This window comes from Streptomyces kryoterrae, assembly GCF_054072135.1.
The window spans coordinates 9,020,260-9,076,770 of record NZ_CM133358.1 but is presented as its reverse complement, the minus strand read 5'-3'; the positions used below and the strand labels follow the sequence as shown (position 1 = coordinate 9,076,770).

General features: G+C 70.6%; 50 protein-coding genes, 1 tRNA gene and 1 pseudogene (2 of these 52 cut by a window edge). 33 read left to right on the top strand and 19 right to left on the bottom strand.

Features of this window, described 5'->3' with window-relative positions:
* Together ACW4TU_RS40395 and ACW4TU_RS40390 are read right to left on the bottom strand one after the other, a co-directional pair.
* Positions 1 to 4,177: the 5' portion of a type I polyketide synthase gene (locus tag ACW4TU_RS40395; protein WP_457421715.1), read on the bottom strand. It extends 1,538 nt beyond the left edge of the window; only the first 4,177 of its 5,715 coding nucleotides appear in the window; the start codon lies at positions 4,175 to 4,177; its stop codon lies beyond the left edge, outside the window.
* A 39-nt stretch (positions 4,178 to 4,216) separates the two neighbouring features.
* Positions 4,217 to 4,525, bottom strand: coding sequence for an acyl carrier protein (locus tag ACW4TU_RS40390; protein ID WP_457421713.1), 309 nt, complete (start codon positions 4,523 to 4,525; stop codon positions 4,217 to 4,219).
* A 184-nt stretch (positions 4,526 to 4,709) separates the two neighbouring features.
* Between ACW4TU_RS40390 and ACW4TU_RS40385 the strand changes: the two genes are divergently transcribed.
* From ACW4TU_RS40385 to serS, 12 genes are all read left to right on the top strand, one after another.
* On the top strand, positions 4,710 to 6,341 hold the full coding sequence (locus tag ACW4TU_RS40385; RefSeq protein WP_457430561.1) for an aldehyde dehydrogenase family protein: 1,632 nt from the start codon (positions 4,710 to 4,712) through the stop codon (positions 6,339 to 6,341).
* Positions 6,342 to 6,375: 34 nt separating this feature from the next.
* Positions 6,376 to 7,512: an acyl-CoA dehydrogenase family protein gene (locus tag ACW4TU_RS40380; protein ID WP_457421711.1), complete on the top strand. Its 1,137-nt coding sequence runs from the start codon at positions 6,376 to 6,378 to the stop codon at positions 7,510 to 7,512.
* Between the two features lie 87 nt (positions 7,513 to 7,599).
* Complete coding sequence (locus ACW4TU_RS40375; protein ID WP_457421709.1) at positions 7,600 to 8,883, top strand: aspartate aminotransferase family protein; 1,284 nt, start codon at positions 7,600 to 7,602, stop codon at positions 8,881 to 8,883.
* A 2-nt stretch (positions 8,884 to 8,885) separates the two neighbouring features.
* Entirely contained in the window at positions 8,886 to 9,368 is a 483-nt protein-coding gene (locus tag ACW4TU_RS40370; RefSeq protein ID WP_457421707.1) for a type II toxin-antitoxin system RatA family toxin, read from the top strand.
* A gap of 6 nt (positions 9,369 to 9,374) precedes the next feature.
* Positions 9,375 to 9,929, top strand: coding sequence for a hypothetical protein (locus ACW4TU_RS40365; protein ID WP_457421706.1), 555 nt, complete (start codon positions 9,375 to 9,377; stop codon positions 9,927 to 9,929).
* Entirely contained in the window at positions 9,926 to 10,480 is a 555-nt protein-coding gene (locus ACW4TU_RS40360; protein WP_457421704.1) for a flavin reductase family protein, read from the top strand. The genes ACW4TU_RS40365 and ACW4TU_RS40360 overlap by 4 nt, the downstream gene beginning before the upstream one ends.
* Positions 10,477 to 11,460 (top strand): ferritin family protein, encoded by a 984-nt coding sequence (locus ACW4TU_RS40355; protein ID WP_457421702.1) that lies wholly within the window; start codon positions 10,477 to 10,479, stop codon positions 11,458 to 11,460. Before ACW4TU_RS40360 ends, ACW4TU_RS40355 begins: the two co-directional genes overlap by 4 nt.
* Positions 11,457 to 12,479 carry a beta-ketoacyl-ACP synthase III gene (locus tag ACW4TU_RS40350; protein WP_457421700.1) on the top strand — a complete coding sequence of 341 codons (1,023 nt, stop codon included), beginning with the start codon at positions 11,457 to 11,459 and terminating at the stop codon, positions 12,477 to 12,479. Before ACW4TU_RS40355 ends, ACW4TU_RS40350 begins: the two co-directional genes overlap by 4 nt.
* Before the next feature lie 85 nt (positions 12,480 to 12,564).
* Complete coding sequence (locus ACW4TU_RS40345; protein WP_189148614.1) at positions 12,565 to 12,795, top strand: phosphopantetheine-binding protein; 231 nt, start codon at positions 12,565 to 12,567, stop codon at positions 12,793 to 12,795.
* A complete protein-coding gene (locus ACW4TU_RS40340) occupies positions 12,795 to 14,015 on the top strand; it encodes a beta-ketoacyl-[acyl-carrier-protein] synthase family protein (RefSeq protein WP_457421698.1) in 1,221 nt (406 codons plus the stop codon). The genes ACW4TU_RS40345 and ACW4TU_RS40340 overlap by 1 nt, the downstream gene beginning before the upstream one ends.
* Positions 14,016 to 14,219: 204 nt before the next feature.
* Positions 14,220 to 15,773, top strand: coding sequence for an APC family permease (locus tag ACW4TU_RS40335; protein ID WP_457421696.1), 1,554 nt, complete (start codon positions 14,220 to 14,222; stop codon positions 15,771 to 15,773).
* Positions 15,766 to 17,052, top strand: coding sequence for a serine--tRNA ligase (gene serS / locus ACW4TU_RS40330; RefSeq protein WP_457421694.1), 1,287 nt, complete (start codon positions 15,766 to 15,768; stop codon positions 17,050 to 17,052). The genes ACW4TU_RS40335 and serS overlap by 8 nt, the downstream gene beginning before the upstream one ends.
* Positions 17,053 to 17,159: 107 nt before the next feature.
* Here serS and fabI read toward each other — a convergent pair whose 3' ends face one another.
* The 6 genes from fabI to ACW4TU_RS40300 all read right to left on the bottom strand — a co-directional run bounded on the left by fabI (position 17,160) and on the right by ACW4TU_RS40300 (position 22,381).
* A complete protein-coding gene (gene fabI / locus ACW4TU_RS40325) occupies positions 17,160 to 17,924 on the bottom strand; it encodes an enoyl-ACP reductase FabI (RefSeq protein ID WP_457421692.1) in 765 nt (254 codons plus the stop codon).
* Positions 17,921 to 18,247 carry a ferredoxin gene (fdxA, locus tag ACW4TU_RS40320; protein ID WP_189148620.1) on the bottom strand — a complete coding sequence of 109 codons (327 nt, stop codon included), beginning with the start codon at positions 18,245 to 18,247 and terminating at the stop codon, positions 17,921 to 17,923. The genes fabI and fdxA overlap by 4 nt, the downstream gene beginning before the upstream one ends.
* A gap of 49 nt (positions 18,248 to 18,296) precedes the next feature.
* Positions 18,297 to 19,688 (bottom strand): MFS transporter, encoded by a 1,392-nt coding sequence (locus ACW4TU_RS40315; protein WP_457421689.1) that lies wholly within the window; start codon positions 19,686 to 19,688, stop codon positions 18,297 to 18,299.
* 107 nt (positions 19,689 to 19,795) lie between these two features.
* Positions 19,796 to 20,893, bottom strand: a complete 1,098-nt coding sequence (locus ACW4TU_RS40310; RefSeq protein WP_457421687.1) for a fatty acid desaturase family protein — start codon at positions 20,891 to 20,893, stop codon at positions 19,796 to 19,798.
* Between the two features lie 292 nt (positions 20,894 to 21,185).
* Positions 21,186 to 21,344 carry a hypothetical protein gene (locus tag ACW4TU_RS40305; protein WP_457421685.1) on the bottom strand — a complete coding sequence of 53 codons (159 nt, stop codon included), beginning with the start codon at positions 21,342 to 21,344 and terminating at the stop codon, positions 21,186 to 21,188.
* A 41-nt stretch (positions 21,345 to 21,385) separates the two neighbouring features.
* Positions 21,386 to 22,381 carry a DUF2156 domain-containing protein gene (locus ACW4TU_RS40300; protein WP_457421683.1) on the bottom strand — a complete coding sequence of 332 codons (996 nt, stop codon included), beginning with the start codon at positions 22,379 to 22,381 and terminating at the stop codon, positions 21,386 to 21,388.
* 176 nt (positions 22,382 to 22,557) lie between these two features.
* On the opposite strand from ACW4TU_RS40300, the gene ACW4TU_RS40295 reads away from it, so the two are divergent.
* The 6 genes and pseudogenes from ACW4TU_RS40295 to ACW4TU_RS40270 all read left to right on the top strand — a co-directional run bounded on the left by ACW4TU_RS40295 (position 22,558) and on the right by ACW4TU_RS40270 (position 26,365).
* Positions 22,558 to 22,652 (top strand) — tRNA-OTHER (locus ACW4TU_RS40295).
* A 31-nt stretch (positions 22,653 to 22,683) separates the two neighbouring features.
* A pseudogene (locus ACW4TU_RS40290) lies at positions 22,684 to 22,775 on the top strand.
* A gap of 359 nt (positions 22,776 to 23,134) precedes the next feature.
* A complete protein-coding gene (locus ACW4TU_RS40285; protein ID WP_457421681.1) occupies positions 23,135 to 23,932 on the top strand; it encodes an AfsR/SARP family transcriptional regulator in 798 nt (265 codons plus the stop codon).
* Between the two features lie 191 nt (positions 23,933 to 24,123).
* Complete coding sequence (locus tag ACW4TU_RS40280) at positions 24,124 to 24,555, top strand: hypothetical protein (RefSeq protein WP_457421679.1); 432 nt, start codon at positions 24,124 to 24,126, stop codon at positions 24,553 to 24,555.
* Positions 24,556 to 24,623: 68 nt separating this feature from the next.
* Complete coding sequence (locus ACW4TU_RS40275) at positions 24,624 to 26,168, top strand: acyl-CoA carboxylase subunit beta (protein ID WP_457421677.1); 1,545 nt, start codon at positions 24,624 to 24,626, stop codon at positions 26,166 to 26,168.
* A gap of 11 nt (positions 26,169 to 26,179) precedes the next feature.
* Complete coding sequence (locus ACW4TU_RS40270; RefSeq protein WP_457421675.1) at positions 26,180 to 26,365, top strand: acyl-CoA carboxylase epsilon subunit; 186 nt, start codon at positions 26,180 to 26,182, stop codon at positions 26,363 to 26,365.
* Between the two features lie 357 nt (positions 26,366 to 26,722).
* Here ACW4TU_RS40270 and ACW4TU_RS40265 read toward each other — a convergent pair whose 3' ends face one another.
* The 7 genes from ACW4TU_RS40265 to ACW4TU_RS40235 form a co-directional block, all read right to left on the bottom strand.
* Positions 26,723 to 30,598, bottom strand: a complete 3,876-nt coding sequence (locus ACW4TU_RS40265; RefSeq protein ID WP_457430559.1) for a glycoside hydrolase family 2 TIM barrel-domain containing protein — start codon at positions 30,596 to 30,598, stop codon at positions 26,723 to 26,725.
* A gap of 307 nt (positions 30,599 to 30,905) precedes the next feature.
* Positions 30,906 to 32,087 carry a cytochrome P450 gene (locus ACW4TU_RS40260; protein ID WP_457421673.1) on the bottom strand — a complete coding sequence of 394 codons (1,182 nt, stop codon included), beginning with the start codon at positions 32,085 to 32,087 and terminating at the stop codon, positions 30,906 to 30,908.
* Positions 32,088 to 32,136: 49 nt separating this feature from the next.
* Positions 32,137 to 33,003 (bottom strand): MurR/RpiR family transcriptional regulator, encoded by an 867-nt coding sequence (locus ACW4TU_RS40255; protein ID WP_457421671.1) that lies wholly within the window; start codon positions 33,001 to 33,003, stop codon positions 32,137 to 32,139.
* A gap of 91 nt (positions 33,004 to 33,094) precedes the next feature.
* Complete coding sequence (locus ACW4TU_RS40250; protein WP_457421669.1) at positions 33,095 to 34,039, bottom strand: ABC transporter substrate-binding protein; 945 nt, start codon at positions 34,037 to 34,039, stop codon at positions 33,095 to 33,097.
* A 90-nt stretch (positions 34,040 to 34,129) separates the two neighbouring features.
* Positions 34,130 to 34,819 carry an ABC transporter permease gene (locus tag ACW4TU_RS40245; protein WP_457421667.1) on the bottom strand — a complete coding sequence of 230 codons (690 nt, stop codon included), beginning with the start codon at positions 34,817 to 34,819 and terminating at the stop codon, positions 34,130 to 34,132.
* Entirely contained in the window at positions 34,816 to 35,481 is a 666-nt protein-coding gene (locus ACW4TU_RS40240; RefSeq protein WP_457421665.1) for an ABC transporter permease, read from the bottom strand. Before ACW4TU_RS40240 ends, ACW4TU_RS40245 begins: the two co-directional genes overlap by 4 nt.
* A complete protein-coding gene (locus tag ACW4TU_RS40235) occupies positions 35,478 to 36,590 on the bottom strand; it encodes an ABC transporter ATP-binding protein (protein ID WP_457421663.1) in 1,113 nt (370 codons plus the stop codon). Before ACW4TU_RS40235 ends, ACW4TU_RS40240 begins: the two co-directional genes overlap by 4 nt.
* 137 nt (positions 36,591 to 36,727) lie before the next feature.
* On the opposite strand from ACW4TU_RS40235, the gene ACW4TU_RS40230 reads away from it, so the two are divergent.
* From ACW4TU_RS40230 to ACW4TU_RS40210, 5 genes are all read left to right on the top strand, one after another.
* Positions 36,728 to 37,126 carry a hypothetical protein gene (locus ACW4TU_RS40230; RefSeq protein WP_457421661.1) on the top strand — a complete coding sequence of 133 codons (399 nt, stop codon included), beginning with the start codon at positions 36,728 to 36,730 and terminating at the stop codon, positions 37,124 to 37,126.
* Complete coding sequence (locus ACW4TU_RS40225) at positions 37,123 to 38,697, top strand: HAL/PAL/TAL family ammonia-lyase (protein WP_457421659.1); 1,575 nt, start codon at positions 37,123 to 37,125, stop codon at positions 38,695 to 38,697. Before ACW4TU_RS40230 ends, ACW4TU_RS40225 begins: the two co-directional genes overlap by 4 nt.
* Positions 38,694 to 39,614 (top strand): amidohydrolase family protein, encoded by a 921-nt coding sequence (locus ACW4TU_RS40220; RefSeq protein ID WP_457421657.1) that lies wholly within the window; start codon positions 38,694 to 38,696, stop codon positions 39,612 to 39,614. Before ACW4TU_RS40225 ends, ACW4TU_RS40220 begins: the two co-directional genes overlap by 4 nt.
* 164 nt (positions 39,615 to 39,778) lie before the next feature.
* Positions 39,779 to 41,398 carry a glycoside hydrolase family 43 protein gene (locus tag ACW4TU_RS40215; RefSeq protein ID WP_457421655.1) on the top strand — a complete coding sequence of 540 codons (1,620 nt, stop codon included), beginning with the start codon at positions 39,779 to 39,781 and terminating at the stop codon, positions 41,396 to 41,398.
* An 82-nt stretch (positions 41,399 to 41,480) separates the two neighbouring features.
* Positions 41,481 to 43,526, top strand: coding sequence for a glycoside hydrolase (locus tag ACW4TU_RS40210; RefSeq protein ID WP_457421653.1), 2,046 nt, complete (start codon positions 41,481 to 41,483; stop codon positions 43,524 to 43,526).
* 39 nt (positions 43,527 to 43,565) lie between these two features.
* Here the strand turns inward: ACW4TU_RS40210 and ACW4TU_RS40205 are convergent, their stop codons facing one another.
* Both ACW4TU_RS40205 and ACW4TU_RS40200 read right to left on the bottom strand, forming a co-directional pair.
* A complete protein-coding gene (locus ACW4TU_RS40205) occupies positions 43,566 to 44,330 on the bottom strand; it encodes a CoA-transferase subunit beta (RefSeq protein WP_457421651.1) in 765 nt (254 codons plus the stop codon).
* Positions 44,327 to 45,205 carry a CoA transferase subunit A gene (locus ACW4TU_RS40200; protein WP_457421649.1) on the bottom strand — a complete coding sequence of 293 codons (879 nt, stop codon included), beginning with the start codon at positions 45,203 to 45,205 and terminating at the stop codon, positions 44,327 to 44,329. Before ACW4TU_RS40200 ends, ACW4TU_RS40205 begins: the two co-directional genes overlap by 4 nt.
* Before the next feature lie 139 nt (positions 45,206 to 45,344).
* Here ACW4TU_RS40200 and ACW4TU_RS40195 point away from each other — a divergent pair, with 139 nt between their 5' ends.
* The 6 genes from ACW4TU_RS40195 to ACW4TU_RS40170 are packed head-to-tail and all read left to right on the top strand — an operon-like array spanning position 45,345 to position 50,525.
* Entirely contained in the window at positions 45,345 to 46,436 is a 1,092-nt protein-coding gene (locus ACW4TU_RS40195; RefSeq protein WP_457421647.1) for an NAD(P)H-dependent flavin oxidoreductase, read from the top strand.
* Positions 46,437 to 46,492: 56 nt separating this feature from the next.
* The gene (locus tag ACW4TU_RS40190) at positions 46,493 to 47,257 is read left to right on the top strand and encodes an enoyl-CoA hydratase family protein (RefSeq protein WP_457421645.1); all 765 of its coding nucleotides are present in this window, start codon (positions 46,493 to 46,495) and stop codon (positions 47,255 to 47,257) included.
* Positions 47,258 to 47,260: 3 nt separating this feature from the next.
* On the top strand, positions 47,261 to 48,391 hold the full coding sequence (locus ACW4TU_RS40185) for an acyl-CoA dehydrogenase family protein (protein WP_457421643.1): 1,131 nt from the start codon (positions 47,261 to 47,263) through the stop codon (positions 48,389 to 48,391).
* 9 nt (positions 48,392 to 48,400) lie between these two features.
* Entirely contained in the window at positions 48,401 to 49,441 is a 1,041-nt protein-coding gene (locus ACW4TU_RS40180; protein WP_457421641.1) for an acyl-CoA dehydrogenase family protein, read from the top strand.
* Complete coding sequence (locus ACW4TU_RS40175; protein ID WP_457421639.1) at positions 49,438 to 49,647, top strand: hypothetical protein; 210 nt, start codon at positions 49,438 to 49,440, stop codon at positions 49,645 to 49,647. Before ACW4TU_RS40180 ends, ACW4TU_RS40175 begins: the two co-directional genes overlap by 4 nt.
* The gene (locus ACW4TU_RS40170; protein ID WP_457421637.1) at positions 49,644 to 50,525 is read left to right on the top strand and encodes an SDR family oxidoreductase; all 882 of its coding nucleotides are present in this window, start codon (positions 49,644 to 49,646) and stop codon (positions 50,523 to 50,525) included. Before ACW4TU_RS40175 ends, ACW4TU_RS40170 begins: the two co-directional genes overlap by 4 nt.
* 165 nt (positions 50,526 to 50,690) lie before the next feature.
* Here the strand turns inward: ACW4TU_RS40170 and ACW4TU_RS40165 are convergent, their stop codons facing one another.
* Together ACW4TU_RS40165 and ACW4TU_RS40160 are read right to left on the bottom strand one after the other, a co-directional pair.
* A complete protein-coding gene (locus ACW4TU_RS40165) occupies positions 50,691 to 52,091 on the bottom strand; it encodes a cytochrome P450 (protein WP_457421635.1) in 1,401 nt (466 codons plus the stop codon).
* A 187-nt stretch (positions 52,092 to 52,278) separates the two neighbouring features.
* Positions 52,279 to 53,388, bottom strand: a complete 1,110-nt coding sequence (locus ACW4TU_RS40160) for an NAD(P)/FAD-dependent oxidoreductase (protein WP_457421633.1) — start codon at positions 53,386 to 53,388, stop codon at positions 52,279 to 52,281.
* Between the two features lie 412 nt (positions 53,389 to 53,800).
* Between ACW4TU_RS40160 and ACW4TU_RS40155 the strand changes: the two genes are divergently transcribed.
* The 4 genes from ACW4TU_RS40155 to ACW4TU_RS40140 form a co-directional block, all read left to right on the top strand.
* On the top strand, positions 53,801 to 54,172 hold the full coding sequence (locus tag ACW4TU_RS40155; RefSeq protein WP_457421631.1) for a hypothetical protein: 372 nt from the start codon (positions 53,801 to 53,803) through the stop codon (positions 54,170 to 54,172).
* A gap of 67 nt (positions 54,173 to 54,239) precedes the next feature.
* Complete coding sequence (locus ACW4TU_RS40150; protein WP_457421629.1) at positions 54,240 to 54,839, top strand: acyltransferase; 600 nt, start codon at positions 54,240 to 54,242, stop codon at positions 54,837 to 54,839.
* Between the two features lie 311 nt (positions 54,840 to 55,150).
* Positions 55,151 to 56,311, top strand: coding sequence for a hypothetical protein (locus ACW4TU_RS40145; RefSeq protein ID WP_457421627.1), 1,161 nt, complete (start codon positions 55,151 to 55,153; stop codon positions 56,309 to 56,311).
* On the top strand, positions 56,308 to 56,511 hold the beginning of the coding sequence (locus ACW4TU_RS40140) for a WecB/TagA/CpsF family glycosyltransferase (protein WP_457421625.1). Its footprint extends 567 nt past the window's final position; only the first 204 of its 771 coding nucleotides appear in the window; its start codon is at positions 56,308 to 56,310; the stop codon falls past the right edge of the window. Before ACW4TU_RS40145 ends, ACW4TU_RS40140 begins: the two co-directional genes overlap by 4 nt.

Here is a 56,511-nt window from a genome sequence, read left to right as displayed (position 1 = left end):
AGTCGGGGGCCCGCAGCTCGAAGCCGCCGGGCCAGGTGAGCGTGGCGTCGCCGGCCAGCAGCCTGCGTACATGGCGTCCGTCCGGCCGGAAGGCGACCTGGTACTCACCGGGGACCTCGGCGTGCCACTCGTCGGGCAGGGCCGCGAGGCCGGTGCCCGGGGCAACGTCCACGAGCGTCGCCCGGTACTGGGGGTACTCGGTGAGCAGGACCCGCCCGAAGCCCCACAGGGTGGCGGCGGCGAGGTGTGCCCCGTCGCCGGGCGGGTCGCCCGGCAGCCACTGGGCACCCTCCGTGACCAGCCACAGCCGGGGTGGCCGGGAGGGATCGGCGGCGTCCAGCGCGGCCACCAGGGCGAGCAGTTCACGGTAGTTGTCCTCGCACTCGGCGCGCAGCCGGGCCACGGACGCCGGGCCGTCGTGCCGGTGCCAGACACGGCAGATGTCGGTGACCGTCGGGTCGTCCAGGGCGGCCTTCAGATCGGCGGCCTCCGCGATCCGGGTCACCTTGACACCGTGCGAGGGGCCGAGCGTGTCGGTGCCGACGTGGTCCGGGGCGAGCAGGAGGACGTGCCGGGATCCGGCGTCCGGCGCCGTGTCGGCGGGGGCCGGCAGGGCTCGGCGTACCCAGCCCGGGCGGTGCAGGAACTGGCGCCGGCCCAGGCGGCCTTCGGGACGGGCGAGTTCGACGCCGAGGAGTTCGGTGACGGGGCTGCCGTCCTCCAGGAGGAGCAGGTCGGCGACGCGGCGGTCCTGGTCGCTGTGGACGCGGGCGAGGACCCGAAGGCGCTCACCGCGCGGCTTCCTGAAGTGCCGTACGGAGGCGATCGACCTGACCTCGAACACCGGGCCCTCGGGGTCGAGCACGATGGCGGCCTGTACGGCGGCCTCCAGGAGCTCCGGCGGCACATGCTCGACCGAGGTGGCGTCGCGGCCGGTCAGCTCGCCGGTGACCAGGCCGCCCTCATGGCGGGCGGCACGCTGCAGCAGCCGCATGCGCGGCCCGTGCGGGCGGCCGACCGAGGCCAGGTCGGTGTAGATGTCCTCGTCGTCGATCTCCTGCCCCGCGGGCGCCAGAGCGGCGTCCAGTTCCGCCAGCTCGGAGACGGGCACGACCGGTTCGCGTTCGGCGGCGAACCGGGCGGTGGCATGGGTGTCCTCCTCACCGCCGACCAGGGTGAAGACCTCCACGTCGGCTCCACCCCCGGCGCGGGGCCGCAACCGGGTGGTCAGGACCACGGCCGGCTCGGCGGGCACCCGCAGCGGCGACGGCAGGCGTACGTCGTGGATCGCGGACCGGGTGTGTCCCCAGGCCGCGTCCTGGAGAGCGAGCAGCAGGTCGACGTACGCGCCGGCGGGCAGTGTCGTCGTGCCTTCGTCGTCTCCGAGGTCGACGAGCGCCCCCAGGTCCTCGGCGGTGAACTCGGCGGTGAACTCCCGTACCCCGCTGGCGAACCGTTCCTCGGTACCCAGCAGCAGATGGCGGGCGGTGCCGCCCGTCGAGCCGGTCCGCCGGGGACTGACGGAGGGCAGCCAGTACCGCTTGCGCTGGAAGGCGTAGGTGGGCACAACCGTGGTGGCCGGGGTGATCCGGCCCTCGTGGTAGGCCGTCCAGGACACCGGCAGTCCGGCGGCGTAGTACGCGGCGAGCGCGGACAGCGTGGTGTCACCGGCACGGTCGCGACGGCGCAGACTCGCCAGCCACAGGTGGTCCTCGGTGTTCAGGCACCGCTGGGCGAGCGCTGTCAGCGCGGTGGAGGGGCCGATCTCGATCAGGGCGTGCCGGCCGCGCCGGGCCACCGCCCGGATGCCGGCCAGGAACTGCACGGGCTCGCCGATGTGGCGTACCCAGTAGTCGGGGTTGCCGATCTCCGCGAACCGGGCGAGCCTTCCGGTGACGTTGGAGATCAGGCTGATGGCCGGCTCGGTGAAGGTGATGCCGTCGAGGGCGGCGCGGAAGTCGTCGTACACCTCGGCCATGAGCGGGGAGTGGAAGGCGTGCGAGACGGCCAGCCGGTCGACCCTGACACCCCGCTCGCGGAGCTCGGCGGTGACCTGGTCCAGGGCGGCCGTGGCACCCGAGATCACCACCTGGTCGGGGGCGTTGATCCCCGCCAGGGTGAGGTCGGGGTGGTCGGCCAGCAGTGGTTCGACCTCCTCGGCGGGGGCGGCGACGGCGGCCATCCCGCCCTCCGCCCGGACCGCCTGCATCAGCCGGGCGCGGGCCGCGACCAGAGTCACGGCGTCCGAGAGGCCGAACAGACCGGCCACGGCGGCGGCCACGACCTCGCCGATGCTGTGCCCGATGAGCACGTTCGGGCGGATTCCCCAGGACATCCACAGCCGGGCGAGCGCGTACTCCAGGGTGAACAGGGCGGGCTGGGTGTACTCGGTGCGGTGGATGGCGTCCGGGTCGGCGGCGGTGCCGAGCACCAGGTCGCGGACCGAGCGGCCGAGATGGGGGGCGAACAACCGGTCGCACTCGTCGACCTGGTCCCTGAAGAGGGGGAACGCCTCGTAGAGCGCGGCGCCCATGCCGGCGTACTGGGAGCCCTGGCCGCTGAACATGAACGCGGTCTTGCGGATGCCGGAGGGGCCCTCGTGGCCGCCCTCCTCCGCCTGTGCCAGGAGCCGCTCCAGGGCGGCACGGTCGGGCACCGGTCCGGCGATCCGGTACGAGTGGTGGGCGCGGGCGACGTTGCCGGTGTAGGCGAGCCGGTCCACCGCCGCGTCGGGCCGCTCGGCCAGGAACTCCCGGTAGTGCTTGGCCTGTTCACTCAGCGCGGCGGCGCTCTTCGCGGAGAGCGTGAGCATCGGGACGGCTGGCGCCTCGTCGGTGGCGGGTGGTTCGGGGAGGTCCCGCACCGGGGCCTGCTCCAGGACGACCGCGCCGATGGTGCCCGCGAAGCCGAAGCTGTTGACCACCGCGCGCCTGGTACCGGCCGGCCACGGCTCGCAGGCGGTGGGCACGCGGACCGGATACAGGTCCCAGGGGATGCGCCCCGAGGGCGTGTTGAGGTTGAGGTGCGGGTAGACGGTCGCGGACCTGAGCTGAAGCACCGTCTTGATGACTCCGACGATGCCGGACGCCGGCTCCATGTGGCCCAGATTGGTCTTCACCGAGCCGACGAGCAGCGGGGCGTCCTTGGTGTGGGAGGTGGCGAAGGCGTCACCGATGGCGCCGAACTCGATGGGGTCACCGAGCGGGGTGCCGGTTCCGTGCGCCTCCACGTACTGGATGTCCTCGGGCGCGAGGCGGGCCACGGCGAGCGCGCTGCGGATCACCTTCTCCTGGGCCGGTCCGTTGGGCACGGTCAGGCCCGCGCTGTCGCCGTCCTGACCGACGGCGGTGCCCCGGACGAGCGCGAGGACGGTGTCGCCGTCCCGGTCGGCGTCGCTCAGCCGCTTGAGTACGAGGACTCCGCAGCCCTCGGCGCGCGCGTAGCCGTCGGCGGACTCGTCGAAGGTCTTGCACTGTCCGTCGGGGGCCAGCATCTGCGCGTTGGAGAACATGACGGGGATGCGGGGATGGTGCAGGGCGTTGACGCCGCCGCACAGGGCGATGTCGCTCTCGCCGGCGCGCAGTCCCTGTACGGCGAGGTGCAGGGCGACCAGCGAGGACGAGCACGCTGTGTCGACACTCATGCTGGGACCGCGCCAGCCCAGGAAGTAGGAGAGCCGGCCCGACAGCGGGAACATGGTGATGCCGGAGGCGAGATGGCCGTCGAGTTCCTCGTACGGCAGTGAGTCCAGTTCCAGCGCGTAGTCGATGGAACTGGCCCCGACGTACACACCGCCGTTGCCGCGGCGCAGCGGGGTCGGGTCGATGTTCGCGTGTTCCAGCGCCTGCCACGCGGTCTCCAGCAGCATCCGCTGCTGGGGGTCCATGTACTGGGCCTCTTTCGGGGAGATGTTGAAGAAAGAGGCGTCGAACAGGTCTATTCGGTCGAGGAATCCGCCGCCCGACGCGTGGATCTTCCCTTTGTCGTCGGGGCTCTGTGGGGTGAATGCGGCGACATCCCACCGGTCTTCGGGTATCGGGCCGATTCCGCTGCGTCCGTCGCGCAGGAATGCGTCGAACTCGTCGGCCGAGTCGCTGCCGCCCGGGAATCGCAGACCGATTCCGACGATCGCGATCGGCTCGGGGGCCGGGTCCGTCCCGGATTCCGTACGCGGCATGGAGCAACTCCTTCTGTCCTGGGCCTGGTTGATCGGTGTTCAGCGGGAGGAGGGGGTGGCCAGGGCGTCGGCCAGGTGGTCCACGAGGTGCGCGATCGTCGGCTGGTTGAAGAGCACGTTCGCGTTGATGGACAGATCGAGGAGCTGCTCCAGGCTCTGCCTTATCTCGGTCAGCCGCAGTGAGGTGAGGCCGAGATCGAAATAGCTGATGTCGAGGGGGAGGTCCTCCGACTCGTCGATGAGGAGAACGGTCTTGAACCTCCTCAGGACGAGTGTCTCGATTTCCTCGGCGAGTTCGGCCCGCGGCAGCTCGCGCAGCCGGTGCGGCGTCGTGTCGGTGGATGACATGGCTGCCATGCAAACAGCAACGGCTGACGCTCCGCTGACGGCCGGCGGCCGGAGTGCGGCCCTCCTCTGGATCAGTCCGGCGTCAGCCGCGAGTCAGATTTGAGTCAGATTCAGCTGCCACGATCGGATTGCTTCGAAAAGCAGTTGACCGAAAATTCCCCACGGAAGCTCGGAAGGGCTGATGATGCTTCACGGAGCTGGGCAGGAAGAAAGTGTTCCGGCACATTCCGGATTCAGGAGTTACGACCTCTACATCGCGGGCAAGGATGTCGCCGGGGACGGTTGGGTCTACACCGTCAGCGGACGATCCCTGCTGGAAGACGTGTTCACCAGTGTCAGCCTCAAGCGGCAGCTGGAGCAGGACCCCGAGTCCGACGCCGCCCAGCACCCCTATGTCGTGGGCCGCTGTGCGATAGCCGACGACAACTCCATCGACCTGGCCACGCAGGCGGCCGCGGCGGCCGCCTCGGACTGGGCGGCCGTGCCGCTCGAGCGGCGGATGCGGCTGGGTACGCGGTTCAGGGAGGAACTCCTCAAGCACCAGGACGAGTTCCTCGACATGCTGGTCGCCGAGTCGCACCCGGTGAAGCTGGCCCGCTGGGAACTCAGCTGTCTGCTGCAGATCTACGCGCCGGGCAGTCTGCGCTGGTACACGAAGCAGATGCGGGTCGAGAAGGAGTACGCGGGCCGCAAGCTGATCCTGCACCGCCAGCCCGACGGGGTGGTGGCGTTCAACCCGCCGCAGAACGCCCCGCTGCCCAGCGCCGCGCTCGCCGTCCTGGCGCTGATGGCCGGCAACGCCGTCATCGTCAGAGCGCCGCGCAGTATCGCGCTGAGCACCATGTGGCTGCTGCGTGACATCGTGGCTCCGCTGCTGGAGGAGCTGGACGCGCCGCCCGGTGTGCTCAACGCGGTGTGCAGCAATCCGAAGCAGACCATGGACCGCTGGATCGCGGACCCGCTGATCGACGACATCTTCTACATCGGCGGCAGCCAGGAGGGCCTGCGCTTCGAGCAGCAGTGCGTCGCGCACGGCAAGAAGCCCATCCTGGAACTGGCCGGCAACGACGGCATCGTGGTGTGGAAGGACGCCGACATCACCTGGGCCGCCGAGGCCGTCACCGAGTCGTTCTTCGGCTCCGGCCAGATCTGCATGGTGCCCAACTACGTGCTGGTCCACCCCGAGATCGCCGACGCCCTCATCGCCGAGGTGAGGGAGCAGGTCAAGGCGATCCGGCCCGGGCTGCCCGAGGAGGAGGACGTCCTGCTGTCGCCGGTGCGGCGCAGTGAGCGGTTCTTCCGGCTGCTGCGCCAGGCCCTCGACAACGGCGCGACGCTCGTCACCGGCGGGAACCGCACCGAGGTCGACGGTACGCCCTCGGAAACCGGTGTCTTCCTCCAGCCCACCGTTCTCCGGGTGGACGGCCTGGACCGGGCCCGCACCTATGACGTCGTGCGCGAGGAGACCTTCTTCCCGCTCATCCCCGTCATCGTGCCGGAGGCGGACAACGACGACGCGCTGCTGGAGGCGTTCCTCCGGTTCGTCAACTCCAACGAGTACGGGCTGCGCAACTCCCTCTGGTCGCGCTCCGACCACGTCATCGAGACCTTCGTGCGACGGGTCGTCAACGGCGGTCTGCTGAAGGTCAACGACTCGCACATCGGCTTCCTGCCGTATCTGCCCAGCCACGGCGGCACCGGCCGCACCGGCGGCGCCTTCGGCGAGGCCAACTACCCGATGCTCAAGACCTCGCACGTGCAGGGAGTCAGCATCGCCCGCGACATCAGTCCCTACGACGCGGTCTTCGGCGTCTGAACGCCCACCGCTCTGTCCCCACCGGAGGTTTCCCGTGCGTTCCCTCGATGCTGCTCGGGCTGTCTGCGAGCGCTTCCATCCCGGTCTGATCAAGGAACTGAAGGAGATCCCGTACGCCGAGCGGGAGCGGTCGGGCAGCCCGGTGATCGACCTGTTCCGCATCCACGGCGGCGTCGGTCTGCTCATTCCCGCGGAGTACGGCGGCCACGGCGCCACCCCGCTCGAAGCACTGCGGGTACAGCTGGCGCTGGGGGCCGAGTCCCCGTCGCTGGTGGCGGCCGTCTCCATGCACCACTTCACCGCCGCGATGCTCTACTCCCTCGCCGGCAACGCCGGACGGCTCACCGGCGCCCAGACCGATCTGCTGCACCGGATCGTCCCCGAGCAGCAGGTGATGGCCTCCGGCTGGGCCGAAGGCCGTACCGCGCAGAACATCCTCACTCCCGGGGTGACGGCCCGTCCCGTTCAGGGCGGTTACCTGCTGTCCGGCGCGAAGAAGCCGTGCAGTCTGTCGCACTCGATGAGCCTGCTCACGGCGAGCATCGCCATCCACGACGGGGATGCCCCCGAGCTGGCACTCGCCCTGGTCCCGGCCGGCGCGCCCGGGCTGTCGGTCCACCCGTTCTGGGGCAACGACCTGCTGGCGGGCGCGGAGAGCGACGAAGTGCGCCTCGACAACGTCTTCGTACCGACGGACATGGTCGTCAGGGCCGGGGCGGACGACCCGCAGCGCCTGGACGACCTGCAGACGGCCGGGTTCGTCTGGTTCGAGATGCTCATCGCGGCCGGCTACGCGGGCGGTGCCGCGGCACTGGTCGAGCAGGTGCTGGACCGCGAGCGCGGGGGCGTCCGGGAACGGGCCTCGCTCGCCGTCGACCTGGAGGCCGCGCTGGCACTCCTGGAGGGTGTCGCGCGGGCGGTCGGGGCCGAGCCGGGTGACGAGGAGTCGGTGGCGCGTGTCCTGGTCGCGCGCTACGCCGTGCAGAACGCGCTGCCGTCCATCGCCGCCCGGGCGCTGGAGCTGCTCGGCGGACTGGACTTCATCCGCGACTCCGCGCACGCCCAGGCGGCGGCCGCCGTGCGCGCGCTCGCCTTCCATCCGCCGGCCCAGGGTGCCGCCGCCGAGCCGCTGCTGCACTACTTCGGCGGCGGCCCCCTGGTCCTGGCCTGAACACCCGCCCGCCGCCCCGCCGCCCTGCCCCGGGAGACCGCTGTGCCGCCCGGCGGCACCAGAACCGTCCATTGGAGTGAGAGATCCATGACCGTGATCCAGGAGGCCGCCTCGGACACCGAGGCACGGATCCTCGGCCTGTACCGGGCCCATCTGAGCAAGGGCCGGGCCACCCTCGCCGAACTCTTCGGCAGCCACATGGAGGTGGCGTCCGAAGGCGCCTGGCTCACCGCGAGCGACGGTGAGCGCTTCCTCAACGCGGGCGGCTACGGCGTGTTCATCATGGGCGCCCGCCATCCCATCGTGATGGAGGAGGTGGAGCGCCAGCTGCGTACCCACCCCACCGCCACCCGCATCCTGCTCGAACCCACCGTGGCCCTCGCCGCCGAGGCCCTCGTCTCCGTGCTGCCCGAGGGCCTGGACCGCGTGCACTTCGCGCTGAGCGGGGCGGAGGCGGTCGAGACCGGCCTCAAGCTGGCCCGCGCGGGCGGTTACAAGCGGACCGTCTCGATGAACGGCGGCTACCACGGCAAGACGCTGGGCGCGTTGTCCGCCACCGCGAAGGAGGTCTACCAGCGGCCGTTCCGGCCCCTGATACCCGACTTCCTGCACCTGCCGTTCGGCGACGCGGACGCACTGGAGGCGGAGCTCTCCGCCCACCCCGGCGAGGTCTGCGTCATCCTCGAACCCGTCCAGGGCGAGGGCGGCGTCATCATTCCGCCCAAGGGCTACCTCAAGCGCGTCGAGGAACTGGTCCGCGCCCACGACGGGTTCCTGATCCTCGACGAGGTCCAGTCCGGTTTCGGCCGGCTCGGTGAGTGGTGGGGTGCGGACATCGAGGGTGTGGTGCCCGACGTGCTGCTCGCGGGCAAGGCACTCGGCGGCGGTGTGCTGCCGGTCTCCGCGGCCGTGGCGACCCGCAAGGCCTTCCGCCCCTTCGACAAGGACCCGTACGTCCACACGGCGACCTTCTCCGGCCAGCCGGTGCTGATGGCCGCGGTGCGCGGCGCGATCCGGGCGGTCAAGGAGGAACGGCTGATCACCCGGGCCGCCGACCTGGGGGCGGCGCTGCTGCCCCGGATCTCGGAGATCGCGTACCGCAACATCCCCGAACTGGTGGTGGAGGTGCGCGGCCAGGGCCTGCTCATCGGGATCGAGCTGGTCGAGGCCGGTCTCGCCGGCGAGCTGCTGATCGAGCTCTTCAACCACGGAGTGGTCGCCAACCACTCCATGAACGGCAGCTCGGTGGTGCGGTTCACGCCGCCCGCCGTGCTGAGCGACACCGATGTGGAGTTCCTCCTCAACTCCTTCGACCTGGCCACCCGCGATCTGGTGCGGGGCGCGGCCACCATGCCGGAAGGCGGTAACTGATCGTGCGGCACGTCGAACTGGATGCACTGATACCCGCGGAGCAGGCCGAAGCGGTCTACGACTCCGTACGGCGCTGGGAGCGGTACCCGGACCTGGCGCCCCATGTGAACGCGACCACCGTGCACGCCACCTACCCCGACGAGAACGCCAGTTCCAGCTGGGAACTGCACTTCCGCAGCGGTCTGCTCCGCTGGACCGAGTCCGACGTCTTCGTGCCGGAGCGGGGTGAGATCCGCTTCGAGCAGACCGACGGCGACTTCGACTCCTTCACCGGCACCTGGACCCTGGTCCAGCAGGGCGCCGATGTCTCCGTGCGGTTCGCGGCCGACTTCGACTTCGGTATCCCGAGCCTGGAGGGAATCCTCGACCCGATCGCCGAGCGGGTCATCAAGGAGACCGTCGCCTGGGCGCTGGCCGGGCTGTTCCCCGCCGTACGGCTGTCGGGCGGCGTGGAGCTCATCACGCCCGCCGCCGTGGGGAGCTGACCGGCCATGGACCAGGCGAACCCCTTCGAGACACCACGGACGTACTCGCTGCACCGGGCCGAGTACCTGGTGGGCCTCGCCGTCACCACGGGGCTGATCATCGCCCACTTCGGGGAGATCCGCTGGCTGCCGGCCATCGCGCTCTTCCTCTACATCGACCTCATCGGCTACATCCCGGGCGCCATCGCCTTCAAGCGGGCCGGCGGCCGGCCGATCCACAAGGCGTACTACGTCCTCTACAACACGATGCACAGTCTCATCACGCAGGGCGCGGTGGCCGCGCTGTGGTGCTGGCTGGTCAAGCCCGAGTGGGCGCTGCTGGTGCTGCCCTTCCATCTCTTCGGTGACCGCGGGCTGTTCGGCAACTTCATGAAATCGTTCGCGCTGCCCTTCGAGCCGGTGCGCCAGCCCGGCTACCTGCGGCTCCTCGACGACCTGGGGATCGCCCACCCCAAGCCGGCCGGGCACGTCGTGGACCCGGTTCCGGTCGGTCACGTTCCCGGGCCCCGGGTCCGTCAGGAGCGCCAGGAGCGCCAGGAGCGCCAGGAGGCCGTGCGATGAGCACCGTCACCCAGGTGCGGAGCGCACGCCGTCCGGTGCGGCAGGACCCGGCGGAGCGACGCCGGGCGCTGTACCACCTGGCGTCACCCGTCTCCGTGCTGACCGTGGGCCACGAGGGCACCGCGCACGGCACGACGGCGAGCACGGTCACCCTGGTGTCCCGGGAGCCCCTGCTGGTCGGGGTGGTCCTCGGGGCCGACTCGTCCTTCGCCCGGCTCGCGGCGGCCGAGGGCCGGTTCGCGATCAACGTACTCGGCGGTGAACAGGCCGATGTGGCAAGGCACTTCGCGAACCGAGCGCGCCTCGCGGGTGACGGGCAGTTCGCGGGACTCGCGTGGACGGCCGACTCGTACGCCCACGCTCCGCTGATCGCCGGCGCGCTCGCGCACTACACCTGCCGGTTCCACTCCACGCACTCGACGGGTGACAGCGAGCTGCTGCTCGGTTACGTCGTCCGCGCGACCGCCGGTGACGGGCCGCCCCTGCTCAGCCATGCCGGCGGTCTGTTCACCGGTTCCCTGCACCCCGCGAAGGAGACATCGGCGTCATGACCGGTTCTGTGGCCCCCGAGGCCGACTGGGACAAGGCTCCCGGCCTGCTCGACGGCGCGAAGGAGCTCACGCTCGGCCCCGAGGAGTGCAACCTCGCCTACTGGTTCACCTCGGTGGCGCAGGGCACGCTGCGCGACCGGGGCGAGACAGGTCACCACGTGGACGCCACCGTGCCCGAGTTCCTGCGGGAGCCCGGTCCGCTGCGCGACGCGCTGGTCCTGGAGTTCGGTTTCCGCGGCCTGTCCGAGGAGATCGCGACCCGGCTGCTCGGTCACTACGTGGCCATTGCGCCAGGTGTACCCGAACTGGAGTTCTATGCAACGCAGTTGATCGACGAGGCACGGCACGCCCGCGTCTTCCGCAACCATCTGGTCGAGCTGGGCATCCCCGCGGACACCCTGCTCGCGGACATCGACGAGATGGCCCGGGACTACCGCAAGCGGGTCCTGGACCCGGTGGTCGACTTCACCCTCGACATCGTCCGTGACCAGGCCGACTTCCCGGGCGGGGTCGCCGTGTTCGCCATCGTCATCGAGGGCGTGCTCGCCCCGGCCGCCGAACTGAGCGAGCGCAAGTGGACTCCCCTCTCCCCCGCCACCGGTGAGATCTCCCGCGGCACCGCCATCGACGAGATCCGCCACCTCACCGTGGCCAGCACGATCCTGCGCGACCACGTGGCCCGTTTCCCCGAGTACCGCCCGCGCCTCCTGGAGATCCTGCGGGCCGGGGTGCGGCTCTGGGACGAGATCCCCGACCGCGAGTTCGTCATCCACCGTGAGGAACTCTTCCAGCAGGGCATGGCCCAGCACGCCGAGCGCATCGGCGACTACGAGATCTGGCCCGGCGTACGGATGCTCGACACCACCCCGGAGCAGCGCTACGACATGGCCGAGCAGTGGACCGACGAGATGGCCGAGTCCCGTATGGCGTACATGGGCCTGCCCCTGGGGGTCCTGAGCAGTCCCGGGGCCGACAGGTGAGCGGTGGCGCGGCGGTGCTCGGGCGGGCGGCCGTGGTCGACGGGATCGGGGGGTACGTGCCCCCCGATCTGGTGACCAACGACGATCTGGCACAGCGTCTGGACACCTCCGACGCCTGGATCCGGTCGCGCACCGGCATCGCCGAGCGGTACATGGTGTCGCCCGGCACCGCCACCTCGGACCTGGCCGTGGAGGCCGGCCTGCGCGCGCTGAAGTCGGCGGGCGACGGCCGGGTGGACGCGGTCGTCCTGGCCACCACCACACCCGACCAGCCCTGTCCCGGAACCGCCCCGCAGGTGGCGGCCCGGCTCGGCCTCGGTCAGGTCGCCGCGTTCGACGTGGCCGCTGTCTGCTCCGGCTTCCTGTACGGCCTGGCCGCCGCTTCCGGGCTGATCGCCGCCAACATCGCCGACCGTGTCCTGCTCATCGCGGCCGACGCGTTCACCACGATCGTCAACCCGGCCGACCGCACCACCGCGGTGATCTTCGCGGACGGGGCGGGCGCGGTGGTCCTGCGGGCCGGCGCGGCGTCCGAGCCGGGTGCGCTCGGACCACTGGTCCTCGGCAGCGACGGCGAGCTGAGCCATCTCATCGAGGTGCCGGCCGGCGGTTCGCGGCAGCGCTCGGCCGGTCCCCCGGCCGATCCGGACGACCAGTACTTCCGGATGCTGGGCCGCGACACCTACCGGCACGCCGTGGAACGGATGACCAGCGCGTCGACGCAGGCGGCGGAGCTGGCCGGCTGGCGCCTCGACGACGTCGACCGGTTCGCGGCACACCAGGCGAACGCCCGCATCCTCACCTCGGTCGCGGAGCGTCTCGCCATCCCGGCCGAGCGGCAGCTCAGCAACATCGAGCAGGTCGGCAACACCGGCGCCGCCTCGATCCCGCTGCTGCTGGCGCAGGCGGCCTCCGACGGCAGGCTGAGCGCGGGACACCGGGTGCTGCTCACCGCGTTCGGCGGCGGGCTGTCATGGGGTGCGACCACCCTGGTCTGGCCCGAGGTGCACTCGGTCTGACCTCCCGTCACCGCCCGCCGCACCCCCGCCGGTCCACCTTCCCGACCCTCTCGTCACCCGCATCACCCAACCGAAAGGAACCGTCATGCTGGAGCAGCTCAAGGACATCCTGTCCAACAAGCTCAAGGTGTCGCCGGAGTCCATCACCCCGGAGGCCACCCGCGAGGACATCGAGCTGGATTCGCTGGCCGTGGTGGAACTCTCGTTGCTGCTCAAGTCCGAACTGGACCTGGACATCAGCGACGACGACCTCCTGGAGGCCGAGACCGTGGCCGACATGGTCCGGCTCATGGAGGAGCGGAGCGCGAAGGTCTGATGGCCGGCATCGACATCGCCGTCACCGGACTCGGTCTGGTCACGCCGGGCGGCGTCGGGGTCGAGGCGAGCTGGGCGGCGGTCTGTGACGGCAGGCCCGCCGCCCGGCTCGATCCCACGCTGGCGGACAACCCGGTACGCATCTCCTGTCGGGTACCGGGTTTCGACCCGGAACGCCTGCTGAGCGCCCGCCGGGCCCACCGCCTGGACCGGTTCGTACAGTTCGCGCTGGTCGCCGCGCACGAGGCGGTGGCCGACGCGGGCCTCGATCCGCAGACCTGGGACGGGGCACGCGTCGGAGTGGTCCTCGGCTGCGCCGACGGAGGTCCCGGCACGGTCGAGGAACAGCACCATGTGCTGCGGGAGCAGGGCGCCCACCGGGTGTCCCCGCTGCTGCTGCCCATGCAGCTGCCGAACATGCTGGCCGGTCAGACGGCCATCGAGTTCGGGGCCACCGGGCCCAACCTGGTGGTGGCCACGGCCTGCGCGTCGGGCGCCACCGCGATCGGAACGGCCCGGGACCTGCTCGCCCTGGGGCGCTGCGACATCGTCCTGGCGGGCGGCAGCGAGGCCATGATCACTCCCCTGGTCATGGCGGGCTTCGCCCAGATGGGCGCGCTGTCCCGCAGGGAGGACGACCCGGCCACCGCGTCGCGGCCGTTCGACATCGACCGGGACGGGTTCGTCGCCGGGGAGGGCGCCGGGATCCTCGTCATGGAACGCGTCGAGGACGCCCGGGCCCGGGGTGCGCACATCCACGGCCGGATCGTCGGTTACGGAGCCACCGCGGACGCCCACCACATGACGTCGCCGCATCCGGACGGCGCCGGTGTCGAGGCGGCGGTCCGCGCGGCCCTCGCCGACGCCGGCGCCGACCCGGACGACGTCCAGCACGTGAACGCCCACGGCACCTCGACTCCGCTGAACGATCTCGCCGAGGGCCGCATGATCCGCCGCACCCTCCAGGGAGACCCCCTGGTCACCTCCACGAAGGGAGTCACCGGCCATCTGCTGGGCGCGGCGGGCGCGGTGGAGGCGGCGTTCACGCTGCTGAGCATCGAGCGCGAAATGGTGCCGCCGGTCGCCAACCTGTCCATCCCCGACCCCCGGATCGAAGTGAAACTGGCCCTCAACGCGACCTCCATGCCCATCGACCTGGCCCTCAGCAACTCGTGCGGCTTCGGTGGCCAGAACACCGTCCTGGCCGTCGCCCCCGCCTGACATCCCGCGTACGGCGCACAGCACCTGACCGGCCACCGGGAGGCGGCCGGTCCGCACGGACGGGGCGAACGGGCCCGTCCGGCGGGCCGGCCGGACCGGCCGGGCGTGTCCTGACCGCACCCGCTTCCTCCTGTTCTCCGCGCGCTCCGTTCTCGCGCGCGCTTTCCGCTTCCCCCGTCCGTCCTGTCCCCACCTGGAGTCACCATGCCCGAGAGCAGTTCTCCTCCGACGGAAGACCGGCCGGGGCAGCTCGGCACCCGTCACATCCTCTTCCTGATCGTCGCGGCGGCCGCTCCGCTGTCCGCGATGGTCGGCACGGTGCCGCTCGCCTTCGCGTTCGGCAACGGCGCGGGCGTCCCGGCCGCCTTCGTCCTCGCCGGGGTCATCCTGTTCTGCTTCTCCGTCGGGTTCGCCGTCAGCGCCCGCCGCACCGGCGGCTCCGGCGGCTTCTACGCCTCGACGGCGGACGGACTGGGCCGCCCGCCCGCCGTCGCCGCGGGCTACCTCGCCCTGCTCGCCTACAACTGCGCCACCATCGGCCTCGCCGGAGCGCTGGGCTACTTCACCCAACTGGTGCTGGCGGCTCACGACATCACCGTGTCCTGGCAGTGGTGCGCAGCCGTGGGTCTGGCCGGGGTCGCCGTGCTCGGCTACCGGGAGATCGCGATCAGTGTCCGGGTGCTGGCCCTCCTGATGGCGGGCGAGATCGGCGTGCTCCTCGCCCTGGACGTGGCGATCCTCGCCCGGCACGGTCTGTCGGCGCTGCCCACGGCCTCGTTCGCGCCGCACGTGTTCACCGGTCCCGGGCTGGGCGTGGCACTGATGTTCGCGTTCGTCTCCTACATCGGCTTCGAGTCGGCCGCCCTGTACGGCAAGGAGGCACGGGATCCGGCGCGCAGTGTCCCCCGGGCCACCTGGGCCGCCGTCGTACTGATCACCGTGTTCTACGCGCTCACCAGTTGGCTCACGGTCGGTGCGCTCGGTGCCGGCAAGGTGCGTGAGGTGGCGAGCGCGCAGATGGGCGACCTGTTCTTCGTGCTCGGCGACGACCTCCTCGGCACCGCGGGGAGCACCGGCCTCCAGATCCTGCTCTGCACCAGCCTGTTCGCCGCGACCCTCGCCCTGCACGGCGCCGCCAACCGGTACGCCCAGGTGCTCGCCGAGGACGGGCTGCTGCCCTCGGCCCTGGGCGCCGTGCACCCCCGGCACCGCTCCCCGCACCGGGCGAGCCTGGCCCAGAGCGCGCTGACGGCCCTGGTGGTCGGGGGCTTCGCGGTCGCCGGCCTGGACCCGTACGCGGATCTCACCACCAGCATGCTGGGCCTCGGCACGCTGGGCATCGTCGTCCTCCAGGCGCTGGCCGCGGCGGCCGTCCTCGGGCTGCGGCTGCGGCACCGGCACCAACTGCCGAAGGCGCACCTGTGGCGGGAGATCGTCGCACCGGTGCTCGGCCTCGCCGGCCTCGTGGCCTCCGTGTGGCTGGTGACCGGCAATTTCGCCATGCTCACCGGTTCGCCCGATCCCCTGATCGCCAAGCTGCCGTGGCTGCTGGTGGCGACGGCGGTATGCGGTCTGGCGTACGCGGCCCGGCTGCGCCGGACCCACCCCGACCGCTACCAACGGCTCGGCACCCGTCACCTCACCACCACCGGCCCCGTCGCCCCGACCGTTGCCACGGTCGGACCCGACACGGCGGCCGGCACACCGGTATCCGCCGTCCGCCTCCTCGAACCCTCCCCGGGAGACCGCCATGCATGATCCACGTGAGCTGCTCGACGACGGGCCGGCCGCCGTGCGGCGGCTGGCCCGTCGTCGCCACGTCCTCGATCTGGACGCCCTGTCCGAGGCCCTGAGCCGCCGGACCGGGGCCCAGGCCGAGGTGACCCGGCTGCGGACCGAGCTGAACCGGGCCTCGCGCGGTGGCGCCCGGTCCGGTCCGCCCTCCGAGGAGGCCAAGGAGCGGGCGCGCACGCTGCGCGCCGAGGTCCAGCGGGCCGAGGCGACGGCCAGAACCACGAGCCAGGACCTCACCGACCTGCTGCTCACCGTGCCCAACATCCCTCTGGACACGGTCCCGGACGGCGACTCCGAGAAGGAGGCGGTGGAGATACGCCGGGGCGGCCCGCCCCCGCGCGACTCCGCCGGCGCCCGCCACCACTCCGACCTCGGCGAGTCGCTCGCCGTCCTGGACTCCCCGGCCGCGGCCCGGCTCTCCGGTGCCCGCTTCAGCGTCGCCCGGGGTGCCGGGGCCCGTCTGGAGCGTGCCCTGGCCGACTTCTTCCTCGATCTGCACACGCGGGAGCACGGCTACACGGAGCACTCCGTGCCGTTCCTCGTCAGCCGGGACACCATGACGGGAACCGGCCAACTGCCCAAATTCGAGGAGGACCTGTTCCGCACCCAGGTCGGCGATCGTGAACTGTTCCTGATCCCCACCGCCGAGGTCCCGCTCACCAACCTGCTCGCGGGACAGCTTGTCGACGCCCGAGAACTGCCTTACGCCTTCACCGCCCGCACGCCCTGTTTCCGCGCGGAGGCCGGGGCGTACGGCCGGGACACCCGGGGCATTCTGCGCCTGCACCAGTTCGAGAAGGTGGAGCTGGTGCGCGTGTGCGCCCCCGAGGACGCCCAGGCCGAGCTCGAACTGATGGTGGAGCACGCCGAGACGTGTCTGCGGCTCCTGGAACTCTCGTACCGTGTCGTCCTGTTGCCGGCCGGCGATCTGGGTTTCTCGGCACGGATGACGTACGACATCGAGGTGTGGCTGCCGGGCATCGACGCCTACCGCGAGATCTCCTCGGTGTCCGACTGCGGCACCTTCCAGGCGCGTCGGGCCGACATCCGGCACCGCACGCCGGACGGGCGCAAGCGCCCGGTGGCCACCCTCAACGGCTCGGCGCTGCCCGTCGGGCGCACCGTCGCGGCGCTCCTGGAACAGGGCCAGCAGCCGGACGGTTCGGTCCTGCTCCCCCGCGCCCTCACGCCGTACACCGGCTTCCGCCGCATTCTGCCGGGCGGGAGGACCAGCCCCGACTAGGACGACAGGGTCGACGCCCAGGGGCACAGACAGCGACATGTGACAGGGGCGGGAGCCGGGGTCCACACCCCGGCTCCCGCCCCTGTCACATGTCTCGTGGACCGGGCTCACGCGCCGGTCATGTGCACCCCTCCGTCCACATGGACGATCTCCCCGGTGGTGCGCGGGAAGAAGTCCGACAGGAGTGCGGCCACACCGCGCGCCGCGGGCTCCGGGTCCGTGAGGTCCCAGCCGATGGGGGCCCGGTCGGGCCAGAGGTCCGCGAGCTCCGAGAAGCCCGGGATGGACTTGGCCGCCATGGAGCGCAGCGGCCCGGCGGCGACGAGGTTGCAGCGGATGCCGGACGGCCCCAGGTCGCGGGCGAGGTAGCGGCTGGTCGACTCCAGGGCGGCCTTGGCCACGCCCATCCAGTCGTAGTGCGGCCAGGCGACCTTCGCGTCGAAGGTGAGCCCGACCACCGAGCCACCGCGCCGCTCCATGAGCGGAAGGCAGGCGGTGGTGAGCGACTTGAGGGAGTACGCGGACACGTGTACGGCGGTCGAGACGTCCGCCCAGTCACCGTCGAGGAAGCTGAAGGCGCCCCGCGGCCCGTACGCGATGGAGTGCACGATCCCGTCGAGGCCGTCGACATGGTCGCGCACCTGGTCGGCCAGCCGGTCCAGGTGCTCCTGGTCGGTGACGTCCAGCTCGATCACCGGGGCCGGCTTGGGCAGCCGGGCGGCGACGCGTTCGATGAGGGAGAGCCTGCCGAAACCGGTCAGCACGATCTCGGCGCCCTCCTCCTGCGCGATCCGCGCGACGTGGAAGGCGATGGACGACTCCGTGACCACGCCGGTCACCAGAACACGCTTGCCCGCGAGCAGTCCGCTCATGACCGGGTCACCGCCTGCGGCAGCGCACGGACCAGCGGTGAGTCGTGGTCGAGGGCGCCGAGTGCGGTGGCGCCGCCCGGCGAACCGAGCTCGGCGAAGAAGTCGGCGTTGGACGCACGGTGGTCACCCCACTCCGCGGGGATGTCGTCCTCGAAGCAGATGGCCTCGACGGGACACACGGGTTCACAGGCTCCGCAGTCCACGCATTCGTCGGGCTGGATGTAGAGGGCGCGCCGGCCCTCGTAGATGCAGTCCACGGGGCATTCGTCGATGCAGGACCTGTCCTGCACATCGACACACGGCAGGGCTATGACATAGGTCATCCGAAACTCCTTGGTCCTGTCGGGGGTTCAGGAATCCGTTCGTGGCTCTTCACCGCGACCGCGCACCGTCGACCGAGGTGCCGGTGGTGCGGTCCCCCAGTGCGAGGACCGTGACGGTGAGTACGGCCATCGCGGCGGCGATGACGGCGAACAGGGCGCCGGGACCGTACGCCTGCAGGACGGGCAGCAGCACGAACGGCAGTGCGGCGGCACTGAGTTTGGAGAGCGAGTACGCGGCACCCGACGCGGTGGCGCGGATGGCGGTCGGGTACTGCTCGGAGAGGTAGACGTGCGACACGCTGGAGAAGATGTTGCTGCACAGGGTGTAGACGCAGCCGAACACCACGACGAGGGCGGCGGAGCCGGCGTGGGCGAAGCCCAGGCCGGCCCCCGCCATCGCGGCGGCCGAGACCGCGACCAGCGTCTTGCGTTCGACCCGGTCGATCACGGGGATCGACAGCGCCGAGCCGATGGGGTAACCGAGAAACGACAGGGCGGTGTAGCCCAGGCCCGCGACGATGCCGTACCCCTTGGCGGCGAGGATCTGCGGCGCGAGTGCGCCGAAGCCGTAGTAGCCGACGACGGAGAGCGCACAGAAGATCCACAGCATCAGCGTCCGGCGCCGCAGCCCGGGTTTCAGCACATCGCGCAACCGGGCTCGGGAGGCGTCCCCGGCTTCTCCGGGTGCGTAGCCGCCCGCCAGGGCCGCCGGTGTGCCGGCCGGCACCTCGGCCTCCATCCGGGACACCAGCAGCTCGGCCTCCGCCCCGCGGCCGGCCGACGCCAGCCAGCGCGGCGACTCGATCAGCCGCCGACGCAGAATCCACACCACCGCGGACCCCAGCGAGCCGGCGACGAAGAGCCACCGCCAGCCGTCCACGCCCAGCGGTGACAACGGTACGAGCCACAGGGCCGCGAAGCCCACGGCGGGCACCCCGCAGAAGGCGAGGGTGTAGGCCCAGGCGATGAACCGGCCTCGCCTGGCGGCGGGCAGCACGTCGGCCAGATAGGTGTCGGAGAGGGTCTGTTCGGCGCCGATACCGACGCCGGCCAGGAAGCGGGTCGCGATCAGCCAGGCCGCGTTGGGCGAGAAGGCGCCGAGCAGCGAGAAGGCCGAGTAGATCGCCAGGTTGACCAGGAAGGCCCGGCGGCGACCGTACCGGTCGGCGATCCTGCCGAGCAGCAGCGACCCGAAGAACTGGCCGATGAACGCGGAGGCCAGCACCAGTTTGAGCTCGCTGGTGCCGAAGCCGAAGTCGCTCTGCAGCACCTTGGCGATGGTGCCCGACAGGTTGTTCTCGAAGGTGTCGAAGAGCAGACCGACCCCGACGACCAGGGTGAGTCTGCGATGGGTCGGGGTGATCGGCATACGGTCGAGGCGGGCCCCGATCGAGGCGGGAGCGGAGACTCCTCCGCTCACCGCCTTGGCGGTCTCCAACATGGGCGAGCTCCTAGGAAGGGGAACCGCCCGGGGCACCGGTGGACCCGGGCGTGCGGCCCGGGGGCCGGGGCTGTCGTACGGGAAGGGGATTACGGGTCGGTGCGGGGTCAGGCCGCGCTGCCGGACTCCTGCCGGATGCGTTCGTCCACGTCACCACGCCGTGCGGGCGCGCTGACCTCGTGCAGGAACGAGGCGACCTCTCGGTACGAGGCCCAGAAGCCGACCTCGTGGTAGGGCACCCCGCGCTCGGCGCAGTAGTCGCGGGTGAGTTCGCGGGCCCGGGGCAGGTTCTTCTGCGGCATGGCCGGGAAGAGATGGTGCTCGACCTGGTAGTTGAGACCGCCGTAGAGGAAGTCGATGAGCAGGGACGGGCGGATGTTGCGGGAGGTGAGGACCTGTCGCTCCAGCCAGTCGAGGGTCTCCTCCTCGCCGTCGCGGACCTCCATGCCCTTGTGGTTCGGTGCGAAGATCATCCCGAAGTAGACGCCCAGGGTGGCCTGTTGGACCAGGACGAAGGCGATCGCGAGCGCCGGGGACAGCACGGTGAACACAAGGGTCAGATAGATCGCGGCGCGCAGCACGAGCAGGAACGACTCCAGCACGGGCCGCTTGGTCTCGCCCCGGGCGATCGACTGGACCGCCTGCTTGTGCATCTTGTAGGACTCCAGGACCAGCAGCACGAAGAACAGCACGCTCTGGTGACGCACCACGAACTTCTGTACGGCGGTGCGGCTGGGGTACTGCCTGATGGCGAAGATCGCGGTGCGCCGGCCGATGTCCGGGTCCATGTCCAGGTGGTTGGGGTTGCTGTGGTGCCGGTTGTGGTGGTTGACCCACCAGCCGAAGCTGACCCCGTTGACGAAATCGGCGTGGAAGTAGCCGACGGCCGAGGCGGCCTTCTTGTTGCGGAACATGGCCTTGTGCCCGGCGTCGTGCCACATGAAGGCGGACTGCCCCCCGCACAGGCCCATCCACAGGGCCGTCAGGAGCTGCCACCACGAGTCGCCCAGGGCGAAGAACGCGGCGAATCCGATCAGCAGCAGCGTGGTGTTGAGTACCAGCCGGCCTGTGTAGTAGCGGGGGTCGAGATCGAGGAGGCCCTCCGCCTTGACTCGTTTGAGCAGCTCGGAGAAGGTCGCCGAGGCGCCGGTGCGCCGCTGGTCGGCGACGGTGGCTTCGGCTTCTTGGACGTGCGGACGCTGCATACGTTGCTCTCCTTGGGAGAAGTGCCCGGAGCGGGCGGCGTCGCTGCCCGGCAGACATGCGGGCACCACGGGTCGACGGGTGCTCCCGCGGGCGGTCCCGGCGCGGGGTGGTGTCCGCCCGGCGGGCCCGGACCACTGGAGCACCGTGCGGTACCTCACCGCCCGGGGCCCTGGGCGAACATGTGTCCAGAGTTCCGTGCCACGCTGATGTGGCACTGATACTGGGCTGATCGGTCACCTGGCCGATCGGTCCCGCTCCGTGGCGGACCGATCGGTCGGGCCGGCCGGCCGGTCAGGCCGGGGCCGGTGCTTCCCGCAGACGGACGTCCAGCGCCCGGACCACGTCGTCGGCGGCCCGGGCGACATCCTCGTCGTCGGGGGCGCCGATGACGGCCATGAGCTGCTCGACCATCGCGTGCTGGAGGGTGGCGGTCTCTTCGCTGTCACTCACTGCTCTCAACTCCCTTTCAGGAACGATGTGTTGACGGCTCGTCAGAAGGCGTTGCAGGCACGGAAGATGTGCGCGAAGCCGGGCAGCGAGGCCTGTGGGCCGTCGAAGGCGACGTATTCCGGGATCGTCTCGTCGGGGGCCCACTTCTGCTTGTACGAGAGCTGGGTCTGCGCCGGGTAGAGCGCCGCGCCCTCGGCCCACAGGGCGTGCATCAGCCACTGGAACGCCGGGCTGTGGCCTTCGAGTTCGTGCCCCCCGTCCAGCCCCGTGAAGGGGGTGAATCCGAAGTGCAGCCACTCGACGCCCTCGGCCCGGAACACCTCGATGGCGTGCGCGTTGATGGCCTCCATCAGCCCCGGCGAGCCGTCCGGTATCCGCCGGCTCAGGTCGTGCATCCAGCCGGCCCGGCCGCCGTAGACGGGCGAGTACGAGATGTACGCGACCGGCGCTCCCTCGATGGTCCCGGCGAACAGCCGGCGCTCGGACTGCACCTGCCCGCCGATCTGCCCCACCAGGAACTCCAGGGCCTGCGCACCTCCCTTGGCGCCGAGCCAGGCCTCGTCGATCGCCGCGATCGCGTCCTGCCAGTCCTCGGCCGCCACCTCCTGGATCCGCAGGCCGTTGCGGTGCGCCCGCGAGATCTTGTTGCGCAGCTGCATGAAGCGGCTGCCGCGCAGCGAGAAGTCGGGCAGCCGGACGGCCCACGAGGCGCCGATCTGGTTGACGGTGAACCCGCGCCGCGCGTACCGCTCGGCGTCGGCGCGCTGAAGTTGCACGCCGACGAGGTTCAGCCCCTCGTCCCGCACGTACCGGCGGAAGCCGTCGAGGAGCCCGTCGTAGTCCTCCTCGGCGGCGAAGGGGCCGCCGAGCTGGACGGCGTACCGGCCGGTACGGCGGTAGACGACGACACCGTCCCGGCCGGGCAGGGTGAAAGCGCTGTTTCCGCTGTTGAGCGCCAGAAACGCACTGGGATTCTCGCTCTGTGTGTGACTTCGGACCGCCCTGAGAATCGGGTTGTCCGTAACGGTCGCGGGCATGCCCGTACCCCTTTCGGAAGCTGTTTCGGTCGTTGCGAGTACAGCACCCACGTACCGTCAAGGGGAAGAGCAGAAGTGAATTCCTCTCCACCGTCAGAGACATGTCAGCGCTTTATCAGCGCCCCCTGGCAATGTTGTTCTCGTGAACGGCACGGGAAACCGGAAGCCGGGAACATGGAGAGGTGCCCGGAGTGGTTGATCGGGGATCGTAGAGCTTGTCTCGAGGTCGGGTCTTCATTGGCCCACGCAGGTTCGAATCCTGCCCTCTCCGCGTCGATGGCCGGTTGGTGCGGCCGTTGTCTGGAGAGGTGCCCGGAGTGGTTGATCGGGGACCGAGAGAAGTGTTCGAGGTCGAGTCGGAAGGCTCACGCAGGTTCGAATCCTGCCCTCTCCGCGAAAGTCATTCCGATGACAGCTGTTCATCGGATCCGCCGGGCAGCCCCCCTCCCCGGCGGAGCGAGCACCCCGGCGGCCGCCAAGGGACGTGGCCCGCCGGGGTGCGACGTGTGCCCACCCCAGGTCACGGCACCTCCCGCTTGCACCACGCGCCACTTCGAGAAAAAATACCTTCTCAAACGAATTATTTTGTGAGAGGATCCAGCACGGGAGGAAGCTCCGAGACCGCGCCGCACGACGCGCCCCGGAGATCGCCAACTGCCGCCCCCGCCCACGGCACCCCGCGGGGCGACGGCCCGACGACCCCCCGCTGCGATCCGCCGTTCACACCGCACCGGCCACCAAGGGGGAAACGGCATGTTGAGCTTCTCTATTCTCGGCGCACTGCAGATCCGTACCGTGTCGGGCCCTGCGGAGATCTCCGGCGATCTCCAAAGAACACTGGTCCAGACCCTGCTGGTCAACGAGGGGCAGTCCATCTCCGGCGAGAGTCTCGTCGAGGAGATGTGGGGCGACTCCGCACCCGACAACCAGGCCAACGCGTTACAGGCCCACATCAGCCGGCTTCGCCGCAAACTGAAGAACCTGGAACCCGACCGGACCGTGCCCCGGGTGACCATTCACCCCTCCGGCTACCGGCTCACCCTCCACGAGGGCGAACTCGACGGCGCCGAGTTCATCAAGGCGGTCCGCCAGGCCGAGGTCACTTCCGAGACGGATCCGGCGGCCACCGCGAAGCTCCTCGGCACCGCCCTGGCCATGTGGCGCGGCCCGGTGTTCGGCGACTTCACCGGCGGCACGCTCTGCCAGCTGGCCTGCGCCCGCTACGAGGAGTACCGCATGCGCGCCATGGAGCTTCGCTTCGACGCCGAGCTGCGCCTGGGCCACCACTCCGCCATCCTCGCCGAACTCCACGAGGCGCACGGCAACCACCCTCTCCGGGAACGCTTCTGCGAACAGCTGATGATCGCCCTCTACCGTTCCGGCCGCCAGGCGGACGCCCTGCATGTCTATCGCCTCATGTGGCAGCACCTCGCGGACGAACTCGGAATCGAGCCGTCGCCCGCGCTGCGCCGAGTGGAACACGCGATCCTTTCCCACGACCCGTTACTGGGGTCCGGAGAAACATCTTCGTTCGCTCTCCAAATGGCCTGAGCGTTCCACCTTCCGCTCCATAATGCGGCCCGTGACACACAAACCCGTTCACAGGCCTTTACGAGCTTTTGCGACCCCTCTTGTTCTCCGGCCTTCATCCGTATAAGCCCGCCGTCAGTGTCAGGTCAGCCCGGATTGCGACGATGGCAAGGGAAGCAGTCAATGACTTCCCACATCCACCGGGAGATTCCATGACCACGAGCCAGACCTCGGCACCCTCCACTGTCGCGGCCGGCCGCACGGCCGCGGCCCGCCCCCTGCGTGTCTTCCTCGCGCTCGACGCCGCCGTCACCGCCGTGAACGGCCTGATCTACCTGGTCGCCGCCGGCCCGGTCGGCGATCTGCTCGACCTCTCCCCCGGCCTCCTGCGCGGCATCGGCGTGTTCCTCACCGTGTACGGCGGTCTCGTAGCCCTCCTCGCGTCCCGCCCGGTCCCGTCGGCCACCGCCACCAAGGTGGTCATCGAGGCCAACCTGCTGTGGGCGGTCGCGAGCGTCGTCACCGTCCTGTTCGGCTGGTTCGACCCGAACACGGTCGGCACGGTGTGGATCCCCCTCCAGGCGGCCGTCGTCGCCGGGTTCGCGTTCCTGCAGATCAACAGCTTGCGCGCACTCGGCCGCTGACACCGCATCGTATGAGCCGGTCAGCCCCTCCTACGGCGGACCGGTGACGCCAACCGTCAGGGAGAGAGATGAAGTCCCAAGTCGCGGAGCTGGCCGGGTTACGGCAGCGGGTCCTCGCCGGCCCCAGTGAGAAGGCCACCGCCGCACAGAAGGCCAAGGGCAAGCTGACCGCCCGGGAGCGCGTCGGCCTGCTCCTCGACGAGGGCTCGTTCAACGAGGTCGAGCAGTTGCGCCGGCATCGGGCGACCGGGTTCGGTCTGGAGGCCAAGCGGCCGTTCACCGACGGTGTGATCACCGGCTGGGGCACGGTGGAGGGCCGTACGGTCTTCGTGTACGCCCATGACTTCCGTATCTTCGGCGGCGCGCTGGGCGAGGCCCACGCCACGAAGATCCACAAGATCATGGACATGGCCATCGCGGCCGGGGCCCCGCTGGTGTCGCTCAACGACGGCGCCGGCGCCCGTATCCAGGAGGGCGTCAGCGCCCTGGCCGGATACGGCGGCATCTTCCAGCGCAACACCAGGGCCTCCGGCGTCATCCCGCAGATCAGCGTGATGCTCGGCCCGTGCGCCGGCGGCGCGGCCTACAGCCCCGCCCTCACCGACTTCGTCTTCATGGTCCGCGAGACCTCACAGATGTTCATCACCGGCCCCGACGTCGTCAAGGCGGTCACCGGCGAGGAGATCACCCAGAACGGCCTCGGCGGCGCCGACGTCCACGCCGAGACCAGCGGCGTCGCCCACTTCGCCTACGACGACGAGGAGACCTGCATCGCCGAGGTCCGCTACCTCCTCGCGATGCTCCCCCAGAACAACCGCGAGAACCCCCCGCGCGTCGACTCCGAGGACCCCGCCGACCGCCGCGGCGACATCCTGCTCGACCTCGTCCCCGCCGACGGCAACCGCCCCTACGACATGACCAAGGTCATCGAGGAACTCGTCGACGACGGCGACTACCTCGAGATCCACGAACGCTGGGCCCGCAACATCATCTGCGCACTCGGCCGCCTCGGCGGCCAGGTCGTCGGCATCGTCGCCAACCAGCCCCAGACCCTCGCCGGCGTCCTCGACATCGAAGCATCGGAAAAGGGCGCACGTTTCGTCCAGCTCTGCGACGCGTTCAGTATTCCGATCGTCACGCTGCTGGATGTCCCCGGCTTCCTGCCGGGCGTCGACCAGGAGCACGGCGGAATCATCCGGCACGGCGCGAAGCTGCTCTACGCCTACTGCAACGCGACCGTTCCGAGGATCTCGCTGATCCTGCGCAAGGCGTACGGAGGCGCGTACATCGTCATGGACAGCCAGTCCATCGGCGCCGACCTCACCTACGCCTGGCCGACGAACGAGATCGCCGTGATGGGCGCCGAAGGTGCCGCCAACGTCATCTTCCGACGCCAGATCGCGGACGCAGACGACCCCGAGGCCACCCGTACCGAGCTGGTCAAGGCCTACAAGTCCGAGCTGATGCACCCCTACTACGCCGCCGAGCGCGGTCTGGTCGACGACGTCATCGACCCGGCCGAGACCCGCTCGGTGCTCATCAGGTCGCTCGCGATGCTGCAGACCAAGCACGCCGATCGCCCTGCCCGCAAACACGGCAACCCCCCTCAGTGACGGAGGTTCACATGACCACTCCCGGACTGCGCATCGAAAAGGGCAAGGCCACGGTCGAGGAACTGGCCGCCCTCACCGTCCTGCTCCTCAGCCGCAGCGCCCTCGCACTTCGCGTCGGCGGGCCCGACAGCTCGCACCCCACCTCCTCCTGGCACCCCCAGCCCTTCGACGCCCCCCACAGCTGGCGAAAGCGGTGACAAGGGTTCCGGTTCGGTGGCGGGGGCCAGGGTGACGTCGAGCATGCCGTGACCGGTGGCCGCGAAGGCGTTGTCGTACCCGGGGAGTCGGTCGATCACCGGGAAGTCCGACGCCAGGACTCGGACAGCCGGCGGTCAGGACGTCGAGCCGGATGCCCGCCGAGGCCAGGCCGAAGCAGCTGAGGAAGATGACGGCCGGCAGGGGATGTTCCTGAGAGCAGCCTGCGGGCCCGGCCCGACTGACCGGTGCCGCGCGACACGATCACTATGGCCCGGTACCTCGCCTGTCCGGCCGAAGAACCGGGCGAGGGCGCCACCCCGACGAAGGGTGACGCCCTCGCGACCATGCTCCCGCTGTTATCCGGCGGACTCCCCGGCCGTGGGCCGCCGCGAGGCCGCCATCGCCTCGTCGACGTCCGTCAGGGGGCGCAGCCGGTAGCTGTACGCGTAGTCGCGGTTGGCGAACAGCTTGTACTCGTCGTGGGTGTGCGCGCCCCAGCTGTTGTCGCCGCCGACGCCCATCTGGCGGTGGCTCAGGCGCAGGACGACCTCGTCGCGCGGGGTGAGCTGGTAGTCGTGGCGGGCCCCGACGGACAGGTCCTCCGGCGTGAAGTGCGAGGCGTTGACCTCCAGCAGCGGTTCGGCGGAGACCAGCAGGCCGGCGCCCCGGCGGTCAGTGAGGGCGATCCAGCGGACGTCGGTCTTGTTGCCGTTCTCCTGCGGGCGCAGGTAGCCGCTCCACTGCTCGTCGACGGTGCCGGAGTAGAGGCCCACGTCGGTGGAGTTGTTGCGGTCCCAGTGGTTCTCCTCGGGGCCGCGGCCGTAGTAGTGCAGCCGGTCCAGGCGGCCGGGCAGCAGGAGCAGGTTGCCGACCTCCGGGATGTACGGCAGTGAACTCGCCCCCGGGTGCAGGGTGTTGTCGACCCTGATCTCACCGTTGCCGAAGACGGTGTAGGTGGTGGTGTACGTCGATACCGGCGTCGTCGGCAGTGTGCCGGCGACCTCGATCTCGACGGCCCGGTCCCGCAGGGCACGGACGCTCACGCCGGTCACCGCCCGCCGCGTGCCCGCGTCGCGCCAGGTCTGGTTGCGGGTGTGCTGGCCGTTGCCCCGGTCGTTGTCGGTGGGCGCCCGCCAGAAGTTCGGGGTGGGCCCGGAGGCGATCAGCTGGGCACCGCCCGCCCTGTACGAGGTGATGGCGCCGGTCGCCTTGTCGACGGTGACCGAGAAGCCCTTGCCCTTGACGGTGACCGACGCGTCGCCGTCCTCGTGGCGGAGCGCCGGGACGCTGCTCAGCGGCGTGGGCGTGACGGCGGGGCTGCCCGCGTCGAGGGCGAGTTGCTGCCGGGCCACCTCGAAGCCGGCCTTGGCCCACTTCGTGCTCTCCCTGGTGGTGAAGGACAGTTGGAGGAAGTACTCCGCGCCCGGCGCCGGGTCGTCCGGCAGTTCGAAGGGCACGGTGATGTCCTTCGTGGACAGCGGCGGCACGTCCAGCTGGGCGCGGGTCAGCTTGCCGCGCCGGACCACCCTTCCGTCGGCGACCAGTTCCCAACGTCCGGCGAGTTCACGGAGGTTGGTGAAGAGGTACTCGTTGGTGAGGGTGACCGCGCCCGGCGTCGTACCCGAAGTGACCTGCACCGCCTGGTAGATCCGCTTGACCTCGGCGGACTTGCCGGTCAGTCCGCGGTCGGCGGTGATGATGCCGTCCCCGGAGAAGGCCCCGTCGTTGGGGTTGTCGCCCCAGTCGCCGCCGTAGGCGTAGAACGTCCGGTCGCGGGGCCGCTTCTCGGTGAGTCCGACGGTGCCGGCGTCGAACCAGAACCGTACGCCGTCGTCGCCGGGGCCACGGCTCTCGGAGGCCAGCTCGGTGGCGCTCAGCGCTCGGGCGTAGACACGGGCCCGGCGGATGCTGCCGCTGAACTCCCGGGTGGGGTTGTCGATGTCGGTGGCCAGGGAGAGGGACGCGGTGTTGTTGTCGGGCCGCCGGGTGGTGGTCCTGGTGGCTCGCGCCACGCCGTCGACGTGGAGGGTGAGTGTGCCCGCCGTCGCGTCGAAGACACCGGCGATGTGGTGCTCCGTACCGGTCCAGTCGTCGGGCAGCGACCAGTACGCGCTGATCCACTGGCCGCCGCCGTAGATGAAGAACTCCAGGCCCCTGTCCGACTGCTTCAGGGCGTACTGGGTGTCGCCCTTGGCGATGACGGGCTGGTGGTAGCCGAGGAAGTGCGGGGTGATCCACGCCTCCAGCGTCAGGGAGCCGGTGAGGTCGAGGCTCTCGTCGCGGGCGAAGACGGTGCCACCGGAAAGGCCCTTGTCGCGGGTGAAGGTGCCGGCGGGGGCGATGATCTCGCCCTGGAGCGCGGTGGGCCCGGTCTCGGTGAGCAGCTTGCGCGTCGGGGTGGGCCAGGCGAGGGCCTGGTCGACGAAGTCCCAGATCCAGCCGCCCTGCAGGACGGGGTAGCGGCGGACGAGATCCCAGTACTTCTTGAAGTTCCCGTTGGAGTTCCCCATGCCGTGGGAGTACTCGATCATCACGTACGGCCGGGTGTCGTTGGTGTCCTTGGCCCGTTGCTCGACGCGGGCGGGACTGTCGTACATCTCGGAGCGGATGTCGCTGATCCCGGGGCGGTCGTCGCCCTCGTACTGGATGACCCGGGTGGTGTCGTAGGAGCGGATCCAGTCGTGCATGGCGTTGAACGTGCTGCCGCCACCCGCCTCGTTGCCGAGCGACCAGATGACGACGGAGGCGTGGTTCTTGTCGCGGTGGACCATGTTCTGGGCGCGGGCCACGCACGCCGTGGTCCACTCGGAGTGGTTTCCGGGGTACTCGCCCCGGACGCCGTGGGTTTCGAGGTTGGTCTCGTCCACGAGGTACAGGCCGTACTCGTCGGCGAGTTCCAGCCACAGCGGGTTGTTCGGGTAGTGCGAGGTGCGGACGGTGTTGATGTTGAGCCGTTTGATGATGCCGATGTCCTCGACCATGTCCGCGCGGGTGAGGGCCGAGCCGTGGACGGGGTGCATCTCGTGCCGGTTGGTGCCCCGGAGGGAGACCGGCTTGCCGTTGATGCGCATCAGCCCGTCCTTGAGGGCGAACTCGCGCAGGCCGACCCGGTGGGAGAGGGTCTCGATCACCTTGCCTGCGGGGTCGCGCAGGCGGAGCACGGCGGTGTAGAGGTCGGGGTGTTCGGCCGACCACAGACGCGGCGCGGGCACGGCCTTCGCGGCCTGTACGGACTTCTCCTCGCCGGCGCCGAGTGCGACGGTCTGCTGGAGCGGACGCGACCACACCGGGTGCCCGCCCGCGTCGTACAGCTGGGTCTCGACGGAGTACTGACCGGCGCCCTTGCCGCCGTAGTCGCGCACGTTCGCGGTGACCGACAGTTCGGCCGCCGAGTAGTCGTCGCTCAGCGGGGTGTCGAGCCGGAAGTCGCGCAGGCGCACGGCCGGGGTGGAGTAGAGGTAGACCGAGCGGAAGATGCCGCTCAGCCGGATCATGTCCTGGTCCTCCAGCCAGTCGCCGTCGGAGTAGCGGTAGACCTCCACGGCTATCTGGTTGGTGCCCGGCTTCAGGTGCGGGGTGATGTCGTACTCGGAGGGGTCGTAGGAGTCCTCGTGGTAGCCGACCAGCGTGCCGTTGATCCATACGTAGTGGGCCGACTTGACGCCCTCGAAGTGGAGGAACGTCCGGCGTCCCGACCAGTCGCGCGGAAGGGTGAAGGTGCGGCGGTACTGGCCCACGGGGTTGTGGACCGTCGGGGCGGCCGGCGGCTGTGCCTCCTCGCCCCGGCCGTTGGCGCCCCACCAGGGGTAGTCGCTGTTGATGTAGATCGGGCTGTCGTACCCGTGCAGCTGCCAGGCGGAGGGGACGGGGATGGTGTCCCAGGCGCGGTCGTCGAGGTCGGTGCGGTAGAAGTCGGTGTCCCGGTCGTCGGGGCGGTCGACGTACGCGAACCTCCAGGTGCCGTCGAGGCTCTGCCGGTACGGGGAGCGGGTGCGGTCGGCGGCGAGGGCCTGGGCGAGGGTCGCGTACGGCATCAGCGTGGTGTGCGCGGGTTCGGTGCCGACGCGGAAGACGTCGATGTGGCCGTTCCACTCGGGGGTGGCGTCCGACGCGTCCGCGGCGGCGGCCCGGTGGGCGGCGGCCGGTCCGGACAGGGCGAGCGCGCCGAGGACGGCGGCTCCGCCCTCCAGAAGACGGCGGCGGCTGACGGCGAACTCGTGGGGGTGCGGCATGACCGTGGCCTTCCTCGGTACGACAGTGCGCTGCACGGACCGAGGGTGCGTCAGATCGTGTTCGTTACTGTTGACAATCGACCCGGAATCCGGCAGCGCTTTGGTCATCGGTGACGGCTCAACTCACCGAGGCGGTGCAGGAGTTGGTATTGATTCAGCACACAACTGCTGGTGACAGTGGGAGCTGCCGAGCCAGGCTCACCCTAGGACTTCGAACACAGCCGAAGCAAGATTCTTGTCGGACTCTGTTGGATCCTGATGGCCGGCCCGGCTACTCCCCCGGCCGGTGACCACAGAACACCCCTCGTCAGGCGGGAGCGTCCCACAGCACACGCACAGCTGACGGCTTGCGGAAGACCAGGCCCCGCACAGTGGCGGGGTGGTCCGGGTCGAGGCGCAGGCCGGGCAGGCGTTCGAGGAGGCGGTGGAGGGCGATGCGGGTCTCCAGGCGGGCGAGGTGCGCGGCGAGGCAGTGGTGGGGGCCGTGGGCGAAGGCCAGTTGGAGGCGGGCGTTCTCACGGCGGACGTCGAACCGGTCGGGGTCGGGGAAGACTGCGGGGTCGCGGTTGGCGCCGGTCAGGGAGACGGTGACCAGGTCGCCGCGGCGGATCGCGGCCGGGCCGAGGACGGTGTCCCGGGTGGCGTAGCGGTCCACGACCGCGGCGCCGGGTTCGAGGCGCAGGGACTCCTCGATCGCGCCGTCCAGGAGGTCGAAGTCGTCCCGGACGAGGGCAAGTTGGGCGGGGTGCCGGAACAGGTGCAGCAGCGCGTTGGTGATCATCGCCTCGGTGGTCTCGATGCCCCCGAACATCAGGACGGCGACATTGGACGCCACCTCGGGCACGGTCAGCCGTCCGGCGGCGGCGACGAGGAGCGAGGCGTTGTCCCGGTCGGCGACGGTGGTTTCCACGGCGGACCTCAGTCGCGCGTAGGCGTCGGTGCCCGCGGGGCCCGCCGTATGTCCGGCGGTGATGTCGGAGACCGACCGCACGATGGCGTCGTACCAGGCGAGCACCGTGTCAGCGGTGGTGCCGGTGAGGCCGAGCGCCTCGGTCACCACGGCGACCGCGAGCGGTCCGGCGAAGGCGCGCCGCAGGTCGGCGGCGCCGGTCGACGGGAGCGCGGTGATCAGCCGGTCGGTCTCGCGTTCGATGCAGACGGTGAAGCCCTCACGTACCGCCCTCGGGCGGAAGGGAGCGTTGAAGGGTTCACGGTGGCGGGTGTGCTGGTCGCCGTCGAGGGAGAGCATGCTGGGGCCGACGACCTGGGCGGTGGAGAAGCGGGGGTCGTCGACGGTGAAGGTCGCGGCGTCGCGCATCACGGTCAGAGCGAGATCGCGCCGGGTCACCAGCCAGCCGTTCAACTCCGGCAGCCAGGAGACGGGTTCAAGGGCGCGGAGCAGCGCGAGTCGCGGATGCGGGTCGCCGGCGAGTTCGGCGAGGGTGGTGGCGGCGCCGAGCGGGCTGGAGTCGACAGTGCGGGGTGTCATCCGGTGCGAACCTTCTCTTGGTGGCCGGTCAGGGGACAGGGGGGCGGGCTCACTCGACGAACAGCCCCCGCGCCGCGGCCCGCGCGTCGAACTCCTCCAGGTGGGCCTGCGCGTCCGGCAGGGCGTCGCACATGGCCTCCAGCAGAACCTGCCCCAGCAGCATCGGAGCGCTCACGGTGTCGAACACCAGGCCGGTGCCCACGGCCGCCGGCAGCAGCAGATCGCTGTGCGCGGCCACCGGGGCGAACGTGCCGTCGGCGATCGTCACCACCGTCAGCCCCGCGTCACGGGCATGGTCGAGGGCATCGAGGACCTCACGCGGGTGGCGCGGCAGCGCGAAGCACAGGAGCGCGCTCGCACCGGCCTGCCGGGCCGCGTCGATCCGGTCGGCGAGCAGCGAGCCGCCCTCGTCGAGCAGCCGTACGTCGGGATGGACCTTGGCCGTGAAGTAGGCGAACCCCCGCGCCTGGGCGGCGGAGGCGCGCAGCCCGAGCACCGGCAGGGGCCGGGAGGCGGCCAGCAGCCGCCCCGCGCGTTCCACGGGTCCGGGGTCCGCGAGCAGGGACGCCAGTTGCCGCAGGTTGTCGATCTCGGTCTGTACGGCCTGCTGGTACGGGTTGGCCGACTGCTCCTCCGGCTCCGTACCGGCGGGGGCGACCTCCCGCAGATGTCTGCGCAGCGCCGGGTACCCGTCGAAGCCGAGGGCGACCGCGAACCGGGTCACCGACGGCTGGCTGACGCCTGCCAGATGGGCCAGTTGCACGCTCGACAGGAAGGGCACGTCCGCCGCCTGACGGACCAGACAGTGTGCGATGCGGCGCTGTGTCGGGGTGAGCCGGCGTCCCTCGAAGAGCTGGTGCAGCCGTGCGGAGGAACCGGCCTGGGCGGCCGTGCCGGTGCCGGCGCCGTCACTCATCTGCTCCCCGGGACGGTCGTGTTCGGTCCCCCCTCCCCTGCCCGGCGTGCCGGGCGGGAGAGAGGGCGGACGGTGTGTGCGCGGAACCGGGTCAGCTCACGAGACCGGTGCTCGTCAGCCACTCCTTGGCGACGGCGCTGGAGTCCTCCTTGTCGTTGACGAGCTTCTTCATCATCTCCAGCAGGTCCTCGGTGGTGAGCTTCGCCGAGAGGGCGTTGAGCGCCGCCTTGGCCGTGTCGTCGACCGCCGACTTGTAGACCAGGGGCGTGATGTTCTGCGAGGAGAAGAGGTTCTTCGGGTCCTCCAGCACCACCAGCTTGTCCTCGACGATGGCGGGGTCGGTGGTGTAGAGGTTGGCGGCCTGCACGTCGTTCGACTTGAGCAGCTTCACCAGGGTGGTCTGGGCGCCCGCGTCCAGCGGCTGGAACTTGCCGAACTCGACGCCGTAGACCGTCTTCAGGCCGACCCCGCCCTGGGTGCGGGTCTTGAACTCGGAACCGGCCCCGATCGTCATGTCCTTGGCGACCGGCTTGAGGTCGGCGAGGGTCTTGAGGCTGTACTTGGCGGCGGTCTCGGAGGTGACGGTCACCGAGTCCTTGTCCTCGGCCGCGGCGGAGTCGAGGATCTCCACCGAGGAGGGGAGCTTCGCCTTGAGCTCGGCGTTGACCTGCTCCGTGCTGGTGGCGGTGCTGTTCTTGTCGACCGCCACCGACAGCAGGGCGCCGTTGTACTCCGGGAAGACACCGATGCCGCCCTTGACGACCTGGTCGTAGTAGACCTCGCGGGCGCCGATGTCGAACTTTCTGGTCACCTTCAGGCCCTTGGCCTCCAGCGCCTGGGCGTAGATCTCGGCGAGCAGCTGGTTCTCGGGGAAGTTCGCCGAACCGACGACAATGGATTTCCCGCTGCCGCTGCCGGCACTGTCGCCCGTCAGCGGGTTGCTGTCGCTGTCGTCGCCCCCGCCGCAGGCGGTGAGCGAGAGCGCGGCGATCAGACCGAACGCGGCGCCGCGGTGGACGCCTCGGGTGGTGCTCATGGGTGTTTCCTTTCTCGGAGCCCGGAAGCTCGGAAGTTCAAGGGATCAGAGGGATCAGAGGGATCAAAAGGTTCAGGTGACTCAATGGACTCAGGACTTCGACGGCGAGACGCGAAGGCCCGGCGAGACGACGACGCGCCGCAGCCCGGTGAAGGCGACCTGGACGACGAGTGCCAGTACGACGACGACGGTCGAGCCGCCGATGACCAGCTCGTAGTCGTTGCGGGAGAGTCCGTCGACGATGAAGCGGCCGAGGCCACCGAGACCGGGGTAGGCGGCCACGGTCGCGGTGGCCACGACCTGGATCGCGGCGACCCTGAGGCCGAGCAGGATCAGCGGCAGCGCCATCGGCACCTCCACGCGTGCCAGGACCTCCCACTCGGTCATGCCGACCCCGCGGGCCGCGTCCCTGGTGGCGGGGTCCACGCCGCGGACGCCCTCGTAGGTGTTGATGAGGATGGGCGGGACCGCGAGCGCGACCAGGGCGACGAGTACGGGTGTCGTGCTGAGCCCGGCGAGGGTGACGACCAGGACCACCAGGCCGAAGGTGGGGATCGCCCGCGCCAGGTTCGCCACGCTGGCCACGGCGAACGCCCCGCGGCCGGTGTGTCCGACGAGCAGCCCGAGGGTCAGCCCGATGAGGGCCGCGAACAGCAGGGACACACCGCTGTAGGTGAGGTGTTCGAGGAGCCGGTGGGGGATGCCGTCGTCGCCGTGCCACTGCTTCGAGGACGTCAGCCAGTCCCCCACGAGCCGCATCTGGTTCAGGAAGTCGTTCATCGCGCCGTCACCTTGTTCCGGGACCACGGGGTCAGCAGCCGCTGTGCGAGGACGAGGATCGCGTCGGTGGCGAGCGCGAGCAGCATGATCAGCACGATGGCGGTGATGATCGGAGTCGGGAAGTCGAGTTGGAGACCACGGGTGATGTAGTACCCGAGTCCGCCCTGTCCGATCAGTTGTCCCACCGCGACCAGGCTGATGGACGACACGGCCGCGACACGTACACCGGCGATGACGACGGGTACCGCGATCGGCAGTTCGACCTGGACGACCCGCCGTATGGTGCCGAACCCCATCGCGGTGGCCGCGAGCCGGACCGGTTCGGGGACCGAGGCCAGCCCGTCCACGACGTTGGGCACCAGCACCGACAGCGTGTAGATCGTCAGCGGGATCATCACCGTGCGTTCGGTGAGCCCCGTGTACCGGACAAAGATCATGAACAGGGCCAGCGACGGGATCGAGTACAGGATGTTGGCCACGGTCAGCACCGGTGGGTACAGCCAGCGATAGCGGTGGCAGAGGATGCCGAGGGGTACCGAGATGATCAGCCCGAACAGCACCGGCAGCAGACCGAGTCTCAGATGGGTTCCGGTGTAGTCGGCCAGTTCACCGGCGTGATCGCCGATCCACTGCCACCGGATGAGCGGCTCGCCGTCACTCATCGTTTCTCACCGCCCGCCCCGGCGGTGTCGGCCGTCCCCGCGGACAGTTCGTGGGCGTCCGCGACTCCGACCACGGCGCCGTGCGCGTCCACACCCACCGCGAGGCGGGCGGGCGACAGGAGCGCCGAGTCGAGGGCGGCCCGTGCCGAGTCGCCGACGAGGCTGAAGGTGTGGCCGAGGGGTGCCAGCGGGACGTCCGCGAGGGTGCCGCTCGCCGGCAGGTCGGCGACCGCCGCCCAGCCGAGCGGCCGACGGCCGTCGTCGACGACCAGCACCCAGGGCTCGTCGCCCGACCGTGCCGACGCCACCGGCGAGGTCGCCGGCAGCACCGGACCGTCGCGCAGCGGTACGTCGGCCGCGTTCACGAAGGACAGCCGGCGAATGCCCCGGTCGTGCCCCACGAAGCCGGCGACGAAGTCGTCGGCGGGATCGGCGAGCAGCCGTTCGGGGGTGTCGAACTGTGCCAGCTTGCCGCCGGTGCGGAACACGGCGATCTTGTCGCCGAGTTTGATCGCCTCGTCGATGTCGTGGGTGACGAACACGATCGTCTTGTGCAGTTCCTTCTGGAGCCGGATGAACTCCGCCTGCAGCTCCGCCCGGACAATGGGGTCGACCGCGCTGAACGGCTCGTCCATCAGCAGTACGGGCGGGTCGGCGCCCAGCGCCCTGGCCACCCCGACGCGCTGCTGCTGCCCGCCGGAGAGCTGGTTCGGATAGCGCTTGGCCATCTCGCTCGGCAGCCCCACCAGTTCCAGCAGTTCCGCCGCCCGCGCGCGGGCCTTCTTCCGGCTCCAGCCGAGCAGCAGCGGAACGGTGGCGATGTTGTCGAGGATGGTGCGGTGCGGGAACAGTCCCGCGTGCTGGATCACGTATCCGATGCCGCGGCGCAGCTCGGGGGCGTTGACCTCCCGGATGTCCTTGCCACGCAGGCTCACCGTCCCGGCCGTGGGCTCCACCATGCGGTTGACCATGCGCAGGGTGGTGGTCTTGCCGCAGCCGGAGGGACCGACCAGGACCGTGAGTCCACCCTCGGCCAACTCCAGCGACAGTCCGTCCACCGCTGTCGTCCCGTTTGGATAATTTTTGCTCACTGCATCGAATCTGATCAAGGCTGCCCCTTACCTGACTGCATATAGTCATGCAGAGTGATCCGTGACTGAATGAAACGTCAATGCCCGGCTGTAAACGGCACGTTACAATCACACGAAATCAGGCCAGGACGTCCGAATTATGGGGAGACACCGGCATGAAACCGGCCTGGTTCACCTTTTTGAACGGCTCGGACATCGAGCAGCTGGAACTGACCGACTCCGAGATCCTCGACGCCGTCGAGGAGGCGAACAGCGCGGTCGAGCTGAGCCTCACGGACATCATGGACAAGATCGTCGTCGACGACTGGGGCCAGGCCCACGCCGGACCGTTCGGCGCCCTGCGCGCCCACGTGGACTCCGGCCGGCTCAACAAGGCCAATCTGCCCGGCGAGCTGGGCGAGATCGTCGTGGGCCGCCGGCCCGGCCGGGAGAGCCCCGAGGAGACGAACCTGTTCTGGCACCGCGGCCTCTCCCTCTCCGACATCGCGCTGGGCGCCGCCATGCTGCGGAAGGCCGAGGAACACGGCCTCGGCCAGAAACTCCGCTTCTCATGACCGGCGATGGCATCGGGACCGGCATCGTGGAGGTCGTCGTCGACGGGCGGACACTGTCGTACGACGATGTCGTCGCCGTCGCCCACCTTGGCGCCCGGGTCGACCTCGCGGACGAGGTGTCGCCGCGGCTGGAGCGTGAGCGGGCCGTCGTCGAGGACATCGTCGACCGCCAGGTACCGACGTACGGCCTGACAACAGGACTCGGCACCCGCTCCTCCTACGCCCTGCCGCGCGCCGAACTGGAGGAGTTCAGCGTCCGTACGGTTCGGGGACGGGCGAACGCGGTCGGCGATCCGCTGCCCGTCCCTGTCGTACGCGCCGCCCTCCTCGCCCGGGTGAACGGCATCGCGGGCGGCGGCAGCGGGGTGCGGCCGGAGATCCCGCGGCTGCTGGTGGCGATGCTCAACGCGCGGGTGCATCCCGTGATCCCCGAGGTGGGGTCGATCGGCGCCTCCGACCTGTGCCAGCTCGCTCATGTCGGCCTGGTCGTCATCGGCGAGGGCAGTGCCGAGTTCGACGGGGAGGTGCTCGACGGCGCCACGGCTCTGCGGCGGGCCGGTCTCACACCGGCCGTGCTCGGCCCCAAGGACGGGCACGTGCTGTGCAGCGCGAGCCCGCTGGCGGCCGGGCAGGGCGCGCTCGTCCTGCACGAGGCCACCGCGGTCCTCGCCCTGGCCCAGGCGGTCACGGCACTGACCTACGAGGGTTTCCGGGCGAACACGAGTCCGCTCGACGCGCGCGTACTGGGCCTGCGCCCCGCCCCCGGCCAGTCCCGCGCCGCGCGCGAACTGCTCGCCCTGCTGGACGGCGGTGAGCTGGGCGATCCGCGCAACGCACGGCGGGTCCAGGACCCCGTCAGCCTGCGCTGCGCAGCCCAGGTGCACGGCGCCGGGTACGCGGCCCTGGACTTCGCCGGCGCGGCCCTGGATCCGGAGCTGAACGGCTGCGGCGACAACCCGGTGGTGCTGCCCGACACCGGCGAGATCCTCTCCGCCGGCAACTTCCACACCCCGGCGCTGGCACTCGCCCTCGACACCCTCGCCCTGTCGCTGACGCAGACGGCAGCGGTCTCCGCCGAACGTACGCGCCGCCTGCTCGATCCCACGGTCAGCGGACTGCCTGCGAACCTCTCGCCGTACGGACCGGAGCGCTCGGGCTTCGCGCCCCTGACCAAGACCGCGCAGGCTCTCGTCGCCGAGATCCGCATGCTGTCCGCACCGGTGTCCACCGATCCCCGGCACGGCGCGGACGCCGTCGAGGACGACTCGACCAACGCGTCGCTCGGAGCACGACGGCTGGTCACGATCCTCGCCCGGCTGCGGCTGCTGCTCGCCCTGGAGGCCGTGGTCGCCGCGCAGGCGGTGGACCTGGCGGCGCCGGCCGCCCTGGGGCGTGGACCCCGGTTTCTGCACCGGGCGATCCGGGCGGCCGTGCCCCGCCTCGACGACGACCGGCCCTGCGGGGTGGACGTGGAGGCGGTGAGTCGGGGCATCCTGGGGTCCGACGACGTCCGGGGCGCGCTGCGCGCGATCCTGGAAGAATCGTCACCCCCGGCGGGAGGAACGTCATGACCAGCGTCGACGTGCACCAGCATCTGTGGACCCCGTCGCTGGTGACAGCCCTGCGCTCGCGCCGCGAACCACCGTTCCTCGACGGCTGGACCCTGTACCTGCACGGTGAGCCGCCCTACGAGATCCCGCCCGCCGACCACGACATGGCCGGCCGTGCGGAACTCGCCGCCGCCGACGGTCTCGGCCAGGTGCTCGTCTCGCTGTCCGCCCCGATCGGCGTGGAGTGGCTGCCCGCCGCCGAGGCCCGGCCCCTGCTGGACGCGTATCACGACGGATCGGCCGCACTCCCGAAACCTTTCGACGCCTGGGCCGCCGCCTGCGTGCGGGACATCGACGCGAACGCGACGGCCAAGGACCTCGACCGGGGGTTCGCCGGCCTCCAGCTCCCGGCGAACGCCCTTGCCGACGCCTCCGGTTACGCGCGGTGCGCCCCGCTGCTCGACCTGCTCGAAGAACGCGACCTGCCGCTGTTCGTCCACCCGGGACCGGCGGCCGGCGAGCCGCAGGGGCCCGGCTGGTGGCCGGCGATGGTCCCGTACGTCCAGCAGATGCACGCCGCCTGGTTCGCCTTCCGCGCCTTCGGCCGGCCCCGCCATCCGCACCTGCGCGTGTGCTTCGCCCTGCTGGCCGGGCTCGCCCCGCTGCACGGGGAGCGTTTCGCGGCCCGCGGCGGCGGCTCGGAGGGGAACGCGGACCCGGGCGTCTTCGTCGACACGTCGTCGTACGGTCCTCGCGCCGTCGACGCGATCGTCCGCGCCCTCGGCGCCGGCGCCGTCGTCCAGGGCTCGGACCGGCCCTACGCCCAGCCGCCGCTGCACCCCGGATTCGGTCTGGGCGGAGCGGCGGCGTACGCCTTCCGTATCGCCAATCCGCGGCGACTGCTCACAGGCGAGAAGCAGCGAAACCTTTCGACGTGAAAAGCGAATGATGCGAGGGGTATTGACGCGCGCCACGCGCCTTCTAGTATCCAAGATGCCCGAAGACACGGCCAACGTTCGACATCTCGAACAATAAGAGCCCGGTTCCTCACCACCGCCCGACTTCGCACACCTCTTAGCCCCCAGACAAGAGGAGCGCTCACATGTCATGGCTACATCAACCCCGCACGCGCCGGAACGCACTGTCGGCGGCGACCGGTCTGGTCGTGGGAGCGGCCCTGCCCGGAACAGCGGCCGCGTCCGCACAGACAGTCCCGGCAGCCGCGCGGTACACGAACCCCGTGCTCTGGCAGGACTTCGCGGACATCGACATCATCCGCGTCGGCGACACGTACTACTACTCGGCGTCGACGATGCACTACTCACCCGGAGCGCCGATCCTCCGCTCGTACGACCTGGTGAACTGGGAGTTCGCCGGTCACTCCGTGCCCGTCCTGGACTTCGGGTCCAAGTACGACCTGAACGGCGCCCGCGGCTACGTACGCGGCATCTGGGCGTCGTCGCTCGCCTACCGCCCGAGCAACCGCACCTTCTACTGGCTCGGCCAGATCGACTTCGCCCGCACCTACGTCTACACCGCCACCGGCGTCGAGGGCCCCTGGAACCGGCTCACGACGCTCAACACGGCCTACTACGACGCGGGTCTGCTGGTCGACACCGACGACACCCTGTACGTGGCGTACGGCAACAGCACCATCAGCGTGGCCCAGCTCTCGGCGGACGGCCGCACACAGGTCCGGGCGCAGCAGGTGTTCAGCACGCCGTCGAGCATCGGCACCCTGGAGGGCTCGCGCTTCTACCGGATCAACGGGAACCACTACATCTTCCTGACCCGCCCGGCCAACGGCCAGTACATCCTGAGGTCGACGAGCGGCCCCTTCGGCCCGTACACCCTGCGGCAGGTCCTCCTCGACCTGCCCGGGCCGATCTCCGGCGGCGGTGTCCCGCACCAGGGCGGGCTCGTGCAGACGCAGAACGGGGCCTGGTACTACCTGGCCTTCGTGGACGCCTTCCCCGGCGGCCGGGTCCCCGTGCTGGCGCCGGTCACCTGGACCGCGGACGGCTGGCCCGTCGTACAACTCGTGAACGGCGGGTGGGGCGCGTCGTATCCCGGCCCCGTCGTTCCGTCGCCACCCCGGCAGGTCGCCCCGATGACGGGCGTCGACACGTTCGACGGTACGACGCTCAAGCCGAAGTGGGAGTGGAACCACAACCCGGACAACACCAAGTGGTCGGTCGGCAACGGCCTCACCCTGCGGACCGCGACCGTCACCAACGACCTGTACTGGGCCCGCAACACCCTCACCCACCGCGTCCAGGGCCCCACCTCGACCGCCACCGTCCAGCTCGACTTCTCGGCGATGCGGGACGGCGACCGCGCCGGACTGGCGCTCCTGCGTGACTCCTCCGCGTGGATCGGTATCAAGCGCGACGGCGGCGCGACCCGGGTGGTGATGGTCAACGGGCTCACCATGGACGGCAGTTGGAACACCACCGGCACGGGGAACGAGGCCGCGAGCGCCGGCGTCTCCGGTGGCCGGGTCTGGTTGCGCGCCACGGCCGACATCCGGCCCGGATCGTCACGCCCGGGGACGTTCTCCTACAGCACCGACGGCGTCAACTTCGTCCGGCTGGGGCCCGCTTTCACCATGGGCAACAGCTGGCAGTTCTTCATGGGTTACCGCTTCGCCCTCTTCAACCACGCCACACAGGCGCTCGGCGGGGCGGTCCGCATCGCCCGCTTCGAGCTGTCCACCCCCTGATCGCACCACCCGCACCACCCGCACATGGCAATGGGCACACATCCGCACCCGCATCCCGCACATGACCGTACGAGGAGAGCAGATGACCCTTCTGAAACGAGCAGGCCGGCGCCGGGCACCGGCACTCGGTCTGTTGGCCGCGACCGCTCTGCTGGCGACCGGTACGGCCTCGGCCGTGCCCGCGGCCGGGACCGGGGCGGACGTCCGCGCCACCACTCTGGGCGCCCAGGCGGCCCAGTCCGGGCGGTACTTCGGGACCGCGGTGGCCGCCGGCAAGCTCGGCGACACCACCTACGCGACCATCCTGAACCGTGAGTTCAACATGGTCACGCCCGAGAACGAGCTGAAGTGGGACACCACCGAGCGCACGCGCGGCTCGTTCAACTTCGGTCCCGGCGACCAGATCGCCAACCAGGCCTCGTCGCACGGGCAGCGTCTGCGCGGCCACACCCTGGTCTGGCACTCCCAACTGCCCAGCTGGGTCAGCTCGATCACCGACGCGAACACGCTGCGCAGCGTGATGAACAACCACATCACCACCGTGGCGAACCACTACAAGGGCAAGGTCTACGCCTGGGACGTCGTCAACGAGGCGTTCGCCGACGGCGGGAGCGGCGCACACCGTTCCTCGGTGTTCCAGAACCTGCTGGGCGACGGCTTCATCGAGCAGGCCTTCCGCACCGCGCGGACGGCCGACCCGGCAGCCAAGCTCTGTTACAACGACTACAACATCGAGAACTGGACCGACGCCAAGACCCAGGGCGTCTACCGCATGGTGCGCGACTTCAAGGCGCGCGGGGTGCCCATCGACTGCGTGGGCTTCCAGGCGCACTTCGGCACCGGCGGCCCGCCGTCGAACTTCCAGACCACGCTGTCGAGCTTCGCGGCGCTCGGTGTGGACGTACAGATCACCGAACTCGACATCGCGCAGGCGCCGTCGGCCGCGTACACGAACACCGTCCGGGCGTGCATGAACGTGGCGCGCTGTACCGGGATCACGGTGTGGGGCATCCGGGACAGCGACTCGTGGCGCAGCGGGGACAACCCGCTGCTGTTCGACCGCAACGGCAACAAGAAGGCGGCCTACCAGGCGACACTGACCGCGCTGGGCGGTAGCGCGGTCGCGGTGGCGGCGCAGACGGCGAACACCCGCTCGGGCGCCTCGGCGGCTGCCCTGCCCACCAGCTTCAAGTGGAGCTCCAGTGGCGCGCTGATCGGGCCGAAACCGGACGCCACCCACAACATCGCGGCGCTCAAGGACCCGACGGTCGTCTACTACAACGGCAAGTACCACGTGTTCGCCAGCACGGCGAGCGCCTCCGGGTACAACCTCGTCTACCTCAGCTTCACCGACTGGTCGCAGGCGGGTTCGGCCACGCACTACTACCTGGACCGCACCGCGATCGGCACGGGATACCGGGCCGCGCCCCAGGTGTTCTACAACGCCCCGCAGAAGCTGTGGTACCTCGTCTACCAGACCGGCAACGCCTCGTACTCCACCAACTCCGACATCAGCAACCCCAACGGGTGGAGCGCGCCCCGCAACTTCTACTCGGCGATGCCGGACATCATCAAGCAGAACATCGGCAACGGCTACTGGGTCGACATGTGGGTGATCTGCGACAGCGCCAACTGCTACCTGTTCTCCTCCGACGACAACGGCCACCTGTACCGCTCGCAGACGACCGTCGGTCAGTTCCCGAACGGCTTCACCAACACCGTCGTCGTGGCCCAGGACTCCAACAAGTACGCCCTGTGGGAAGCGAGCAACATCTACAAGGTGCAGGGCTCCAACCAGTATCTGATGCTCGTCGAGGCCATCGGCTCGGACGGCAGGCGCTGGTTCCGCTCCTGGACCGCCGGCAGCATCGCCGGATCGTGGACGCCCCTGGCCGCCTCCGAGAGCAACCCCTTCGCCCGGGCGAACAACACCACCTTCCCCGCCGGCGCCTGGACCAAGGACATCAGCCACGGCGAGATGATCCGCGCGGGCTACGACCAGACACTCACCATCCCCGCCTGCAAACTCCAGTACCTCTACCAGGGCATGAACCCCAGCGCCACCGGCGACTACAACACGCTGCCATGGCGCCTCGGTCTGCTCACCCAGACCAACTCCCCCTGCTGACCGCCCGATTGTCCCGATGACGAGCCGGGGTGCCGGGTCCTACGACCCGGCGCCCCGGCTCACCTCGCGCTCGCGCAGGCCGCGCGGGTCGACGACCTCGCGGATGAGCCGCAGTTCGGTCTCGTCGGGCAGGCGGGTCTCGGGAGCGCCGGTCGCGTCGAGTGCGAAGCCGGTGTTCGCGTGGACCTCGTCCGCGGTGACGCCGGGATGCAGGGAACGCACGCGCAGCCGTCCGTCGTCCCCGTAGTCGAGGACCGCGAGGTTGGTGATCACCACGCCGAGGTCGTGGAATCCGAGCCCCTTGGCGCCGCGCGCACGGTCGTTGCCCACGCCGCAGACCACGTCGACCTTCTCGACGAAGACCTTCGGGGTGTGCCGGGCCACCCAGTAGTCGGTGCGGTGGTTGGCCGTGTTGCCCGGAGCGCCGCGCACGCCGATGAGCTGCCGCGTGGGCCGGCGCCAGTCGCCGATGAGGGAGATGTTCTGGTTGCCGTAGCGGTCGATCTGGCTGGCCCCCATCATGCTCTGACGACGGCCGCTGGCCACGATGTCGAAGACCCGCCGGTAGGGCACCCAGCCCTCGACGACGCCGCCGTCCGCGGCGGTTTTGCCGAGCGGCGGCGGATCGCTCATGAAGTAGGCCTCGCCGTCGGTCAGCACCAGGTCCGGGCTGGTCGTCAGGCGGGCGAGCCGTGCTCCGACCGAGGGCAGCACACCGGCCGTGTGCGCGAGCACCTCCCCGGCATCGCGCCATGCGTCGGCGCAGGCGGCGGCGCACACCTCGGCCCGGGTGATCTCCGTCATCGCCCCTCCTCCTGTCCCTCGCGGTGGGCGTGGAACTCCGCCACGGCCTCGTGGTACGCCTGCTCGTCGCCGTCGAGGAACGTCTTACGGAACAGCTGCCAGGAGTCTGCGTCCCGCGCCGCCGACGCGTAGTGCGCCTGGAAGGCCTCGTCCCGCTCGTAGTCGGGATCGCACGAGGTGAAGTGGGCGCCACGAGGTGTCTCGACGACCCCGTTGACGAAGAGCCGGCTGATCAGCAGTGACTGCGCGGGCCCGGCGGCGAGCAGGTCCTGCGGCTCCACGATCCGCTCGGTGCTCACATAACAGCGGTCGGCCGCCATCGCGAACAGGTCGTCGAAGTACGGGTCCGGGCCCAGATACTGGGCGTTGCCCGCCCGGTCGGCCCGGTTGACGTGCACCAGGGCGACATCGAGCCGCAGGGCCCTCATCGCGACGTACTCCTCGTCGGCGTACGGGGAGGCGATCGTCACCAGGTCCGGGTTCATCGTGAGGACGTCGGAGCCGAGGCCCGCGCGCGTGGGCAGGAAGGACAGGCGACTCGCGGCGGCCCGCAGGCCGGTGACGAACATGCCCTCGTCGTACTCGGCGGTCTCCACACCGCCCCGCTCCCGTACGGCGCGGAAGTGCGGGTCGAGGGCGATGCTGTCCAGCGACACGAAGCCGTAGACGAGCTTGCGGACCCTCCCCGCCGCGCACAACAGCCCCACGTCCGGGCCGCCGAACGTGACGACGGTCAGATCGCGCACGCCGGAACGCAGCAGTTCACGCACGAGTGCCATCGGTTTGCGTCGCGATCCCCACCCGCCGATACCGATCGTCATCCCCGACTCGACGGTGCCGGCGAAGTCCTCCAGGGACATCGACTTGTCACCCATGGACTGATCCCTCCCACGCTCTCACCCTTACGGAGTCTTACCTATCAAACACTTGTTAGGTTACGTTGACCAGACCGACAACCCCTCGGAAGCCGGGCCCGAGGATTCGTCCCCGCCCCGGCGCGCGAAGGAGACCGGTATGAGCGCCCCCATCGCCCCTGTCCATCCCGCCCTGCACACCGTGCTGTGCGATCTGGTCGGCGTCCGCTACCCCATCGTGCAGACCGGCATGGGGTATGTGTCAGGCCCCGAACTGACTGCGGCCACCGCGGCGGCCGGCGGGCTCGGCATCCTGGCCAGTGCGACGCTCTCCCTCGACGAGACCCGGGACGCCGTCCGCGCCGTCCGGGAACGCACCGACGCGCCGTTCGGCGTGAACATGCGCGGCGACTCCCCCGACGTCCTGGAACGCGGTGACCTGTTGGTGCGCGAGGGCGTGAAGATCGCGTCCTTCGCGCTCGCGCCCCACGAACGCGTCATCCGGAAGCTGAAGGACTCCGGGCTGGTCGTCATCCCGTCCATCGGCGCCCGCCGCCACGCCGAGAAGGTCCAGGCGTGGGGTGTGGACGCGGTCGTCGTGCAGGGCAGCGAGGGCGGCGGCCACACCGGGGGCGTCCCCACCTCGATCCTGCTCCCGCAGGTCGTGGACGCCGTCGACATCCCGGTCATCGCGGCCGGCGGCTTCCGCGACGGGCGGGGGCTGGTGGCCGCGCTCGCCCAGGGTGCCGTGGGCATCGCGATGGGCACGCGGTTCCTGCTGACCAGCGACAGCACCGTGCGCGGCTCGGTCAAGGCCGAGTACCTCGGGCGGGGCGTCACCGACACCGTCGTCACCCCGGTCCTCGACGGCATCCCCCAGCGCGTACTGCGGACCGAGGCGGTGGAACGGCTGCTGCGGGAACGGGCGCCCGCGCGGCTCGTCCGTTCGCTGCGGCACGCCGTCGCGTTCCGGAAGATATCCGGCACCTCGTGGTCCGACCTGGTCCGCGAGGGACTGGCGATGCGCCGCGGCCATGAACTGGGCTGGTCCCAGATCGTGATGGCGGCCAACACCCCGATGATGCTCCGCGCCAGCATGGTCGACGGCCGGACGGACCTGGGCACCCTCGCCTCCGGCCAGGTCGCCGGCGTCATCGACGACCTGCCCAGCTGCGCCGAACTCGTCGAACGCATCGTCGCGGAGGCCGACGCCGTCCTCACCCGTCTGACCACGGCCGGAGCGAAGCAGTGACCGGTGACCACGGTCGGCCGCGCCGCGATCCGGCCCGCGACACAGGGAGAGAGCCCATGGGCACTGACATCATCAAGGCCGCCGTCGACGAGCGCGGCATCGCCGAGGTCGTCGTCGACTGTCCGCCGGTCAACGCCCTGCCGGTGGCGGGCTGGTACCAGCTGGCGGCGACGGTCGAACAGCTCGGCCGCGACCCGGACGTGCGGGTCGTGCTGCTGCGTGCCGAGGGCCGCGGTTTCAACGCGGGCGTGGACATCAAGGAGTTGCAGGCCGACCCCGGCCACACCGCCGTCATCGGGGTGAACCGGGGCTGCTTCGCCGCTTTCGCCGCGGTCTACGACTGTGCGGTGCCGGTCGTCACCGCGGTCCACGGCTTCTGTCTGGGCGGCGGAATCGGTCTGGTCGGCAACTCGGACGTGATCGTCGCGGCCGAGGACGCCTACTTCGGGCTGCCCGAGGTGGAGCGGGGCGCGCTGGGCGCCGCGACGCACCTGTCGCGTCTCGTCCCGCAGCACAGGGCCCGGGCCATGATGTACACCTGCGCCACCGCGTCCGCCGCCGAGTTGCACGCCTTCGGTTCGGTGTTCGATGTCGTCCCGGCCGACCGGCTGCGGGACCGGGCCCTGGAGGTCGCCGCCGACATCGCCGCGAAGAACCCGATGGTGATCCGCGCCGCCAAGGAGGCCTTCAACGGCATCGACCTGTGGGACGTCAAGCGCAGTTACCGCTACGAACAGGGCTTCACCTTCGAGATCAACCTGTCGGGCGTCGCCGCCGAGGTCCGCGACACCTTCGGCGGCCGTACGGACGGGGAGGGGTGAGCCGTGGATCTCACCTGGAGTGCCGAGGAGGACGCGTTCCGGCAGGAGGCGCGGGAGTGGCTCGCGGCGAACGTGCCGGCGGACCCGCTGCCGTCCGGTGACACCCGCGAGGGGTTCGCCGCCCATCTGGAGTGGGAGCGCGCCCTGTTCGAGGCCCGCTGGTCGGTCGTGTCCTGGCCCGAGGCGTACGGCGGCCGGGACGCGTCCCTGTGGGAGTGGCTGGTCTTCGAGGACGAGTACCACCGGGCCGGGGCGCCCGCGCGGGTCACGCAGAACGGCATCTTCCTGCTGGCCCCGACCGTCTTCGCGTTCGGTACGCAGGAGCAGCAGCGGCGCGTTCTGCCGAGGATGGCCGCCGCCCAGGACCTGTGGGCGCAGGGCTGGTCCGAGCCCGGCGCGGGCAGTGACCTCGCAGGCATCCGCAGCCGGGCGGTCCGCGACGAGGGGGCCGGTGGCTGGCGGCTGACCGGCCAGAAGACCTGGACGACCCGTGGCGCCTTCTGCACCCACCTGTTCGGCCTCTTCCGTACGGACCCGGCGGCAGAACGCCACCGCGGCCTCACGTACTTCCTCGTTCCGCTGGACGCGCCCGGTGTCACGGTCCGCGGATTCGAACGCCTCGACGGCGACGAGGGGTTCGCCGAGGTCTTCCTCGACGACGTCCTCGTGCCGGACGCCGATGTGCTCGGCGGGGTCGGGGAGGGTTGGCGGGTGGCGATGGCGACGACCGGGTCCGAGCGCGGGCTGACCCTGCGCTCCCCCGGCCGTTTCCTGCACACGGCCGACCGGCTGCTCGACCTGGCGCGGGCGAAGGGGCCGGGGGCGCATCGGGAGCGAGTCGTGCAGTCGTGGATCGAGGCCCAGGCCTACGAGTTGTTCACCCTGGAACAGGTCACCTCGATCGTCGAAGGGCGGCAGGTCGGCGCCGAGTCCAGCCTGAACAAGTTGTTCTGGTCCCAGCTCGACATCGCCCTGCACGAGACGGCGGCGGAACTCCTCGGGCCCGAGGCGGAGGTCGACGGGCCCTGGAGCCGAGGTTTCCTCTTCTCACTGGCCGGCCCCATCTACGCCGGTACCAACGAGATCCAGCGCAACATCGTCGCCGAGCGGCTGCTCGGCCTGCCGAGGAGGTGACCGGACGCGATGCGCTTCGCCGTAACCGAACGGGACGCGGCTCTCGCCGACGCCGCCGGTGAGGTACTGGCCAAGCAGGCCGGCGCCGAACAGATACGGGCCGGGTGGCCGGGTGGCCGCACCGAGAGCGTCGACGCCGTGTGGCGCACGCTGGCCGGGGTCGGTGTCACCGGCGCCCTGGTCCCCGAGAACGCCGACGGCTTGGGCCTCGGCCTCGACGAGAACGCGCTTCCGCCCCTGATGGAGACGCTCGGCCGCAGCGGCCTACCGGTCCCCGCCGCCGAGACGGTGGCCGTCGGCGCTCCCCTGCTGGCCGCCGCGGGCGCACCCCAACTCCCGTCCGTACTAAGGGGATCGGCGCTGCTCACCGTCTCCCTCACCCCCGATGCCCCGGTCCCGTTCGCCGCACGCGCCGACCTGATCGCCGTACTCCAGGGTGACGGGTTGCGCCTGTACACGCGCGACGAGGTGGACACCGAGCCGGTCGGCTCGGTGGACGGCTCACGGTGGTTGGCCCGGGTGCACGCTCCGGTCGACGGTGGGCTGCTGCTGGCCGAGGGGCCCGCCGAACTGGCGATTGCACACCGACGCGGGGTGCTGGCCACGGCCGCTCTGCTGGTCGGGCTCGTCGGCCGGATGCTCGAACTGACCGTGGCCCATGTCCGGGAGCGGCACCAGTTCGGCGTACCGGTCGGTTCGTTCCAGGCGGTCAAACACGCCCTGGCCGATGTGGAGTTGGCGGTACGGTTCGCCCGGCCGGCGGTCCTCGCGGCGGGCTGGGCGCAGGCGGCCGGGGATCCGGAGGCCGCCGTACGGACGTCGATGGCCAAGGTGCTCGCCTCGGAAGCGGCCCGGAAGGCGGCCCGCACGGCGATCCAGTGCCACGGCGCCATGGGCTACACCACCGAGTACGACCTCCATCTGTACGCCAAACGGGCCTGGGCACTGGCCGCGGACTGGGGCGGCCCGACGGAGCACCGCGAGTCCATCGCGCGGCGGCTGGGCCTCACCGGGGCGGCAGGCATCGACAGCGAAGGAGCAGGCACGTGAGCGGAATCCCTCCGGATCGAGTCGTCGTCACCGGAGCGACGCAGGCCTGCGGTCGTGAGTACGCCCTCGCACTGGTCGGCGAAAGGGCCCAGGTCTTGGTCAACGACCCGACCGAGGCTGCGAAAGCGGTGCCCCAGGACACCAGGGCGAACGACGACACGACTGCGGCCGACCTGGGCAACGGCAGCGAAGGAGCAGGCACATGAGCGGAATCTGCCAGGACCGGGTCGTCGTCGTCACCGGAGCAGGACAGGGCCTGGGGCGCGAGCACGCCCTTGCCCTGGCGGCCGAGGGAGCCCGGGTCGTGGTCAATGACCTGGGTGAGGCCGCGAAGGTGGTGGCCGAGGAGATCGGGGCCGCCGGTGGCAGCGCTGTCGCCGATCTGGGCGACGTCAGTGACTGGGGGTACGCGGAGCGTCTGATCGGGCGGGCCGTCGACGAGTTCGGCGCGCTGCACGCGCTGGTGAACAACGCGGGTATCAATCGCGACCGGATGCTGGTGTCCATGACCGAGGCGGACTGGGACCTGGTCCTGAAGGTCGACCTCAAGGGGCATGCGGCGCCGCTGCGGCACGCTGCCGCGTACTGGCGGGAGATGAGCAAGCAGGGCCGGCCGGTCGACGCCCGGGTCGTCAACACCAGTTCGGGCGCCGGGTTGTCGGGCAGTGTCGGGCAGGGCAACTACGGCGCCGCGAAAGCGGGCATCGCGGCGCTCACGGTGATCGCCGCCGCCGAACTGGCCCGGTACGGCGTCACCGTGAACGCGATCGCTCCCTCCGCCCGCACCCCGATGACGGAGGCGGTCGAGGCGTTCGCCGAGAAGATGCGCGCACCGGAGTCCGGCTTCGACGCACCGCATCCCGGCAACGTCTCGCCGCTGGTGGTGTGGCTGGCGTCGGCCGGGTCGGGCGACGTCACCGGACGGGTCTTCGAGGCCGAGGGCGGCACGATCGGCCTCGCCGACGGCTGGCAGCACGGACCCCAGCGGGTACGCGACCGCCGCTGGACCCCTGACGAGATCGGTCCGGCGGTACACGGACTGCTCACCGAAGCGCCCCCGCCCGCACCGGTGTACGGCACGTGAGCGCGGTCTGCGGGTGCGCGCGGACCGGGCGCAGCGCCCAGCAGGCCCGAACCGGCGCCCCGACGCGCACACGGTCGGTCGCCGGTGACCCGGTGGCCGAGCCACCGAGCCACCGTCGCGCAATACTCGGCGCGCCCAACAGGGCGGCCGGAGGCGGCGTTTGCGTCAGCGGGCGGTGCGGATCAGCCCCGTGAGATAGCGCCACAGCGAGGAGCGCTGCCGCGCCGACGGGTCCGGCAGTTCCGTCTCGGCGGACTGCGTCACCGGGTCGTACGCCAACCGTCGCTCGGGCACCGGGGCGAGCTCGTACCGGACGGGCAGCGACCGCAGGCCGCGCATGAACGGCGAGGAACGCCAAGGCAGTTGGTCGACGGGGAGGGCCAGGTCCAGGTGCGAGAACCGCTCGAACAGCCGGCCCACTCCGACCGACGCGACCGTCGAGGCGAGCTCGCGCGCCGGGCACTGACGCGGTCCGGCGCCCCAGGACAGGTGTGCCCGGGTACTGACCGTGGTACTCGGGCACACGTTCTCGGCGAAGAGGGGGTCGGCGTGCGCCGCCGCGGAGGAGACCCACACCGGGTCGCCCGCGCGGATCGTGTATTTGCCCAGCGCCATGTCCTTGGCCGCGAAGCGGGGGACGAAGTTGACGAGCGGCGGCTTGCGCATGACCACCCGGTTCATGGTCTCCCTGACCATCCCGGCGGACAGGCTGGCCCGTACGCCGCCCTCGCCCGAGATGACCTCGACCACCGTGTTGGAGATGAGGATGCCGACGTGGTCGGAGGTCATGCCCAGCAGCATGAACAGCTCGCGGGCCAACTCGTCGAGCGAGAGTTCGGGGTGCGCGGCTATCAGGTACGACGGGAAGTCGTCCCCGGGCTTGTCCAGTTTCAGAGCCGCCAGTTCGGCCAGCGTCGCCAGCAGTCGCTCCAGGGCGGGCTCCGCGTCCGGGCCCGCGTCCAGTACCCGCCACATGTCCATCAGCGCGTCGTCGCCCTGTGAGCCGGGGAAGCCGAGCAGACGGCTGGCCACCATCAGCGGCAGAGGCCGGGAGAACTGGGCGGACAGGTCCGCCAGGCCCGTGCTGCCGCCCTGGCCCATCAGACTGATCAGTTCGTCCGCGTATGCGGTGACGGCCCTCTTCAGCCGCCTCGCCTGGGGGTGGCCCGGATCCTGGAACGGTTTCAGCGCCACGTCCCAGGCAGCCCGCAACGGCCGGTATCCGGGGCCGCCCTGGATCAGCACATGGTTGACTTCCAGGGACGGTCCGAGCGGCCAGTCGGCGGGTACTCGGCCCTCCGAGCGGGCCCGCCAGTTCTCCAGCCCCTTCGGCCACCCGTCGTCGTCCTGGAGGACCTGGAGCGACTCCCGGTAGCCCAGGACCAGCCAGGCGGGTACGCCCAGCAGGTCGACCGGTGCGACCGGGCCGTGCCGCTGCCGCAGCCGTTCGTACACGAGTGCGGGACGCGTCTCGTAGTCCCTGGTCAGCAGCGGTTCAGGGGTCAGCTCCTCCAACCGTGTGCCGTCCAGGTCCACGGATCCGCCGTCGCCCCACTGGGAATTCATCGTCGCGCCGCCCCTCCAACACTCCCCGTACCGGCCTACGTTCAGCCGGTAGTTGGAAACGGAGGGACCCTACCGCAGGGCGTACGGCGGAGTAACAACGGGGGCGCGACCCACAGTTGAGGACCCGGTGAAGACGGCCTCCACGCGGCCCCCACGGGGTCTTCATACTGCCTCCACGCGAGGGGGCTCAGGCCGCCGTGTATCCGAGTTGGCGCCTCATGTAGGGGGTCATCAGGGTCTTGGCCTTGGCCATGGTGGCGGTGCGGCCCCCGAGGACCGCGGTCTCGCCGCCGGGCACGGGCACCATGGTCACCCCGTCGGCGGGGCCGAACGGCACGACGAGCGGGGTGCGGTGGATCGGGCGGTAGAAGCGCGGCTGCCGCCGGTGCTTGCCCGAACCCTGGAGGTAGGCACGGATGTTGTGGAAGGCGAGGTCCGCCTGGGCGAGCGCGACGGGGGTGATCTTGAGTTCGCTGACGTCGTTCACGTCGCCGACCGCGAACACGTCCGGCCGGCCCTCGACCCGGAGCGTCCGGTCGACCTTCACATGCCCGGAGGGGTTCAGCCAGTCACTGTGCCCGGCCATGCGCAGCCAGAAGGTGTTGGGGGTGGTGCCCGTGGCCCAGAAGGAAAGGTCGGCGTCGATGACGTTGCCGTGGGCGTCGCGGTAGGTGCCAAAGTCGTTGCCGGGCGACATGAAGGAGTCGAGCCGGACCTCCACGTCGTGGGCTTCCAGCCAGGAACGGGCCCTGTTCCCGGCCCGTTCGCTGCCCGTGGCGTGGAGCAGTATCGGCCCGGAGTGGGCGAGGGTGACCCGGGCGTCCGGCCGGGCCAGGCGGATCTCGGCGCCGAGTTCGACGCCGGAGGGCCCGCCACCGACGACGAGGACATGCTCCGCGGCGGCGATGTTCCGCTGGTGCCCGGCGAACGACTGGGCCGCCTCCTCGACGGTGGTGCCGGTGAAGCGGGCCGGTTCCGGGTAGTCGGCGCCGGTGGCGATCACCACCACGTCGTACGGGAGGCACTCGCCCGTGGCCAGCACCACCTGCCGCTCGACGGTGTCGACGCGGACCGCCTTGCCCACGGCAACCCGGCCGTTCCTCAGCAGTCGGTCGTACGGAATGAACGGTGTGACCGTCCATTCCGGGTGCACGCCGGCGCGCAGGGAGGCAATACGGTGGAAGAAGACCTCCTTGCGGTCCACCAGGGTGACGTTCGCCGTCTCGTCCAGTCGTTTCGCCAGCCGCACGCCGGCATAGCCGCCGCCGATCACTACTACGTCGCCGTCGTCACGCACACCGAGTCTCCTGTGCCTGTGGGGGGAGCGAGCACCGGGGCGTGTGGGCGCCGTCGGCCACTCGACTGCCGTCGAGCCTAGCGCTTGAAACTTAAAGAGCTGAAGAACTTCGGTGTGCATTCTGTGAAGCGACGGCACGGACACCCGACCATCGGCCGCCCGTCCAGGGCAAGCCTGCTGGAACGCCGGGCCGACCCGCGCGGGCGCAGCCCGCTGTGTACCGAGCCTCACAGGGCCCCACCGCTGACGTCCTGCGCATCGGTGGACTCCCCGAGCCCGGCTGCGGCGTGGCAGGTCAGCCCCTCGATGCCGAGCCCCCGTGTGATGCCGCACAGCGAACCTCGGCATCCCCGGAATCACCGCCCACCGCACGGAGTTCGCCGACAGCCCGGTCGACGTCCGGCTCGCGCTCGTGCACGGGTCGCTCGGCGACGCCGGCTCCCTGGCGGCCCGACCCTCCCGCGGGGGCGGACCCACCGCGCCCTGTACCGTCCGCGGCGGCGATCCGGACGGCGTCGACCTCGCCGTCGTCCCCCACGCCGACCGCACGGAACTGCCTTCCCGGCCCCCGCTGTTCAACAACGTCACCCTGCGCCCGCCCGGCAGCGACGACTTCCCCGCCGACGCGGAATGCCAGGCCGCCCGCGATCTCACGGCGACAGCCGCGACCGGCGACCTCGCGGTCGACGACGGTGACCGTCACCCGCCGGAGGCCATCTCCAGGCCCGTCGACCGGGTCGACGCGGGCCGACGTGGACGGGTGCCGGTCACCGTCACCCCTTGATCCGGCGTACGTATGGTGATCTCGTGAAGGCACTGTTGTTGCCCCGCGAGAAGAAAGGTTCCACCAGGTGAGTTCCAGGATCCAGCCGACCGCCCAGGTCGACGAAACGGCCACGATCGGCGACGGGACGACGGTCTGGGATCTGGCCCAGATACGGGAGGACGCCCAACTGGGCAGCGGGTGCATCGTGGGCCGGGGAGCGTATGTCGGCCCGGGGGTGCGGATCGGCGACAACGTGAAGCTCCAGAACTACGCGCTGGTCTACGAACCCGCGGTGCTCGGCGACGGGGTGTTCGTCGGCCCGGCCGCGGTTTTCACCAACGATCACTTCCCCCGCTCGGTGGACCCGGAGGGCCGGCTGAAGCGCGGCGGCGACTGGGAGGCCGTGGCGGTGGTCGTCGGCGAGGGCGCGTCGGTGGGGGCCCGCTCGGTGTGTGTGGCGCCGGTGCGCATCGGCCGTTGGGCGCTCGTCGCCGCCGGCGCCGTGGTGACCCGGGACGTGCCGGACTTCGCGCTCGTGGTCGGCGTCCCCGCGCGCCGGATCGGCTGGGTCGGCCGGGCCGGCGTACGACTCACCGAGCGGGCGGGCGAGTCGGGCGTATGGGAGTGCCCCGAGACGGGCGCGCTGCACGAGGAGAAGGACGGCGAACTCGTCGAGCGCGCGTAACTTCCGCGCCCCACAAAACGCAAATCTTCGAACATCTACAGGCATAACATGTGTGCGAAGCATGCAGACCACGCACAATGAGCACACTGACCAGTGCCCAGGGGGGGTTACCGGGTGGATACGCCTGTGCCAAAAGCGAGGAGCGACAGCCGCTCCGGCGCTTTACGTCCGACACCGGACGTCTGATGTCTGATTCCTGACGTCCGATACACGATGTCTGACGTTTGATTCCGCCGCGTGCCCATTTCGTGCCGCGGCGGTTACCAGTCTGTTCACCACAGGACCCACAGGGGGGTTGGTGTGCCCAAAACATGACCACCACACGTCTGACAGCGCTCGGCCGTGCGGAACCACCGCTGCTCGCGCTCGCCCAACGGCTCCTCACGGTCGCCGAGTCGGGGCTGCCGTCGATGCTGCTCCCCGGCGGTGAGACCTTCGTCTTCACCATGATCGGCCGGGAGGCCACCGGCGGTTCCTGGACCTTGGAGCGGCGCGGGACCAGCACCCGGTACGCGGCCATCACCGTGCTGGGCGCCCAGTACCTCCCCGAGGACCGCCAGCGCGCGGTGCTCGGTGGTCACACGGCGCAGGAGTTCACGGGTCTGCTGGTCCAGTCGCTGCCCACGGTGACCAACCTCGGTGACGCGGCGCTGATCGCGTGGGCCGCCGCCGAGACCGACCACCCCAAGTTGTCCGACGCCCTCGCGCAGGTGGACGCCCTGGACGACGAGGGCCGGCCGCAGTACACCGTCGAAGCGGCGTGGGTGCTGTCCGCCCTCGCTGCGGCGCGCGGCACGGTCGACGTGGAGAGACGTTTCACCGCAGCTCGGGACCGCCTTCTGCGGGCCCGGATCGGGGACAGCCCGCTGTTCCCGCACGCCACCGGGCCCGGCCTGGTGCCCTGGTACAGGTCGCATGTGAGCTGCTTCGCCGACCAGACGTATCCGCTCCAGGCCCTGGCCCGGGCACACGCCAGCGACAGCGGCGATCCGGAGGCGCTGGCCGCGTCCGAGGCGTGCGCGGCGCGCATCTGTGAACTGCAGGGCGACGGTGGGCAGTGGTGGTGGCACTACGACGCGCGCACCGGCGGTGTCGTGGAGGGCTACCCGGTCTACAGCGTCCACCAGCACGCGATGGCGCCGACCGCCCTGTTCGATCTGACCGACGCGGGCGGCAGCGACTTCGGCCCGTCGATCCGCAAGGGCCTGCGCTGGATGACGGACGTGCCCGAACTGGCCGCAGGGAACGAGGAGCCGATGATCCTCGACGAGCTCGGCGTCACCTGGCGCAAGGTCTACCGGGGCGACCCGAAGAAGGCGGTACGCGCCGCCCGGGGACTCGGCACCCGAGTCGCTCCGAACCTCCGGCTGAAGTCCCTGGACCGGGTGTACCGCCCGGTTTCCGTGGACCGCGAATGCCGGCCGTACGAATTCGGCTGGATGCTGCACGCCTGGCTTGGGGGACGAATATGAGCGAGCGCCAGACCCTGTTCGGGGTCGAGCTGGACCCGCTGACCATGGACGAGACCGTGCGGCGCTGCCTCGAAGCGGTCCGTGACGGAAGACAGCTGGAGATCGGGGTGGTCAACGCCGCGAAGCTGGTGAACATGCGGCGTGATCCGCGGCTCGCCGACGCGGTGGCCGGCTGCGATCTCGTTGTCGCCGACGGACAG

What these genes read in the sequence shown, in the direction of transcription:
- ACW4TU_RS40260 (WP_457421673.1), bottom strand. Translation starts at nt 32,087, where the DNA reads ATGACACCCCGCACTGTCGACTCCAGCCCGCTCGGCGCCGCCACCACC.
- ACW4TU_RS40195 (WP_457421647.1), top strand. Translation starts at nt 45,345, where the DNA reads ATGAGCGCCCCCATCGCCCCTGTCCATCCCGCCCTGCACACCGTGCTG.
- fabI (WP_457421692.1), bottom strand. Translation starts at nt 17,924, where the DNA reads ATGAGCGGACTGCTCGCGGGCAAGCGTGTTCTGGTGACCGGCGTGGTC.
- ACW4TU_RS40355 (WP_457421702.1), top strand. Translation starts at nt 10,477, where the DNA reads ATGACCGGTTCTGTGGCCCCCGAGGCCGACTGGGACAAGGCTCCCGGC.
- ACW4TU_RS40255 (WP_457421671.1), bottom strand. Translation starts at nt 33,003, where the DNA reads ATGAGTGACGGCGCCGGCACCGGCACGGCCGCCCAGGCCGGTTCCTCC.
- ACW4TU_RS40250 (WP_457421669.1), bottom strand. Translation starts at nt 34,039, where the DNA reads ATGAGCACCACCCGAGGCGTCCACCGCGGCGCCGCGTTCGGTCTGATC.
- ACW4TU_RS40240 (WP_457421665.1), bottom strand. Translation starts at nt 35,481, where the DNA reads ATGAGTGACGGCGAGCCGCTCATCCGGTGGCAGTGGATCGGCGATCAC.
- ACW4TU_RS40210 (WP_457421653.1), top strand. Translation starts at nt 41,481, where the DNA reads ATGACCCTTCTGAAACGAGCAGGCCGGCGCCGGGCACCGGCACTCGGT.
- ACW4TU_RS40385 (WP_457430561.1), top strand. Translation starts at nt 4,710, where the DNA reads ATGCTTCACGGAGCTGGGCAGGAAGAAAGTGTTCCGGCACATTCCGGA.
- ACW4TU_RS40360 (WP_457421704.1), top strand. Translation starts at nt 9,926, where the DNA reads ATGAGCACCGTCACCCAGGTGCGGAGCGCACGCCGTCCGGTGCGGCAG.
- ACW4TU_RS40180 (WP_457421641.1), top strand. Translation starts at nt 48,401, where the DNA reads ATGCGCTTCGCCGTAACCGAACGGGACGCGGCTCTCGCCGACGCCGCC.
- ACW4TU_RS40265 (WP_457430559.1), bottom strand. Translation starts at nt 30,598, where the DNA reads ATGCCGCACCCCCACGAGTTCGCCGTCAGCCGCCGCCGTCTTCTGGAG.
- serS (WP_457421694.1), top strand. Translation starts at nt 15,766, where the DNA reads ATGCATGATCCACGTGAGCTGCTCGACGACGGGCCGGCCGCCGTGCGG.
- ACW4TU_RS40340 (WP_457421698.1), top strand. Translation starts at nt 12,795, where the DNA reads ATGGCCGGCATCGACATCGCCGTCACCGGACTCGGTCTGGTCACGCCG.
- ACW4TU_RS40375 (WP_457421709.1), top strand. Translation starts at nt 7,600, where the DNA reads ATGACCGTGATCCAGGAGGCCGCCTCGGACACCGAGGCACGGATCCTC.
- fdxA (WP_189148620.1), bottom strand. Translation starts at nt 18,247, where the DNA reads ATGACCTATGTCATAGCCCTGCCGTGTGTCGATGTGCAGGACAGGTCC.
- ACW4TU_RS40200 (WP_457421649.1), bottom strand. Translation starts at nt 45,205, where the DNA reads ATGGGTGACAAGTCGATGTCCCTGGAGGACTTCGCCGGCACCGTCGAG.
- ACW4TU_RS40215 (WP_457421655.1), top strand. Translation starts at nt 39,779, where the DNA reads ATGTCATGGCTACATCAACCCCGCACGCGCCGGAACGCACTGTCGGCG.
- ACW4TU_RS40170 (WP_457421637.1), top strand. Translation starts at nt 49,644, where the DNA reads ATGAGCGGAATCTGCCAGGACCGGGTCGTCGTCGTCACCGGAGCAGGA.
- ACW4TU_RS40230 (WP_457421661.1), top strand. Translation starts at nt 36,728, where the DNA reads ATGAAACCGGCCTGGTTCACCTTTTTGAACGGCTCGGACATCGAGCAG.
- ACW4TU_RS40205 (WP_457421651.1), bottom strand. Translation starts at nt 44,330, where the DNA reads ATGACGGAGATCACCCGGGCCGAGGTGTGCGCCGCCGCCTGCGCCGAC.
- ACW4TU_RS40365 (WP_457421706.1), top strand. Translation starts at nt 9,375, where the DNA reads ATGGACCAGGCGAACCCCTTCGAGACACCACGGACGTACTCGCTGCAC.
- ACW4TU_RS40145 (WP_457421627.1), top strand. Translation starts at nt 55,151, where the DNA reads ATGACCACCACACGTCTGACAGCGCTCGGCCGTGCGGAACCACCGCTG.
- ACW4TU_RS40390 (WP_457421713.1), bottom strand. Translation starts at nt 4,525, where the DNA reads ATGTCATCCACCGACACGACGCCGCACCGGCTGCGCGAGCTGCCGCGG.
- ACW4TU_RS40345 (WP_189148614.1), top strand. Translation starts at nt 12,565, where the DNA reads ATGCTGGAGCAGCTCAAGGACATCCTGTCCAACAAGCTCAAGGTGTCG.
- ACW4TU_RS40315 (WP_457421689.1), bottom strand. Translation starts at nt 19,688, where the DNA reads ATGTTGGAGACCGCCAAGGCGGTGAGCGGAGGAGTCTCCGCTCCCGCC.
- ACW4TU_RS40310 (WP_457421687.1), bottom strand. Translation starts at nt 20,893, where the DNA reads ATGCAGCGTCCGCACGTCCAAGAAGCCGAAGCCACCGTCGCCGACCAG.
- ACW4TU_RS40275 (WP_457421677.1), top strand. Translation starts at nt 24,624, where the DNA reads ATGAAGTCCCAAGTCGCGGAGCTGGCCGGGTTACGGCAGCGGGTCCTC.
- ACW4TU_RS40285 (WP_457421681.1), top strand. Translation starts at nt 23,135, where the DNA reads ATGTTGAGCTTCTCTATTCTCGGCGCACTGCAGATCCGTACCGTGTCG.
- ACW4TU_RS40245 (WP_457421667.1), bottom strand. Translation starts at nt 34,819, where the DNA reads ATGAACGACTTCCTGAACCAGATGCGGCTCGTGGGGGACTGGCTGACG.
- ACW4TU_RS40225 (WP_457421659.1), top strand. Translation starts at nt 37,123, where the DNA reads ATGACCGGCGATGGCATCGGGACCGGCATCGTGGAGGTCGTCGTCGAC.
- ACW4TU_RS40335 (WP_457421696.1), top strand. Translation starts at nt 14,220, where the DNA reads ATGCCCGAGAGCAGTTCTCCTCCGACGGAAGACCGGCCGGGGCAGCTC.
- ACW4TU_RS40270 (WP_457421675.1), top strand. Translation starts at nt 26,180, where the DNA reads ATGACCACTCCCGGACTGCGCATCGAAAAGGGCAAGGCCACGGTCGAG.
- ACW4TU_RS40280 (WP_457421679.1), top strand. Translation starts at nt 24,124, where the DNA reads ATGACCACGAGCCAGACCTCGGCACCCTCCACTGTCGCGGCCGGCCGC.
- ACW4TU_RS40220 (WP_457421657.1), top strand. Translation starts at nt 38,694, where the DNA reads ATGACCAGCGTCGACGTGCACCAGCATCTGTGGACCCCGTCGCTGGTG.
- ACW4TU_RS40190 (WP_457421645.1), top strand. Translation starts at nt 46,493, where the DNA reads ATGGGCACTGACATCATCAAGGCCGCCGTCGACGAGCGCGGCATCGCC.
- ACW4TU_RS40165 (WP_457421635.1), bottom strand. Translation starts at nt 52,091, where the DNA reads ATGAATTCCCAGTGGGGCGACGGCGGATCCGTGGACCTGGACGGCACA.
- ACW4TU_RS40300 (WP_457421683.1), bottom strand. Translation starts at nt 22,381, where the DNA reads ATGCCCGCGACCGTTACGGACAACCCGATTCTCAGGGCGGTCCGAAGT.